Origin of the sequence: Pseudomonas sp. JY-Q (assembly GCF_001655295.1) — a bacterium.
In the GTDB taxonomy this organism is placed as follows: Bacteria; Pseudomonadota; Gammaproteobacteria; order Pseudomonadales; family Pseudomonadaceae; genus Aquipseudomonas; species Aquipseudomonas alloputida.
In genome coordinates this window covers 2,102,759-2,159,885 of the sequence record NZ_CP011525.1, presented here as the reverse complement: position 1 = coordinate 2,159,885, position 57,127 = coordinate 2,102,759, and the positions used below count along the sequence as shown (strand labels likewise).

Genomic DNA, 57,127 nt, shown 5'->3' with positions numbered 1-57,127 from the left:
TTGCTGGTGGCTTACGATCGACTGGTCAGCCACCCGGCTGTCGACAGCAGCGCCATCGCCATTATCGGCAGCAGCTATGGCGGTTACCTGGCGACTCTGCTGACCCGCCAACGGCCGGTCAGATGGCTGGCCCTGCGGGTACCTGCCCTGTACTGGGATGACGAATGGGGCACCCCGAAGCAAACCCTTGACCGTCAACGCCTGAATGCCTATCGCCAACGCCACCTGGGCCCGGCCGACAACCGCGCGCTGGCCGCGTGTGCCGAATTCGGCGGGGATGTGCTGCTGGTGGAGTCAGAGCAGGATGACTACGTGCCGCACAGTACCTTGATGAACTACCGCTCGGCGTTCGTCAACGCCCACTCGCTCACCCATCGCATCGTCGACGGCGCCGACCACGCACTGTCCAGCGAAGAGAGCCAGAAAGCGTACAGCTCGCTCCTGGCGGCATGGATCAGCGAAATGGTCATAGGTGCCCGCCTGGATCGCTACCCGCACTACGCACCATGGTATGCCTGAGGACCGCCCACCTGGCAATGCAGGACGCCATCGTCGTCGCGCACCAGGCTGCGCAAGGCCTGGTAGGCGGCGAAGTTGACGCCGCGTGCCTGATGCTGGCCCAGCAGGTCAAGAAAGGATTCCTCGATGAAGTGCACGGCCGCCGCCGCCCAGGCCTGGCGTGACTGCCATTGCAAGTACTGCAACACCCGGCTGCCATCGTCGCTGGCCTGGATGCTCACACCCTGCAGCCCTTCGCAACGCGCAGCCAACGCTTCACTACGGGCCACCAGGGCCTGAGCCAACGCTTGCTGGCACATACTGGGCACTTCGTATTCGATCATCTGGGTAAACCACAAGGCATGAGGTGATGCCAACATCGACAGTCTCCTGGCTACGTACGCATGCAGCGCGATGCCGAGCAGGGTAAAACCTCAAGCAAAGTCAAGGTCAAGTGGTTTCTATAGAGCCTCGCCGGATACCGCAAACCGCCGCCGATATTCACTCGGGGTAAGGCCAGTGACACGCTGGAATACCTTGCGAAACGCGCCCGGATCCTGATAGCCGACACCCCACGCGATCTGTTCGACGTTGCGCCGGGTAAACTCCAGCAAGCGGCATGCACGCCCCACCCTCACCTGCTGGCAATACTCGGTCGGGCGCAGCCCGGTAGCGGCACGAAAGCGCCGCAAGAAAGTGCGCGCCTCCAGCCCCGCGCAGGCCGCCATCGTGGCCAGGTCAGCATCCTGCCCGCCATTGCCCTGCAACCAGTGCTGCACCTTCAACACGGCCTCGTCGCCGTGATCCAGGCGCGGGTTGAACACAGCGCCGGGCAGCGGCGCCGCGACCGGATCGACGGCCAGATAGCGGGCGGTCTCCTGAGCCACCGTCGTCCCCAAAAAGCGCTCCAGCAGGCGCAAGCCGAGGTCCGTCCAGGCCATCAACCCTGCCGAGGTCACGATGTCGCCGTCATCCAGCAACGGCTGCTGAGCCTCTACCCGCACCCTGGGGAAGCGCTGGGCAAGCGCATGCACATAATTCCAGTGCGTGCAGGCCGGGCGCCCGTCGAGCAAACCGCTGGCGGCAATGAAAAATACACCGATGCATACCGACGCCAGCACCGTACCACGCCCGTGCAGCAGGCACAGCGGCGCGCGATGACGTTCGAGCAACTCGGCTTGCGGAGCTGACTCCAGGCTTGGCGGAATGATCAGGACCCGCAGGCCTGGTACGGTGACAGCTGAGTTATCCGACGCAGGCAACAACTGCCCCGTCTCATCTGCCTGCCAGCAACTGACGCGAATGTGCGGCAGCTCGACGGCCCCCAGTTCGGCCGCAACCCGGTTGGCCACCAGGAACAGGTCGGCCAGGCCATGCACAGCGGCGCGCTGCACGCCGGGGTATAGCAGCAAGCCGATATCCAGGTTAGCGCCGGTGTCAGTTTTTGCCCGCATAGTGTCGTTCGCGCCAATCCTCAGGTGAGTGAACACAGCCTATAACTAACGTCTCTCGACGACTACTGCCACAGGAGGCAGCATGAGCAAGCAGGCACTGATCATCATCGACATCCAGAACGACTACTTCCCGGGCGGCAAGTGGCCCCTCGATGGCGCCGACCAGGCGGCCGACAACGCCGCCCGCCTGCTGGCAGCCGCACGCCAGCGCGGCGACCTGGTGGTCCATGTGCGGCATGAGTTCGACACTGCCGATGCACCCTTCTTTGCCCCCGGCTCGCAGGGTGCGGCCATCCACGCCAAGGTCGAGCCATTGCCGAGCGAGCCGGTGGTGCTCAAGCACAAGGTCAATGCCTTCCTCGGTACCGATCTTGAGCACACGCTGGACCGGCATGGCGTCGAGGCGCTGACCATCGTCGGCAGCATGAGCCACATGTGCATTGACGCCGCCACCCGGGCTGCAGCCGATCTGGGCTATCAAGTGACTGTGGCGCACGATGCCTGCGCGACCCTGCCACTGGCGTTCGACGGCAAGCAGGTGCCGGCGGCTCATGTGCATGATTCGGCGATGGCGGCGCTGGCGTTTGCCTATGCCAATGTGGTGAAGACCGACGAGCTGCTGAAAAGCTGATCGGCTTGAGACCTTTGGGGCTGCACAGCAGCCCCAAAGCCTGCAGGCTCAAATCGCCACATTGCGCACAAACCGAACAGCCACCACGCCATCGTTACGGTAGGCATACCGGCAGTTACTGGGGAACACATGGAACTGCCCCACCTGCAAGCGATGCTCGACCTCTTCGATGATCAGCGTCAGCTGCCCATCGATCACATAAATCTGCTCGCTCCAGCCTTCGGCATCGGCCTCACTGTGATAGCACTCCCCCGGTGCCAGGGTCCATTCCCAAAGTTCCACCTCGCGCCTTGCCGGGCTGGTGCCCAGCAACACCGCTCGGCTCTGCGGGTGTTCGCCAGCCCACGCCAGCTCTTCAATGCGCCCGGGGTCGCGCAGGTCTGGCGCCTGGATCAGGGTACTGAAAGCCACGCCCAAGGCTTCGGCAATCAGGTCCAATGTGGTCAGGCTGACATTCTTCTCGCCCGCCTCGATCGCGACCAGCATGCGCCGGCTGACCCCTGAACGCTCGGCCAGCGCCGCCTGACTCAAGCCGGCGGCGTTGCGCAGACTGCGCACATTGAGGCTGACATGTTGCAGCACCGATGCCCGGTGCGAAGAATCCTTGTGCACTATATTGCTCACTGGTCAAGATTGCGCAGTATACTGCCCACTTTTGCGGCGATTGTGCGCCGCCCTTTCCGAGTGTGCAAGACCATGAATCAGCCCAGCAGCAAGCCTACCCCTGCCGTCACCTTCCGCCTGAGCAAGGCCGAACTGGTGCTGGTATTCATCACCATGTTGTGGGGCGGCACTTTCCTGTTGGTGCATAACGTAATGACCGTCAGCGGCCCGATGTTCTTCGTCGGCCTGCGTTTTGCGGCAGCCGCGCTGTTCGTTGGTGTGGTCTCGGCGCGAGCGCTGCCCGGCCTGACCTTCACCGAACTGAAGGCCGGCATGCTGATCGGCGTGTCGATCATGCTCGGCTATGGCCTGCAGACCATGGGCCTGCAAACCATCAGCAGCAGCCAGTCAGCGTTCATCACTGCGCTGTACGTCCCGTTCGTGCCGCTGCTGCAGTGGCTGGTGCTGGGGCGGCGGCCTGGCCTGATGCCCAGCATGGGTATCTGCCTGGCATTCATCGGCCTGATGCTGCTGGCCGGGCCGGAAGGCGGCAGCCTGCGTTTCAGCGAGGGCGAACTGGTCACCCTGATCAGCGCCGTGGCCATCGCCGGTGAAATCATTCTGATCAGCCGCTACGCCGGTCAGGTCGATGTGCGCCGGGTTACGGTGGTACAACTTGCGACCGCATCGCTGCTGGCGTTTCTCATGATCGTGCCGACCCAGGAGCGCCTCCCCGACTTCTCCTGGCTGTTGCTTGCCAGCGCAGTGGGCCTGGGCGCAATGAGTGCGGTGATCCAAGTGGCAATGAACTGGGCACAGAAGTCGGTCTCGCCTACCCGCGCCACACTCATCTATGCCGGTGAACCGGTGTGGGCCGGCATCGTCGGGCGTCTGGCTGGCGAGCGCCTGCCTGGCGTGGCGCTACTCGGCGGCCTGCTGATCGTGGTTGCCGTGGTGGTCAGTGAACTCAAGGTGCGGCGCCCTCGCGAAACCGTCGAAACACGCGATGTACAGAACCCTGGCGAAGGCCAGGCGGGGCTGTAAAACAGTCAACAGCGGCTATTCTTTGTAAAAAACTGTTATAAAAAAACCGCTTGTCACAGCCGGTTTGTAGGATTCTGCGACAGCTTGCGTGTTGGTGATAAACACCTCGGCACGTATGATTCTTTGCAAACTTCTCCAGAATAGGCCGCTATGTCCTTGATAGTGCTATTGCTTCTGCCGTTCGTGGGCAGTTGCCTGGCAGCTGTGCTGCCGCACAACGCACGTAACGCCGAGTCCATTCTTGCCGGGCTCGTAGCCCTGGTCGGCACCGTCCAGGTAGCACTTCTGTACCCTCAGATTGCCCATGGTGGCGTCATTCGCGAAGAGTTCCTGTGGCTACCCAGCCTGGGGCTGAACCTGGTGTTGCGCATGGACGGCTTTGCCTGGCTGTTCTCGTTGCTGGTACTGGGCATTGGCACGCTGGTATCGCTGTATGCGCGCTACTACATGTCACCGCAAGACCCGGTCCCACGCTTCTTCGCGTTCTTCCTGGCATTCATGGGCGCCATGCTCGGCCTGGTCATCTCCGGCAACCTGATCCAACTGGTGTTCTTCTGGGAACTGACCAGCCTGTTCTCCTTCCTGCTGATCGGCTACTGGCACCACCGCGCCGACGCCCGTCGCGGCGCCTACATGGCGCTGATGGTAACCGGTGCAGGCGGCTTGTGCCTGTTGGTAGGGGCCCTGCTGCTCGGCCATGTGGTCGGCAGCTATGACCTGGACAAGGTCCTGGCTGCCGGGCATACCATCCGCCAGCATGCGCTTTACCCGGTGCTGCTGCCCCTGATACTCATCGGCGCCCTGACCAAGAGCGCACAGTTTCCCTTCCAGTTCTGGCTGCCCCACGCCATGGCAGCGCCCACACCGGTGTCGGCCTATTTGCACTCGGCCACCATGGTCAAGGCCGGGGTGTTTCTGCTGGCACGCCTGTGGCCGGTACTCTCCGGTAGCGAGGAGTGGTTCTGGATCGTCGGCGGTGCCGGCGCCCTCACCCTGCTGCTTGGCGCTTTCGCCGCCATGTTCCAAAATGACCTCAAGGGCCTGCTGGCCTATTCGACCATCAGCCACCTGGGCCTGATTACCCTGCTGCTGGGCCTTAACAGCCCGCTGGCTGCCGTCGCCGCGGTATTCCACATTCTCAACCATGCCACCTTCAAGGCCTCGCTGTTCATGGCCGCCGGCATCATCGACCACGAGAGCGGCACCCGCGACATTCGCCGCCTCAGCGGCCTGATCCGCCTGGTGCCCTACACCGCGACCCTGGCCATGGTCGCCAGCGCCTCGATGGCCGGCGTGCCGCTGATGAACGGCTTCCTGTCGAAGGAAATGTTCTTTGCCGAAACGGTATTCATCAGTTCCACCGCCTGGGTCGAGGCCACGCTGCCGGTGATCGCCACCCTGGCCGGCACCTTCAGCGTGGCGTACGCCCTGCGTTTTACCGTCGATGTGTTCTTCGGGCCGACGGCCCAGGACCTGCCCCATACCCCGCACGAGCCGCCACGCTGGATGCGTGCTCCGGTGGAGCTGCTGGTGCTCACGTGCCTGGTCGTGGGCATCTTCCCCACCCAGTCGGTCGGCCCCCTGTTGGCCGCTGCGGCCCTGCCGGTGGTTGGCGGCACCCTGCCAGAATACAGCCTGGCCATCTGGCATGGCTGGAACGCGCCAATGATCATGAGCCTGGTCGCCATGAGCGGCGGCATCGTTCTGTACCTGCTGCTGCGCAAACAACTGCGCCTGGGTCGCTTCCCCTACCCGCCCGTGATCGAGCGCTTCAATGGCAAGCGGTTGTTCGAGCACGGCCAGGTTCATCTGATGTTGCTGGCGCGTCGCATCGAACGCCTGTTCACCACCCGGCGGCTGCAGTCGCAGCTGTTCATGCTGGTATTCGCCGCGTTCCTCGCGGGCCTCACGCCGATGCTCCATAGCGGCCTGAGCTGGGGTGATCGCCCGAAGATTCCGGGTTCCGGGGTATTCGTCGCCCTGTGGCTGATCGCCATTGCCTGCGCCATCGGCGCCGCCTATCAGGCCAAGTACCACCGCCTGGCGGCACTGATCATGGTCAGCGTCTGCGGCCTGATGACCTGCATCACCTTCGTCTGGTTCTCTGCGCCCGACCTGGCACTGACCCAGTTGGTGGTGGAAGTGGTCACCACCGTGCTGATCCTGCTCGGCCTGCGCTGGCTGCCACGGCGTATCGAAGGCGTGTCACCGCTGCCGGGTAGCCTGGAGCGCGCGCGCATGCGCCGCCTGCGCGACTTGCTGCTGGCCGTGCTGGTGGGTGGCGGCATGGCCGTGCTGTCGTACGCCATGCTGACCCGGCCCACGCCCAACGACATTTCCTCGTTCTATCTGAGCCGTGCGTTGCCTCAGGGCGGCGGCACCAATGTGGTCAATGTCATGCTGGTCGACTTCCGCGGCTTCGATACCCTCGGTGAAATCACCGTGTTGGTGGCTGTGGCACTGACGGTGTTCGCCCTGCTACGGCGCTTCCGTCCTCCAAAAGAGAGCATGCAACTGCCGGCGCAACAACGCCAATTGGCGCCGGACGTAGTCACCGACCTGATCAACCCGCGGCATGCCACCGATACCGCGCTGGGCTTCATGATGGTACCGGCAGCGCTGGTGCGCCTGCTGCTGCCGATCGCCTTGCTGGTGTCGATGTACCTGTTCATGCGCGGGCACAACCAGCCCGGTGGCGGCTTTGTCGCTGGCTTGGTCATGTCGGTGGCGTTCATCCTCCAGTACATGGTGGCCGGCACCCAGTGGGTCGAAGCGCAGATGAGCCTGCGGCCGCTGCGCTGGATGGGTACCGGGCTGCTGTGCGCGACCCTGACCGGGGTCGGCGCCATGCTGCTGGGTTACCCGTTCCTCACCACCCATACCGCCCACTTGCACCTGCCATTGCTGGGTGATGTGCACGTGGCCAGCGCGCTGTTCTTCGATATTGGCGTATTCACCGTCGTGGTCGGCTCGACCCTGCTGATCCTCACAGCCCTGGCGCACCAGTCGGTGCGCGCCTACCGCCCGGGCAACCCGGCAAAAACCAGCCAAGCAGGAGCCGCCTGATGGAAGAAGTGATTGCAGTCGCCATCGGCGTGCTGGCTGCCTCCGGAGTGTGGCTGATCCTGCGCCCGCGTACCTACCAGGTGATCATGGGCCTGTGCCTGCTTTCTTACGGGGTCAACCTGTTCATCTTCAGCATGGGCAGCCTGTTCATCGGCAAGGAGCCAATCATCAAGGATGGCGTTACCCAGGACCTGTTGCATTACACCGACCCGCTGCCACAGGCACTGGTGCTCACCGCCATCGTCATCAGTTTCGCCATGACCGCGCTGTTCCTGGTAGTGCTGCTGGCCTCGCGAGGGCTGACCGGTACCGACCACGTGGATGGCCGGGAGCGTGACGAATGAGTGATATCAGTCAACTGATTGTCGCCCCCATCCTGCTGCCGCTGATCACGGCGGCGATGATGTTGCTGCTGGGTGAAAAGCACAGGCACATCAAAGCCAGGCTGAACCTGCTGTCCACCTTCTCCGGCCTGGTGATCGCGGTCTGTCTGCTGCTGTGGGTGCGCACCCAGGGCCAGGCAGCGTCGATCGGCGTGTACCTGCCGGGCAACTGGCCGGCGCCATTCGGCATCGTGCTGGTGGTGGACCACCTGTCCGCGCTCTTGCTGACCCTGACCGGGGTCATCGGTTTCAGCGCGCTGCTATTTGCCCGTGCCCGCTGGGACGGTGCAGGGGCCAGCTTCCATGCGCTGTTCCAGATCCAGCTGATGGGGCTGTACGGCGCCTTCCTCACCGCCGACCTGTTCAACCTGTTCGTCTTCTTCGAAGTGCTGCTGGCCGCCTCCTATGGCCTGCTGCTGCATGGTTCGGGGCGTGCGCGGGTGCGCGCCGGCCTGCACTACATCGCTATCAACCTGTTCGCCTCGTCGCTGTTCCTGATCGGCGCAGCGATGCTGTATGGCGTGACCGGTACCCTGAACATGGCGGACCTGGCGCTGAAGATTCCACTGGTACCGGAGGCCGACCGTGGCCTGCTGCATGCCGGCGCGGCAATCCTGGCCATGGCCTTCCTGGTCAAGGCCGGTATCTGGCCGCTGAACTTCTGGCTGGTGCCAGCTTACGCGTCTGCCAGCGCGCCGGTGGCTGCACTGTTCGCCATCATGACCAAAGTCGGCCTGTACGCCGTGCTGCGCCTGTGGACATTACTGTTCTCCGGGCAGGCCGGGGCCTCGGCGCATTTCGGCGGCGAATGGCTGGTTTACGGCGGCCTGGTTACCCTGGCGGTGGCAGCGGTATCAATCCTGGCGGCACAGCGCCTGGAGCGTATGGCGGCACTCAGTATCCTGGTCTCGGCCGGCACGCTGCTGGGTGCGGTGGGTTTTGCCCAGGCGGCTCTGACCGGCGCGGCGCTGTTCTATCTGGTCAACTCGACCCTTGCGCTGTGCGCACTGTTCCTGCTCGCCGAACTGGTCGAACGCTCGCGCTCGGCCAATGAAGCGCCGCTGGACGACGAAGAAGACGCCATGCCGCCGCCACTGGAATCGCTGCACCCGCCCAAGGGCATCAACCTCGACGATGAACAGCAGGTGGTAATCGGCCAGATCATCCCGTGGACCATGGCCTTCCTCGGCCTCAGCTTCATCGCCTGTGCACTACTGATCATCGGCATGCCGCCGCTGTCGGGCTTTGTCGGCAAGCTCAACCTGATCAGTGCGCTGTTCAATCCACTGGGCCTCGGCGTACCGGTCGAGCAGCCCCTGAGTGCCGCCGGCTGGGGCCTGGTGGCGTTGCTGATCCTGTCCGGCATGGCCTCGCTGATCGCCTTCGGCCGCGTCGGCATCCAGCGTTTCTGGAAGCCCGAAGAGCGCCCGTCCCCGGTGCTGCGGCGCTATGAATGCCTGCCCATTGTCATCTTGCTCGGCCTGTGCCTCATCCTCAGCTTCAAGGCCGAGCCGTTGCTGCGCTACACCCAGGACACTGCCGCCAGCCTGCAGGCCCCCGATGCCTATATCGACGCCGTGATGGCCGCCCGGCCGATTCCTGGCCCCACCTCGCGCGACGTACAGGTGCAGCCATGAACCGACTGTTCCCCGCCCCACTGCTATCGGTCTCGCTGTTCGGCCTGTGGCTGCTGCTGAACCTCTCGGTCAGCCCTGGCAACCTGCTGCTGGGCGCCGCACTTGGCATACTGGCGCCACTGTTGATGGCGCCCCTGCGTCCGCAGCATGCACACGTACGGCGCCCCCTGGTCATCGCCCGCCTGATCGTCCGGGTCGGCATCGATGTGATCGCCTCCAACCTGCTGGTAGCCCGTGGTGTGCTGCGGGCCGGCAAGCAGCCGCCACGCTCTGCGTTCGTTCACATACCACTGGCATTGCGTGACCCCCACGGCCTGGCAGCGCTGTCGATGATCACCACGGTGGTGCCTGGCACCGTCTGGTCCGAACTGGCACTGGACCGCAGTGTGCTGTTGCTGCATGTGTTTGAGCTGGACGATGAAGCGGCCTTCATACAGCACTTCAAGGACACTTACGAACGCCCGCTTATGGAGATTTTCCAATGACAGGCCTGCTCGCCAATGCCGTCCTCGCCAGCCTGTTCATCTTCGCCCTGGCCATGGGCCTGGCGCTGATCCGGCTGTTCCGTGGCCCGTCCGCCCAAGACCGCGTGCTGGCCTTGGACTACCTGTACATCCTGGCCATGCTCACCATGTTGGTGCTGGGTATCCGTTATGCCAGTGACACCTACTTCGAAGGGGCCCTGCTGATTGCACTGTTTGGTTTTGTCGGCTCGTTTGCCTTGGCCAAGTTTCTGCTGCGCGGTGAGGTGATCGAATGACTGAAGCCCTAGTACTGCCATTCTGGCTGGAGCTGGTCACCGCCGCGCTACTGCTTACCGGCAGCCTGTTCGCCTTGGTCGGTGCTATAGGCCTGGTACGCCTGAAAGACTACTTCCAGCGCATGCACCCGCCAGCGCTGGCCTCGACCCTTGGTGCCTGGTGCGTTGCACTGGCCTCGATCATCTACTTTTCGTGGCTCAAGGGCACCCCTGTGCTACACGCGTGGCTGATTCCGATCCTGCTGTCGATCACCGTGCCGATTACCACGCTGTTGCTGGCGCGGGCGGCGCTGTTTCGCAAACGCATGTCCAAAGAGCCGGTGCCTGAAGAGGTCAGCAGCGGCCGAGACCGTGGCAATTGAAGGTTTGCCGTCTCAACCTTGGCTGAGGCGCTGCAACTCGCGCCGGACCATGGCGGCATATGGCGGCGGGCTGAGGCGATAGAGCTCAGCCGCCACCCAAGTCAACCAGGCGCCTTGCAGCTTTTCACGTCCGGCCAGCAAACGTTCTGCCTCAGCCACGGCATCTGCCTGGTGCTGCCGATGAAACTCGGCCCGCGAGGCTGGTGCGTCGTCACTGTCGGTCATTCACTGGCCTTGAAGGTGGTCAGTTCACCCTTGCGCCATTTGGCGACCTTGCCAGTCACTGCTTTAAGCAACTTGCCCAGGCCTTCCTGCACTTGCTGCTGCGCGGCGAATACCAGCATCACGCCATGGCCTTCACGAAACACGATGCCCTCGCCTTCCGGCACAGAAACGAAGGCGTAGTCGCCCACGCCATACACATTCAACTTGATTTCGCGAAAGCGCATTTCCAGCTTGCCACCTTCGCGGCTGGGCAATACGGCAGCACGAAAGTGGTCGCCGACTTTCAGTTCAAGGCGCTGCTTGTCATCGACCACCAGTGCACTCTCGGTGTCGATTTCGGCCATGTACAGGCCTTCAGGACTCTGCTCGGTGACATAGATGAAGCGGCCCTGAAACAGTTGGGCCAATTTACCGCGCAAGTCGCCCAGGGCGAACAACGCATGCGTATCAAGTGTGCTGACTGCCAATGAAGTAATCCTCAACCGGTTACAACCCGCCCTCACCCAAGCTCGGGGAGGCACGGCCATTTCTTATCGATAGGCAAAAAGAGTAATAAAGCGATATGCGAAATGTCTGTGCTCGCTGACGATGCAGCGTGCAGGAATCTTTACTCTGGTTTGCCAGACTCGCCCTCAACCGAAGGCGTTTGGCTCATTCCCGGCTTGGGAAGCGTGATGCCTGAAATCACTTGCCAGAAATCGCAACCAATGGCGTGAGCCTGCAAGAAGACAAGCCCTGGCATCCATGTGCGCATTACTGTAGGACAAATATGCCCGAAAACACCGAAACCCGTCGAGAGGCAATAAACATTTTCAGGCAGCCAGCCCTTTCTTCAGTTGCAGTTGCCAGGCAGCCTGACACTCAAGCGCTTCTTCGCGCGTGGCGAAGGCGGTGCCGCGCCGCTCGCCATTGACCAGCACGACCCAGCAAATGCGCTTGCCCAGCGCCTGCAAGGTGGCCGGCACACCCGACCCTATCATCACAGCCACATCGACTCGGCTATTCATCATTCCCTCCGGAATTTAATTAGCACCCTAACGATAAAGCCATGATACGCCCGACAGTGACGCGGAAACAGCGCATCCCGGTACATCAGTGTTTCGTAAGGCGTAACAAAAACGGTATCGACGAGAAACGCAAAAAGCCCCAGGAATTGCTTCGAGGGGCTTGCACCACGCGCGGGTTTATACCTGACGCTGGTGGCGGTCGAGCTGCTCGTGGCGCTCCTGGGCTTCGATGCAGTACTTGGTGGTCGGGCTGATCAGCAAGCGCTTCAGGCCGATAGGCTCACCACTGTCATCGCACCAGCCGAAGCTTTCGTCGGCAATACGGTCCAGGGCCATTTCCAGCTGTGGCAGCAGGCGCTGGTCGCGGTCGATGGCATTTACCAGCCAGCTACGTTCTTCTTCGACCGAAGCCACGTCGGCGGGGTCTGACGGGGTGTCCAGGCCTTCGATGGTGGTGCGGCTGAGTTCGATGCGTTCATGGGTTTCGACTTTCATCGCCTGCAGCAGCTCAGTAAAGAAGGCAAGCTGGTCGGCGTTCATGTAGTCATCGGCCGACATGGCCAGCAACTGTTCCTTGGTCATCGATTTCTCTATGAAAAAATGTGCATTTGGGCGATTCATGTGCCGTCGATGCCTATGCATCGCCAGCGGAATTCTTCAAGCGCCAACCGGCACTCTTTTACAGGGGGCGGCAGTCTAAGGCGCCACGCCGCGTGGAGCAACTGCAAATGGGTGCGAATTTGCTTCCACTGCTCACAATCCGCCGGTCGGCACCCCAGCTCAGCTGCTGGGCCAGCAGTAAACTGAGATTCTGGCAGTGCCCATCCGCCTGCTGTTGCTGTTGCTGTTGCCGTTGCCGTTGCCGTTGCCGTTGCCGTTGCCGTTGATCTTGATCTTGATCTTGATCTTGATCTTGATCTTGATTTTGATCTTCGCGACTTCAGGAGGCCGAACGCAGGCCTTGCGGAGGCAGGTGACGGGCATGGATGCCCGTCAAGCGCTGAGGCCCCAGGACGGGGCCTTCGGCGCGGTCCTGCCGGGAGCAAGGCCGGAGTGAGGGGACCCCGGAGCGCAGCGCAGGGGCCGGATGATGGGAGCGCAGCGTTTTTTGGTTACTTTTTGTCGCGTTTGACAAAAAGTGACTCGCCGTAAGGGCGAAAAGGTGAGTCGGTGTCGCCATCGCGAATGGACTGTTCGCTGAGTCAAAACAGACGAATTTGCTTCTTGCTTCTTGCTTCTTGCTTCTTGGATGTGGGCATTCACATCGAGTAGGTATTCATTCACGCAGGTGGCGCACAGTCACCTTTCCGCCCTTACGGCGGGTCACTTTTTGTCAAACGCGACAAAAAGTAACCAAAAAACGCTGGCTCCTATCATCCGGCCCCTGCGCTACGCTCCGGGGTTCCCTCGCTACGGTCTTGCTCCCGGGAGTACGCGCTGCAGGCCCCATCCATGGGGCCTCAGCGCTTGACGGGCATCCATGCCCGTCACCTCCCTTCGCAAGCCCTACGCTCGGCCTCCTGAAGTCGCAATCTGCGTCGCCTGAACTATCGCGCACTTAGAAGCAAAAGCCACGGCAACGGCAACGGCAACGAACCGAGTCTGATCAACGGTCCTTGAACTGTGCCTCACGCTTGGCGATGAATGCGGCCATGCCTTCTTTCTGGTCTTCGGTGGAGAACGCCGCATGGAAGACCCGACGCTCAAAGCGAACCCCCTCGCTGAGGGTGACTTCAAATGCTCGGTTGACGCTCTCCTTGACCATCATGCTCACCGGAATCGACTTGCTGGCAATGGTCGCCGCCACCTTAAGCGCCTCTTCCACCAGCTCTGCCTGCGGCACGATCCGCGCCACCAGGCCTGCACGCTCGGCTTCTTCCGCCCCCATCAGGCGGCCGGTCAGGCAAAGCTCCATGGCCTTCGCCTTGCCCACCGCACGCGTCAGGCGCTGGGTACCGCCCATGCCCGGCAGCACGCCCAGGTTGATTTCCGGTTGACCAAATTTGGCATTGTCCGCCGCGAGGATAAAGTCGCACATCATCGCCAACTCACAGCCGCCGCCCAGGGCAAATCCAGACACGGCAGCAATGATCGGCTTACGGCGATTGGCAATGCGGTCGGCGTCGCTGAACAGGTCGTCGACGTAGATCTGCGGGTATTGCAGCTCAGCCATTTCCTTGATGTCGGCGCCAGCGGCAAAGGCTTTGGCCGAGCCTGTCAGCACCACGCAGCCGATGTTCGGGTCGCGCTCAAGCTGGTCCAAGGCCTGGTTGATCTCACCGACAATCTGCGCGTTCAGCGCATTGAGCGCCTGCGGGCGGTTGAGGGTGATCAGGCCAACCTTGCCGTGGATGTCCAACAGAATGGTTTCGAATGCCATGCAGTCTGCTCCTTCAAAGATTGCGCGCAATGACCATGCGCTGAATGTCGCTGGTGCCTTCGTAGATCTGGCAAACCCGAACGTCGCGGTAGATCCGCTCCAGCGGGAAGTCACTCAGATAGCCATAACCGCCCAGGGTCTGCAAGGCATCCGAACAGACCTTTTCGGCCATTTCCGAGGCAAACAGCTTGGCCATCGACGCTTCCACCAGCGCCGGACGCCCCGCATCACGAAGGGCAGCGGCGTGCAATACCATCTGCCGGGCAACGGAAACTTTCGTTGCCATGTCAGCCAGGCGAAACGCCACGGCCTGGTGCTCGATCAGCGGTTTGCCAAAGCTTTGGCGCTCGTTGGCATAGTCGCGCGCCACTTCGAACGCCGCGCGGGCCATACCCACCGCTTGCGAGGCGATGCCGATACGGCCGCCTTCAAGATTGGCCAGGGCGATCTTGTAGCCTTCACCCTCCGCACCCAGCCGGTTGGCCACTGGCACGTGCACATTGTCGAAAACGATCTGGCAGGTGTCGGAGGCGTGCTGGCCGAGTTTGTCCTCGACCCGCGCTACCTGGTAGCCCGGCGAATCGGTCGGCACGATGAAGGCGCTGATGCCACGCTTGCCGGCCTCCGGGTCGGTGACTGCAAACACGATCACGACGCCGGCGTTCTGCCCCGAGGTAATGAACTGCTTGCTGCCATTGAGCACGTAATGGTCGCCCTCCAGGCGTGCACGGGTCTTCAGGCTGCTGGCATCAGAGCCAGCCTGCGGCTCGGTCAGGGCGAAAGCACCGAGCATCGCACCTGTCGCCAGCGGGGTGAGGAATTGCTGTTTCTGCTGCTCGTTGCCGAAGCGCAGAATCGGCACGCAACCCACCGAGTTGTGCACGCTCATGATGGTCGAGCAGGCGCCATCACCCGCAGCGATTTCCTCCAGCGCCATGGCATAGGCCACATAACCCGTGTCGCTGCCGCCCCACTGCTCGGGCACCAGCATGCCGAACAGGCCCAGTTCGGCCATTTCGTCGATGGCCTCTTTCGGAAAGCGATGGTCCTTGTCCCATTGCTCGGCAAACGGCTTCAGGCGTTCCTGGGCGAACGCACGTACCGCGTCGGCGATCTGTTGTTGCTCGTCATTTACCAGCATGGTTCACCTCAGTACAGGCATTCAACAGCCATGGCCGTGGCCTCGCCACCGCCGATGCAGATGGCCGCCACACCCCGTCGCAGATTGTTCTGGCGCAAGGCCGACAACAGGGTGACCAGAATACGTGCGCCAGAAGCGCCGATCGGGTGACCGAGGGCGCAGGCGCCGCCATGGATATTGACCTTGTCGTGTGGCAGGTCGAGGTGTTTCATGGCCGCCAGGGTGACCACGGCGAAGGCCTCGTTGATCTCGAACAGGTCGACTTCGGCCAGGTTCCAGCCGGTGCGCTTCATCAGTTTGTCGATCGCGCCGATCGGGGCGGTCGGGAACAACGCCGGGGTGTCGGCAAAGGCGGCGTGACCGTGGATGACGGCCAATGGCTTGAGGCCACGTTTGTCGGCCTCGGAGCGGCGCATCAGTACCAGCGCCGCAGCGCCGTCGGAAATCGAACTGGCGTTGGCCGCCGTCACGGTGCCGCCTTCACGAAACGCCGGTTTGAGCTGCGCAATCTTGTCCAGGCGCGCCTTGGGCGGCTGCTCGTCATCCTTGATGACGCGCTTTTCCTTGCCCTCGGTGACTTCCACCGGCACGATCTCGGCGGCAAAACGGCCGCTGCTGATGGCTTCCTGCGCTCGGGTCAGCGAGGCGATGGCGAACTGGTCCTGGGCCTCGCGGCTGAAGGCATTGACCTGGGCACAGTCCTCGGCAAAGGTGCCCATCAGGCGGCCTTTGTCGTAGGCGTCTTCAAGGCCGTCCATGAACATGTGGTCGATGATCTTGCCGTGGCCCATGCGGTAGCCGCCACGTGCTTTGTCCAGCAGGTACGGCGCGTTGGTCATGCTTTCCATGCCACCCGCCACCACCACGTCTGCGGTGCCGGCCAGCAGCAGGTCATGGGCCATGATCGCGGCTTGCATACCCGAGCCGCACATCTTGTTCAGGGTGGTGCAGGTGGTGTGTTTGTCCAGCCCGGCGCCCAGCGCGGCCTGGCGTGCCGGCGCCTGGCCCTGGCCGGCCGGCAGCACGCAGCCGAACAGTACCTGCTCGACACAGGCGGCATCGATGCCGGCACGTTCCACGGCAGCACGAATGGCGGCGCTGCCCAGTTGCGGCGCAGTCAGGCTCTTGAGGTCGCCCTGCAACCCGCCCATGGGCGTGCGCACGGCGCTGACGATAACGATGGGGTCATTGGCGAGGGTCATGTTCGCTCTCCTTACTTGGCAGCCATGCGCAGCGCACCGTCGAGGCGGATGACCTCACCGTTGAGCATGCTGTTCTCGATGATGTGGCGGGCCAGCGCGGCGTATTCCTGCGGGCGGCCCAAGCGGGGCGGGAACGGTACGCCGGCAGCCAGTGAAGCACGTACCTCATCGCTCATGCCGGCCATCATAGGGGTTTCAAAGATGCCCGGCGCGATGGTCATCACGCGGATGCCGAAGCGTGCCAGTTCGCGCGCAGCCGGCAAGGTCAGGCTGGCAATGGCCCCCTTGGAGGCAGCGTAGGCGGCTTGGCCAATCTGGCCGTCATAGGCGGCAATGGAGGCCGTGTTGATGATGACCCCTCGCTCGCCGCTCTCATCGGCAGCCCCTTCGGCCATGGCCGCCGCCGCCAGACGCAACAGGTTGAAGCTGCCGATCAGGTTGACGTTGATGACCTTGGCGAAGCTGGCCAGGCCATGCGGGCCCTGCTTGCCCAGCACCTTCTCGGCACCGACGATGCCGGCACAATTGACCAACCCATGCAAGCTGCCAAAGGCGCTGACAGCTGCATCGACAGCCGACTGGGCCGCCTGCTCGTCACTGATATCAGCCACGGCGAAACGGGCGTTGTCGCCCAGTTCGCGGGCCTTGGCTTCGACAGCCTGGGCATTGAGGTCGACCAGCATGACCTTGGCGCCAGCCTCGACCAGCATCTGTGCAGTCGCGGCACCCAGCCCTGAAGCGGCGCCGCTGACGATGAAATGTTTATTGGCGATGTGCATGAGTACTTTCCTTTCAGACGCTGACAGGGGTGGCCTGTTGCGCTTGTTGTTTGGCGACTTCCTGGTTGCGCAGGATGAAGCGTTGCAGCTTGCCGCTCGGGGTCTTGGGCAGCTCGCTGACGAATTCGATTTCCCTGGGGTAGGCATGCGCGTAGAGGCGCTGGCGCACGTGCTGGCGCAAGGTTTCTTCCAGCTCGACGCTGCCGGCGTAGCCGCTGGCCAATACCACGAACGCCTTGATCAGCTCGGTGCGCTCCGGGTCGGGCTTGCCGATCACCGCGGCCTCGATCACCGCCGGGTGCTCGATCAACGCGCTTTCCACATCGAACGGCCCCACCCGGTAACCGGAGGTGGTGATCACGTCGTCGCTACGGCCAACGAAGCTGATGCTGCCATCCGGGTTCAGCTCGACAGTGTCGCCGCTGAGGTAGTACTTGCCGACGAAGGCTTTGGTCGGCAGGCCGTGGTAACCGCCGAACCAGCACAGCGGCGACTGCTCGCGGTCAACGGCGAGGATGCCTGGCTGGCCGGCTGGCCGCTCGTTGCCCTGCTCGTCCAGCACCACGATGCGGTGACCGGGGATGGCATAGCCGGCAGAGCCCAGGTGCACCGGGTGCTGCAGACCATGGTGATTGCACAGCACCATGCCCAGTTCGGTCTGCCCGTAGTGATCGTGAATGGTCACGCCCAGCTCGTCGGCGAACCAGCGGATCACCTCGGGGTTAAGCGGTTCGCCGGCACTGCTGACCACCCGCAGACGACCCTTGATCGGTGCCGAGAAATCTTTGCCCGCCGCAATCAGCAAGCGATACGCGGTGGGCGAGCCGGCCAGGTTGGTGATGCCCAGCTTGTCGATCACCCGGGCGCAGCTCTCGACACTGAACGGGCCATCGTAGAACGTGGTGGCATGCCCCAGCGACAATGGGCCGGTAACGGCGTAATACAAGCCGTACGCCCAACCCGGGTCGGCCAGGTTCCAGAAGTTGTCCTCGGGCAGCAGCTCGATGGCATCACGCATGTAGCCCTGAAACGCGACGATCGCACGCAGTGGCACTTCCAGGGGTTTTGCCGGGCCAGTGGTTCCAGAAGTGAACATCAGCAGGAATGGATCGTTGCCTGAGCGCATCACCGGCTCACATACGTCCGCTGCGCGCTCCAGGCATTGCTGGAAGTCCAGCTCACCACTGCGGGCCTTGACAGTGATGATGGTCGGGCAGACGTGCACTTCGTCCAGCTTGGCGCGGTTGTGGCTATCGGTGACTATCACTCGGGCATGGGATTGCTCAAGCCGGTGCTCGATGGCCTTGGGGCCGAACGCGGTGAACAAGGGCTGGTAAACCGCCCCGAGGCGCCAGGTAGCGAGGATGGTCACCAACAGTTCGGGGGTGCGCGGCATCAAGCCGGCAACCCGGTCGCCTGCGCCTACCCCCTGCGCCTTTAGCACATTGGCGAACCGGGCAGCCTGCACCTGAAGCTGATCGAAGCTATAGCGCGCGCTGTTACCATCGCGGTCTTCATGAATCAGTGCCAGCTTGCCGTCACCGGCATGGCGGTCACAGCATTCGACACAGGCATTAAGGGCTTCAAGGTTGCCGTGCAATGCCGCCACAACGGCCTGGTCATGGTCAAACGTGCGAGCGGCCTCGGCGTAATCGCGCATCATCGGACTCCTGGTTTCTTGTTTTTGGAGTTGAAGCATCGGTCCGACGATGTTCGCGCCGCTCATGCGCGGCGGCAATGGCCAAAGCTGTCAATCTGGATGACTGGTTTGGCCGCCGCCCATCACCCCTCTGCGCGCTCGGCTGCACGCAGGTAGGACTGGGTGAGCCCTGCGACCAGGCGCTCGATGTCGAGATCCTGCTGTGCCTGCAGCCGGTGTAGTTGCTGCTCGAAGGCCGCCGGCGCCAAGACAGGACGTTGAGCCTGCAGCTCAAGCGTGCGCCGCGTGTAGTCCGCACTGAGGGCATCGAACATTTGGTCATGTTGCTGGCGCAGGTAACGTCGCCAGAACGCGCGCTGGCTCAGGCTATCGGTCAGGCCCTCGATGATCTGCGCGCGCGTAACCCGCAGGAACGCATCCTCTATCTGGGCCTGTGTCAGCGCGACAGCTTCGGGATAGCGCATGGCATATGGCTGGTTGGGCAGCTGCAACCGGCTACGAAGTTGCACCCTGTAAGCCAGCCCCAATGCCAACTGGTCAATATGTTCACTGGCAGCCAGACGCTGCCGGCCATCCTGGTAGGCAATCCCTTCCAGTTGATCCAGCCGGAACAGTTGCCTACCCAGTTCGAGCAACTCTCCCCTGCTTTCAGGGTTGGCTGCGGCGGCTTCTGCCTGCGCCTGCCTCACCGATACTTGCAGTGCACTGAAGTGACTGGCAACGGCGTCCGAACATGACAGTGGCAGGCCGGCCTGCTCAAAGATCCGCCGGCACAGCACCGGGTCGCCGTCCAGCGTAGCCAGCAGTGTCCATACGCCGTCAACCAGCGCATCACGCCCTTCACCCGCTTCGCTGTAGTCCGCTGTCATCTCCAGGCGAGCCAACAACCTGAACAACCCGCTGCTACCCGCTTGCTCCAGCAACCGCAGCCACACGCCCTCCCGCTCGGCCTGAACCGTCGCATCCGTATGGCCTACCCAACGCGTACGGGCCCTGACCAGGTCAACTGAACCCAACTGCTCAGGGGAGTGCCGGTGCTCTTCGATCACATCGAGTGCATACAACCCTCTTTGCTGCATGACCGACAAGGGGTTGTTTTCTATCAGAATGGCGCGTCGAAATGCATAAGGCATCAGCTGGATCTCGGTGGGCACTTCGCGGAGTTGATTGTTACGCAGGTCAGCACACTCGAGTAGACCACAGAGCTCCAGGCGACGCGGCCAACTGCCCAGGCGACAATGACGCAGGTTCAGGCTTGTCAGCCGAGAAAGTTGATGAAAGCTCATGTCCAGCGCTTCCAGCCGGTTATGGCTGAGATCAAGATGCGCAAGGTTGGACAAACCATGCAAAACGCCGATCGCCTGGGCATCGAGGCGTATCTCGTTATGCGCTAACCGAAGCGATTGAAGATTCGGTAAATGGGCAATGCCTGTTGGTAGACGCATCAACGCGTTGTTGTTGAGGTTAAGGTGCGTCAGGGCAGTGAAGGGGCGAAGGAAGTCGACCGGTATGTCAGTAATCCGGGTGTCGTTCACGCTCAGCAGGGTAATGCGATGGAAATCGATGTTCGGCGGCAGTGCCGGCAGTGTGCGCAAACTCAAACCGCTCATCGACAAGCGCTGCCCTTGTGTTTGCCCCTCGCCGGCCGAAACAGGCTCGCCCTGCAGTCGCCAGGCTCGCAGGATGCTATCGGCCGTCAACCTGCGGGCGGCGCGTCGACCCTCCTGCAACTCGGCACCGACCCAGCGATTCAGGTACAGCACCAGTTGGTCATGTGCTTCCTGCAGTTCTACTAGGCGCTCGAAGACTGGCTGCGGGCCTTGTTGCACACGCGCCAGCTCCACATCGAGCGCGGCCTCGTCCAGGCCAGGATAAAGCGACCGTAGCTGGTCACGAATGATCGCCCGCTCATCTCTGGGTGCAGCGCCAGGGCGGCCACTGAGCGGGTATCCCACGCGCCCATCGTCCATGCGACGCCCTGGATTGAGCCAGGCCTGCTCCTCTGGCCAGCCGAGCATGCGCGCGATATCCCAATGGGAAGCGGGTAACCGCGCCAGAAGCTTCTCACGCAGTTGGCTCGCCGCCGCACTGCCCACCAGTTGCATCGCTGCCCGCTGCTCCGACGTTAGTGCAATGAAAAGCGCCTCGAAGATACATCCAGGCTCGTCAGCGATAAGCACGTGTGGCACACCTGACCCGTCGTAGATCAGAAACCTGCCTTCGTGCCGGACCACTGTTCTTTTTGCCTCGGTTTGCCCGCCGCTACCGAGGCGCCTGATAGACCGCCCATCCAGCCCGGAGTCACGCAAGTCGAGGTCAACTTGTTCAAGTCCGAAGCTATCCAGTAACGCAAGGGCCAGCTCGCCGGTGACGTCACTGTACGCTGTGCTCAGATACAATCCCGCCAGCCCCCGGCTCAGGCGAGCCAGACGCAAGAGCGAACGGGCGTTGTTCGCGCACGGCAATGGCAGCCGCCGCTCGACCCGCGCCATTTGGTGCTCAAGCTCATGCGCTTGGCCGGTTACTTCATTTATGTAGGCCGAAGGCAAACCCGGAAAGTCCCGCTTTACCAACATGCTCAGCGGGTCTGCTGCAAGTGACTGCTCTGTCAGGTGGGCAAACAATTGCGGCCGCAACCCGGCCTCATGCACCCGGATCTGCTCCAGTCCGGCGCCCACGTCTGGCCTTGCTTCACACCAGGCCAGCAGTTCACTGTCCGATGGCACCAACGCCTTCAGTCGAACACGCTCGAAAAACGTTTGAATGCGTGCATGCGCCTGGAAGGCGCGCAAGGTTTGGCCAAGGCTCACCGGCGCCGAGCGATTCTCCACGAGAACGCCGCGCAACAAATCTGCATCGATACCTGCCACCCGCATGATCTGCTCGGCCTGATGTGCGTCGACAGGGGAATGCTGTGGCCATAATGCATCCAGCATGCGAGCAGGCGCCTGCCAGCTGAGTGGTTGCTCACGCATCAGCTGCCAGCCACGCTCACCATTGTGCAACACGACCGGCCCGTAGCCGCCCTCACTCGCTACATGGCGCAGGCGATAGGGGCCATCGGCGATAGGCTGATGCACTTCGAAGTTGCGCCCATCGATACGGACCCAGCGGCGGCCCACCTCGCCATAGCGTCCCTCTTCAAACAGGTCGATAGCGCCCGGCAGTGATCGATAATTCCTGGCGTTGAACTGCCACAGGCGACCGCGCCCATTCCCAAGGCTTACCGGCTCCAGGCCCGCGACAAACGCACTGCGCACAAAACTGACACCCGCCACCGTCGCAGCGGTAGCCGCCAAGGTTTCGGCAACCCCCAGCAGATGCTGCAGCGCTTCGTGTTGGTGCCCTCTCGACCAATCCCGTGTCCCTTCGAACACTTCAGCGCACGTCTGGGCAACCACCTGACCCAGCAGCACGCCTCCCACAGCCGGGATGAACAAGCCGGCGAGGTTTACCAGGTCCAGACCTGCCGCTTTCCACTCAGCGTGTCTGGCGCTTACCGCCAGGCTATCAGCGTCGGCAGTCGGTACCAGCAGCAACCGGGCATCTTCCTTGGTCCGTTGCACTTGCCGAGTCGCCAGTTGCGTGAAGATCCCTCCTTCAGGAGTTTCACCCTCAAGCTCCAGGTCCGGCAGCTTGTCTTTCAGGCGCTTGCCGAGGGTACTGACAAAACCTGCACGGTGCTCAAGGCTGATGAGCTGTGTGAAGTACTGCCAGTAACCGGGATCTGGCAACAACATCGCCACGGTACTGTTCATGGAGGCGGCATTATCGAAGAACCGCAATGCCTGCCGGGGATCACCAGGCAGGTAAAGTACGATGCCCCGTTCATTTCTCGCCTTGTCTTGCAGGTGGATCAGCAAGCCATCGACCACAGGTTTCCCTAGTGCCCTCAGCAGCATGGGTTTGCCTTCAAGCCCTTGTTGTCGCTGCCCCTGACCGTGGTCCACCAGCTCGCGCAGTGCAAGCTGCACATCGACGCTTATGTTTCCCTGCAAAGCCGCAAGCTCGGTCGCCAGCTTCAGCCCCGAACGTTTGTCTTCAGCCAGCACCGCCTGGGTAGCTGGCTGGAAGATCCTTTGCAACGTGTCCTGATAGCACTGACCAACGTCCAGATTGCGACAGGCCGTAATCAATGCTTCCAGCGATGCATTCAATGGTTTATCGCTGCCTGGCAAAACCAGCCCCGTGCCCTCGTAGTAGCGGGTATTCGCAGCAAAGTTGCGCATCAGCCGCAGTAACCCGTTTTCACGCGTCTGGCTGTACCCGTATGTCTGTTGCAAGGTACCTGGCAGTGTGCCGAAGCGCGGCGCTACCCGCAGCCATTCGAGCCGGGCAAATACCTGCCCGTCCGGCAACGGTGCATCCAGCAAAGCCGCCAGGTGCTTCTCGGCAAACTGCTGGAGCGGCAGTAACTCAAGCGTCAGGCCACTCAAGCGAGCCTGGCTGGCGTGGTGCGCGTTCAGGCTGGTGCGCAGGGTGTTGATCTGGCCCCGTGACGCGCGTTTGAGCCACTCAGGTAATCGGGCACCGATGAATGGGTCATGGCCCGTCGTGTTGATAATCATGGTGGGTTCCCCCCGCTATTTGACGAAGCCAACCATGTTGTTCAAATGCCGGGCCAGGATGCAGAGGGAACGGGTTCGATCGGCTCAGGAGCCTCGGGGCGGCCGCGACGGCATGTTCAGTTCCTGCTCGGTAAGCCTCAAGGCGAGCGCATCGAACGCCAGCTCGGTTTCTCGCTTCAGCGCCTCGCAGCGCCCCACATACTCACCACTGCCCAGGGTTTCTTTCTGCTCGTCCAGGGCCTCCATTGCAGCGTCGAAATGGTCGGAAATTTGCGCATACGCTTCGGGATACCTGGCGCGCAGGTACGGCGCCCAGAAATCTCGCTGACTGATATAGCGAGCCCGTTCAGCACTCGCTTCGGCCTCCAACACTGCCGCGTACGCCCGATCGAGATGAGCCTGGGTGACACCGGCAATCGTACGAAACTGCATGGTCCGCGGTTGCCCTATCAGGTTCAGGCGGCTTGCCAACCCGGTGCGATACGCCAGGCTCACTTCGACCTCATCCACACCACGCCCTTCGGCCGGTCGGCCAAGGTAATCGCTACAGGCGAAGCGTTCTACTTCATCAAGACGGAACATTCGCTGAGCCAACAACAAGCGGGCGTCACGCGTGGCGATCGGATCGCCCCCGAATGTCACTTGCAGCACTCTCATGCGGACCTCGAGCTGGCTGAAACAGTGCGCCACACTGTCAACGCAAGTCCGCGGATCGGCCGCTCGCTCAAAGAGTTCTTCACGGATCCGGGTATTTTGCGTAGCGGCTTCTATCATCCGCCACACTCTTCGCGAAAGGTCTTCGCGCACCCGTCGAAAATCGGCACTGTCAATCAGCTCTGCCAGCAACTGGAAAAACTGGGTATGGCCTGGTTCACGCCTCAAGGCATCCCACTGTTCAGCGCTGCCGACCTGATCATGCGTGTCCAGTGTCTGCAGCCACGCTGTTCTGGCCCGGAGCAGGTCTGCCTCTTCCCCCTGCAAATCGCCCAGAGGCGGTTGTACCGCGTACAAGCGCTCGCGATCGGCCGCCGATAGCGCATTGCCGTCGACAAGCACCCGCTGACGCACGGCCAGCGGGGCATCGATCAATGACGGGGGCAAGCTGGAAATCTGGTTGTATCGCAGATCGGCATACTCAAGCAGGCCACACCACTCAAGGCCTTCCGGTACCACCTGCAACCCTGCTCGATACAAATGAAGCTCGCGCAAGCGGGAAAGTCGGTGGATACGCAAGTTGATCGAGCCCAATGGGTTGCCGCTAAGGTCCAATGTACGCAGGCTGGCGAGGTGCGCCAATGCATTCACGTGTGGCTCGGTCATGCGAATTCGGTTGCTTGCCAGGTGCAGGTAACGCAACTGGGGCAACGTTTCGAGCCCTTGCGGCATTGCATGCATGCTATTTCTGCTCAAGTCCAGACGCTGCAGGTTCGGGAAAAGGCTCAGAAACCCTGGCGGCAGTGCCGGTAGCCGCAACCCCACCAGCGTCAGGTCCATGATGTGGCCAAAGTCAGTACCCGACGGTATCGCAGGCAACCCGCCCACCGGCACGCTCAGGACACTCAGCCGCAACCCACTTTCCTCTACGTCGGAATAAACAACCCGCTCACCTTCCAAACGCCAGGCACGGCGAAAAGCGTCCGCAACCCCCCTACGGTAGCCACGATCAGGCTCGGCTACGGCGTCCGTCCAGCGGGCGAGACTCTCATCAAGCCGGCTATACTGGAGTTCCTGATTCAGCAGGTTGGTATAGACCGAATGCGAACGGGTCAAGAGGATTTGCAAGAATCGTTCGACCTCATGCTCATCGAACGAAGGGTAAAGGCCACGAATCCTTCGCAGCAGCATATACCTCTGTGCGCTGGTCGAAGCCCCCCGACCACTGAGCAAGTAGCCTACCCGCCCATCGGGCAACCGGTGCAATGAGGAAGCCACGGGCTTGGCGTCACGCCATCCGAGCAGTCGGATCAACTCCAGACGGTCACGCGGTAGCCAACCTTGCATCGACGAACGTATACGGCCTGCAGCATCTACGCCCACCCACCCTTGAAGGCGCAGGAAGGTGGGCGGCAAACAAGCGGACAGCACTTCGAACAGCCCTTGGGGCTGTGCTACCTCCGTCTCGCATTGCCGGCCCATCTCGTCGTAAAGCTCAAAGCTGCCCGCACGCCACACCATCACCGTGACCTGCTCTGCTCCAGTTTGCTCGGGGAACAGACGTTCAAGCGTTGGTCCCAGGCTTGAACCCTTACGCAGTACCAGGTTCATCTTGCCAGGTGTCAACCCTTGGCGGCGCAGCAAGGCAAACGCCAGATTGACGCCGTCTGCATGGTAACTGCTGCGCAGAAAAAGCGCTTCCCGCGCCCGGATCAAGCGGGCATGTTGCAGCATGCTGCGCGCCTGCTCGGCCAACGCCAACGGCACGCGGGACGTGCTCGACATCTGCTGGCGCAGCTCAACGTCAGCTGCCTTGAGCAAAGACAGCGCGTAGGCGTCCGGTAGGCTCGAGAAGCTGCTTTTCAACGTGTTCAGCAGTGGCTCATCTTGCAAATAATCCTTCGCAAGGTGATCCAGCAAAGGCCCCCGCAAGCTTTCGGCCGCCACTTTGATTGCATAGGTCTGCGCAGATAGACTCTGCCCTTGCAGTCCCAACTTGTTGATGCACCACTGCCAAGCGTTGGTATCGTGTTCTCCTACCTCCAGGCTGACGAAAAACGCCTCGATCCTGGCGTCAGCGGCAAACCGCTCCAGGGTATCGCGCAGCCCCACTGGCAGAGCACGGCCTTCAACCAGCAGACCGCGCAAATGCGCCTCGTCGACATCCGCCACGGTCAGAATGTGCGAGACTCGCTCCGGGCTGAGGTTAGCCGCGCCTGGCCAGAGTCGCTTGAGTAAAAAATCCGCCCCCTGCCACTCCAGAGGCCGCTCGTAACCGAGCCGCCAGGCACCTTCACCGTTATATTCCAAGGGAGGGCCAAATACACCCGAACCTTCCCGGTGCAACAACCTCCAGGTTCCCGCGGTATCGCGCCGTACCCGGTAAAGAACCCCCTCGCGTCGCCACCAATAGGCTTGGCCATCGCCAAGCAGCCCATTGTCCAGCTCAATCATTGTCGATACCGCCCTGAGTGCCTGGTACGGTCGCAGGTCGTGATGCCATAAACGTTGTTTGCCTGCCTCAGTAGTGACCGGCTCCAACTGCCCGACAAATGCGCTGCGCACTGCGTGCATGCCCGCAGCGACTGCGCCCCCGGCAGCCACTGTAGCGGCGACCTGAAGCAGATGCTCGAGTGCTTCGTGCTGGTGCCCTTGGGCCCAATCGCTGGCCCCCTCGAACACCTCGCCAAGCACTTGGCGGCCTAGATCAGCCAAGAGCAATGCACCAATGGCAGGCACAAAAAGCCCTGCCAGGTCCAGCAATACCAACCCCGCAGCCTGCAGCCCTTGCAAGCGCTCTGCAGCAGCCTTGGCGTTTGCCTGGGACGTCGGCACAGCCAGGAAAGCGGCATCGGCCTTGATGCGTTGCACATGCTCAGCAGCCAAACCGGTAAACAGCTCATCACCTGCAGCAACCGGGCATGGCTCCAGGTCCGGTTGTTCATCCAGCAGACGTTTGCCCAACTTCTCCTGGTAGTCAGCCTGGCTGGCAAGTGCAACACGACGAGCAATCGCCTGACGGGATCGAGCATTGCTCATGGCAACGACCAGGTCTCGGTTAGCCGAACGCCAGTCATCGTAGCGGCGCAACGGCTGATGGGGGTCGTCCGGCAGATAAAGCAGCACACCCAATAGCCTTCTGGGATTGAAGAGCAAATTGGTAAAACCGCTGGGCGTGCCAACCAGTTTGAATGCAATTGCCCCATCCACCCGATGCCCGAGGATTTGCAGCGCACTCATGCTGAGCTCATGATCCGAAGCCAGCTCGGGACGCGTGCCCTGGCAGACCTCGCGCAACATTCGCAGGTCACTGTAAGACAGTTGCTCCTTGACGGCCGCAATTTCGACAGCCGCAGCCAGTTCCAGACGTTTGTCGTCGGCCAGCTGGCGCTTGAAACTGGCCGTCAGTACCTGATCAAGGTGCTCTTGATAGGCCTTGCCGACATCGGTGCTGCGGCACAGCCGGACAACTTCGTCGATTCGCTGGGTGATGACATGTACCGCTTCGCCGCTTGCGGGTGTTGGGTGCACCAGCGCCGTGCCGGGAAAGAATGACTCACCTTCATTGAAATTCTGCAACAGCTTCTGCAAAGCCGGCACGGTCACAAAATAGGACTCGAACGCCTGCAGCTGCCCCTGGCTAACCTTCAGGCGCCGTCGTTCTTCACGCCACCTGGCCTTGGAGACGTCTATATCTAGAGACAATTGCGACTTCATGACCTGCTGAAGGTGGCCAGCAGCAAATTGCTCGAGCGGTTGCACCTGCTGCCAGACCGCCGCCATACGTCGCTGGCTCTGCAAATGTACTGTCATGCAAGCACGCAGCAACGCCAACGGCTTGGGTGCGGCGCGCTTCAGCCAGGCGGGCAATTGCTCAACTATGAAGTCATTGGCGGGGTGCTGCAGTTTGGGGTGGATCGCGGGTTCGGGCATGGTCGAATCCTCAGTCTGGATTTGGCCTGCCACCCTGGGCCCGTGTGGGAATGCACTACAGCGGGAAGTGTTCGCCCTTCAGTGCCCTGCCCCTCGCGCCTGGATCAATGCCCGATAATGCCCTGGGTTGCAGCCGAACCACTTGCGAAATGCCTTATAGAACGAGCTGCTGTCGGCGAACCCCAAACGCTCGGCAAGCTCGCCCATGGCCACGTCTTCCTGGCTGAGCCAGGCGATCGCCAGCTCCCGTCGTACGCTGTCCTTCAAGCCCTGGTAGTTCTGCCCCTCTTCTGCCAGGCGCCGCCGCAGGGTCGATGGCGACAGGCACAGCTGCCGGGCCAGGCGGTCAGCATCGGGCCATTGCGCAGGGGCAAGGCGCAGCAGGTCGGTGCGGATACGCCGCCCGAGGCTGGCCGGGTCACGGTATTTGACCAGGATATTGCCCGGCGCTTCGGCCAGAAAACGCTGCAGTTCCTCTTCACTGCGCCGCAGGGGCAAGTCGAGGCATTGCGAAGCGATGATCATGCGTGTGCGTGGACGCTCAAAATGCAGGTTTTCCGAAAACATGACCCGGTAGTCGTCGCAAAAGGGTGGTTCGGTACAACGCAGATCAATGCTCAGAATCGGGATACGCCGCCCGGCCAGCCAGCAGGTCACGCCATGCACGATCATCCAGAACGTGAAATAGGTGAACGCGCGGCGCGGTTCGTCACGCGGCTCATTGATGACAATTTCGGCCAGGCCTTGCTGGCGCACCAGGCTGGGCTGCATGTCTTGAAGCATCAGCGACAGAAATGCCAGCGAGGTGTCCAGGCCTGCACCCAGGGTTGGTTGGCCCATGCTGGCACGGCACATGAATGCCAGGCTGCCACTGCGCAGACCGCGCGGGTCCATCGCGAAAAATTCGTCGTTGCAGCGCCGGGCCAGCAAGCGCCACAGGCGGGCATAGGACTCGGCACTGACCCTTGCCTCTGGCAGGTGCAATTGTTCAACGGCGATGCCCGCCCTGGCCAGCAAGCCGCTGTCAGGCTCACCGGCAGGGCAGGTCTGCAACAGCGCTTCGCGCACCAGCTGCATGGAAATGGTGTCTTTGTCGCTCATCGACGGTCCTGTCGGCTGATTGCCGGCCATATTAGGGTCTGTATGAAAAGCCTTGAGACGAAGGTCAGGCAAGGCGAAAACAGCCGAGGAAGCGGAGTTTACGGGTTGTAAATGAGCATTCCGAGGCTGTTTTCAACGCAGCATCACCGAGTATCAAGGCTTTTCATACAGAGCCTAGGGTGCCCCGCAGCAAACAGCCATCACAGCCCCGCTGCCAGGCTCAGGAATGCCTGAATCAGGCGCAGTTCGCGACGGCGCTCCAGGCAGCCGATCACGTGTTGGTTGACAAGGCCCTCGCCGGCCAAGGGTCGTGCCACCACACGGGGATCATTGGCCACTTCAGTGGAAGAAACAACGCCAATACCCAGCTGCGAGGCCACTGCCTCGGTTACCGCCTCCCGGCTGTCCAGCTCCAGCAATACACGCGGTTGCACGCCCGCCTTGATGCAGGCCTTGTCGAAGGTGCGCCGGGTGGTGGAGCTGGGTTCGCGCAGCACCATGATCTGCTGGTGCAGCTCGGCCAACGGCAAGTCCTCCCGCTCGCTGGCCCAGGCGTGCCCCACGGGTAACAACGCACACAGGCGCGACTCACAGAGATTTTGCAGGTGCAGCCCTTTGCGCGGCTCGATTTCGGTCAGCACTGCCACGTCGGCATGCTCGCCGAGCAGCGCAGCCAACGTCTCCTGTGCATTGCCCAGACGCAAGTTGACGGTGACGCCAGGGTACCGCTCACGCAGCAGCGCCAGCATCGGCATGACCCGGTGCGGACCGTCGGCGGCTACCTCCAGGCGCCCGGTCAGCAACTGGCGGTTGGCCTCGAGCATGGCCTGCGCTTCTTCAGCCAGGCCGAACATGGCGCGCGTGATGGCCGCCAGGCGCGTGCCCTCTTCGGTCAGTTCCACGCGCCGTGCAGTACGCCGCAGCAAGGTGATCTGGTAGTGCTCCTCCAGAGCCTTGACGTGCCCGGTCACCGCCGGCTGGCTGATGAAGAGGCGCTCGGCAGCACGGGTAAAGCTGCCCTCACGGGCCACGGCGTCGAAGGCGCGCAGCTGGAACAGGTTCATATTTATCGGCCTGACTTATAGCTGAGATAACAACAAACAATTTGATTGATGACAGCGCGAATTGCAACCTAGGCCTCGTAGTTTCAGCCCACCGCTTGTGAGGAATAACGGAATGAGCAACGCCCCGATTCTGCTGACCCCAGGTCCCCTGACCACATCAATCCGCACCCGCCAAGCCATGCTGGTGGACTGGGGCTCCTGGGACCGTGACTTCAACCAATTGACTGCCAGCGTCTGCGAACAACTGCTGGCCATCATCGACGGCGCCAGCAGCCACCACTGCGTGCCCCTGCAAGGCAGCGGCACCTTCGCCGTGGAAGCGGCCATCGGCACCTTGGTGCCACGCGATGGCAAGGTTCTGGTACTGATCAACGGCGCGTACGGCCAGCGCCTGGCAAAGATCTGCAAAGTGCTGGGCCGCACCTACAGCACCTTCGAAACGGCCGAAGACCAGCCGACCACGGCCGCCGACGTCGACCGGCTGCTGGCCGAAGACTCGGCCATCACCCATGTGGCGCTGATCCACTGTGAAACCAGCACCGGCATCCTGAACCCGCTGCCCGAAATCGCCCAGGTGATCAAACACCATGGCAAGCGCCTGATCATCGATGCCATGAGCTCGTTCGGTGCGCTGCCGATCGATGCCCGCGAAATCCCCTTCGAAGCGCTGATCGCAGCCTCCGGCAAGTGCCTGGAAGGCGTACCCGGCATGGGCTTCGTCTTCGCCGAAAAAAACGCCCTGGTGGCCGCCGAAGGCAATGCCCACTCGCTGGCCATGGACCTGCACGACCAGCACGCCTACATGGCCAAGACCGGGCAATGGCGCTTCACCCCGCCTACCCACGTGGTCGCGGCCCTGCACGAAGCACTGCAGCAATACAACGAGGAAGGTGGCCTTCCGGCCCGCCACCAGCGCTACGCAGACAACTGCAAGACGCTGCTCGACGGCATGGCAGCCATCGGCCTGCGCAGTTTCCTGCCCGCCGAAATCCAGGCGCCAATCATCGTCACCTTCCACGCCCCCACCGATGCCCGCTACCAGTTCAAGGACTTCTACGAGCGGGTCAAGGCCAAGGGATTCATTCTCTACCCGGGCAAGCTGACCCAGGTCGAAACCTTCCGCGTCGGCTGCATCGGCGTGGTCGGGGCGGACGGCATGCAGGCCGCCGTGAATGCCGTGGCCGAGGTGCTGCGGGAAATGGAAGTGCTGGACATCTGACGCTTTGCCCACCCGAATTCAGGAGTTAGCGCACATGAACTACAACAACCCCACCCAACTGCAAGCCGCCATCCTCGACTGGGCTGGCACCGTGGTCGATTTCGGCTCATTCGCCCCCACCCAGATCTTTGTCGAGGCCTTTGCCGAGTTCGACGTGCAGGTGTCCATCGAAGAAGCCCGAGGCCCGATGGGCATGGGCAAATGGGACCATATCCGCACCCTGTGCGACGTACCGGAAATTGCCGAGCGCTACCGCAAGGTGTTCGGCCGTACCCCGACCGATGATGACGTCACCGCCATCTACAACCGCTTCATGCCGCTGCAGATCGAGAAGATTGCCGTGCACTCGGCACTGATCCCCGGTGCGCTGGACACCCTCACCGGTCTACGCCAGGACGGCCTGAAGATCGGCTCGTGCTCGGGTTACCCGAAAGTGGTGATGGACAAGGTGGTGGAACTGGCGGCGCAGAACGGCTACGTAGCCGACCATGTCGTGGCCACCGACGAAACCCCGAACGGCCGACCATGGCCGGCCCAGGCCTTGGCCAACGTGATTGCGCTGGGGATTGACGATGTAGCAGCCTGCGTGAAGGTGGACGACACCGTGCCAGGCATTCTTGAAGGCCGCCGTGCCGGCATGTGGACCGTGGCGCTGGTCTGCTCGGGTAATGCCTTGGGCCTGACCTGGGAAGGCTTCCGGGCGTTGAGTGCCGAGAAACTGGAAAGCGAGCGCCAGCGCATCCATGCACTGTTTGCCGGCTCCCGCCCACACTACCTGATCGACACCATCAACGACCTGCCCGAAGTGATTGCCGATATCAACCGGCGCCTGGCCAAGGGCGAGATGCCGCAAGCCTTCTGACCCTTGCGTTTTCGCAGTGGTAGCGGCCCTTGCGCGACACAAGGCCGCGCCTACGGCGGCCTGCGCCCAATCACCGACCTGTGTCCACCCTCGATCAGGCGTAGGAGCGGGTTTACCCGCGAATACGGTGGCGGCAACAACGGTGAACGCCTGGTGGAAATTGGCCAGCAGGCCCGGCCCTTTCGCGGGTGAACCCGCTCCTACACGCGGCCTGCGCACAACCACCGACCTGTGTCCACCCCCGATCCGGCGTAGGAGCGGGTTTACCCGCGAATACGGTGGCGGCAACAACGGTGAACGCCTGGTGGAAATTGGCCAGCAGGCCCGGCCCTTTCGCGGGTGAACCCGCTCCTACACGCGGCCTGTGCCCAACCACCGACCTGTGTCCACCCCCGATCCGGCGTAGGCGCGGGTTTACCCGCGAATACGGTAGCGGCGGCAACGGTGAACGGCGGGTGGAGATTTGCCAGCAGGCCCGGCCTCTTCGCGGGTGAACCCGCTCCTACACGCGGCCTGTGCCCAACCACCGACCTGTGTCCACCCCCGCTCCTACGGCCGACAAACCTGAGCTAGAACGTTATTGTGGCAATTGCACCCGCGGTTTGGTCGCGGCAAAGATCGCCCAGCTGGAGACGAACAGCGCCGCGATCAACGGACCGATCACGAAGCCGTTTAGGCCGAACACCGCCAGCCCGCCAAGGGTCGACACCAGGATCAGGTAATCCGGCATGCGCGTATCCTTGCCCACCAGGATTGGCCGCAACACATTATCCACCAGGCCGATCACCAGCACCCCGAACGCGGTAAGCACCACCCCTGGCAGTATCGCCCCGGTCAGCAGGAAATACGCCGCCACCGGCGCCCAGATAATGCCCGCGCCCACCGCCGGCAGCAGCGACAGAAACGCCATCAGCACCGCCCACACCAACGCACTCGGGATATCCAGCACCCAGAAAATAAAGCCTCCCAACGCACCTTGGGTAATGGCCACCAGCACGTTGCCCTTCACCGTCGCCCTCACCACACGATTGAACTTCAACTGCAAACGACGCTTCTGGTGCTCGGGCAGCGGGACGGCCATCCGCACCCGGCGCGCGACTTCCGGACCATCACGCAGGAAAAAGAACAGCAAGTACATCATGATGCCAAAACTGATCAGGAACTCGAATGTGCCCTGCCCAAAGCTGAACGCCTGGCTGGCCAATACCTGGCTACCCTGGGTTGCCCACTTGGCGATCTTGTCACGCAGCCCGTCGAGGTTACCCATGCCCATATTGTCCAAGCCACGCTGGGCGAATGCCGGGAGCATGTCCTTGCCGCGCTCGACGTAACCGGCGATGTCCAGTTGCCCGCTTTCGATGCGCTGGTACAGCGTGGCGCCCTCTTGAACCAGCAGGGCGCTGGTGATGATCACCGGCAGGATCGCCACAAGCAGGCACACCAGCGTAGACGTGGCCGCGGCAAGGTTACGCCGCCGACCGCAGCGGATCAGCAAGTGACGCTGCAGCGGGGCGAACAAAATGCCGAGAATCACCGCCCAGAAGATTGCGCCGTAATACGGCAGAAGAATCCAGAAGAAGGCAATGGTCACCAACGCCAAGAGTACTGCCAGGGCTTTGTTCTGTAGCGCGGTTTCGTTCATCGCAGTTCCTCAAATGGCTTATGAGTGATTAGTGCACCGCACCTGGACAAAAGTGCCGCGCTCACTTGACGCAAATCAATACGCGCCTTGTCCATCGCCCCTAGCATCCCGGCCTTTTTGCCCCGGTGCGTACATGAACCCTACTGCCAAGCCCGAACTGCTGGCCCCCGCCGGCACCCTCAAGACCATGCGCTACGCGTTTGCCTACGGCGCCGATGCGGTCTACGCCGGCCAGCCGCGTTACAGCTTGCGGGTGCGCAACAACGCGTTCGATCACGCCAACCTGGCGCTGGGGATCGAGGAGGCGCACGCCTTGGGCAAGCGCTTCTACGTGGTGGTCAACATCGCCCCGCACAATGCCAAGCTCAAAACCTTCCTCAAGGACCTGGCACCCGTGATCGAGATGGCGCCGGACGCGCTGATCATGTCCGACCCCGGGCTGATCATGCTGGTGCGCCAGCACTTCCCACAGATGCCGGTGCACCTGTCGGTGCAGGCCAACACTGTCAACTGGGCCAGCGTGCAGTTCTGGCAGCAACTTGGCCTGACCCGGGTGATCCTGTCGCGGGAGCTGTCGCTGGACGAAATCGAGGAAATCCGCCAGCAGGTGCCGGGCATGGAACTGGAAGTGTTCGTGCACGGCGCCCTGTGCATGGCCTATTCCGGCCGTTGCCTGCTGTCGGGCTACCTCAACAAGCGTGACGCCAACCAGGGTAGCTGCACCAATGCCTGCCGTTGGAAGTACGACGCCACGCCGGCCACCGAGAACGCCACCGGTGACATCGTGCGCCAAGTGCAGCCCACCCTGGGCCTGGGTGCACCCACCGACCAAGTGTTCCTGCTGCAGGAAAGCAACCGCCCCGGCACTGAAATGCCGGCGTTCGAGGATGAGCACGGCACCTACATCATGAACGCCAAGGACCTGCGCGCCATTCAGCACGTCGAGCGCCTGGCCTTGATGGGCGTGCATTCGCTGAAGATCGAAGGCCGTACCAAATCGCACTTCTACTGTGCCCGCGCGGTACAGTCGTATCGCCAGGCGATCGACGACGCGGTGGCCGGGCGACCATTCGACCGCGCCCTGATGGGCAACCTCGAATCCCTGGCGCAACGCGGTTACACCGAAGGTTTCCTGCGCCGCCACGTGCACGACGAGTACCAGAACTACCAGCGCGGCAACTCGATGTCCGAGCGCCAACAATTCGTTGGCGAGCTGACCGGCGTGCGCGTCGACGGCCTGGCCGAGGTCAAGGTGAAGAACCGCTTCGCCGTGGGCGACCATCTGGAGCTGATGACCCCGCGTGGTAACTACCACTTCGACCTGCACCGCCTGTGCAACCGCCAGCAGCACGCCATCGAGGTAGCACCGGGCGATGGCCACGTGGTGTATCTGCCGATCCCGGAACAGGTTGCCCTCGACTACGGCCTGCTGATGCGCGACCTCCGCATCGACGAAGCAGCAAGCTGACAACACTGTAATGTGCACATCAGCTACCTGACAGCCGGCGGCAGCGAACATCGTGGCGCTTCTGCATGAGGCCACGCCATGTTGCGCAACCCCTCGCGCCGTACGTTTGTCAAAGGCCTGGGCGCCGCCAGCACGCAGGCGGGCGGCAACAAACCGCGCTGCGCCTGGAAGCCGCTTACGCTATGCTGCTGACCAACCGCTGGATACTGGAGCCGACCCTGGAGGCCAACCTCTACGGGCGCAACGACGCCGGGCGCGAGCAAGGCGCGGGGTTGGCCGACAGCGTGGTGGGCCTGCGCCTGCGCGACGAGATCACGCACGGCTTCGCCCCCTACGTCGGGCTCAGTTTCAACCGCCTGCGCGGCTCACGAGCCAACCAGGCCCTGGAAGACGGCGAAGAGCCGGGCCGGACCCGCCTTGTCGCCGGTATCCGCCTGCGTTTTTTAAGGAGTGCTTCACCATGCTGCGCAAACACCTGCTGACCCTGAGCCTGCTGGCCGTCACTGGCCTGGCCCAGGCCGCCGAGACCATCGACGTCTACCGCGACCCCAACTGCGGCTGCTGCAAGGCCTGGATCAGCCACCTGCGTGACAACGGCTTTACCGTCAACGACCACGTCGAGCCAAACATGAGCGCCGTCAAGCAACGCCTCGGCGTGGCGCCACGCCTAGCGTCGTGCCACACCGGGGTGATCAACGGCAAGTTCGTCGAAGGCCACGTGCCGGCCGAGCAGGTGCGCCTGCTGGCCAAGCGCAACGACCTCAAGGGCCTGGCGGTGCCGGGCATGCCCATGGGCTCGCCCGGCATGGAGATGGGTGACCACAAGGATGCCTACCAGGTCATCGGGGTGACCCAGGATGGCCAGGACACCGTGGTCGCCAACTACTGATGCTCAGCCTGGGGGCGCTGTTTCTCAGCGCCTTTGGTGCCGCCACCCTGCTGCCGCTGCAATCGGAGGCCGTGCTGGTCGGTCTGTTGCTGCGCCAGCCCGAGGCATGGGCGATCCTGCTGCTGGTAGCCACCCTGGGCAACGTGCTCGGCTCGGTGGTCAACTGGCTGCTGGGCCGGGCCATCGAGCACCTGCGCGACAAACGCTGGTTCCCTTTCAGCGCTGCCCAGCTGGCGCGTGCGCAGCAGCGCTACCAACGCTGGGGGCAATGGTCGCTGCTGCTCAGCTGGATGCCGGTGATCGGTGACCCGCTTACGCTGATCGCCGGGATCATGCGTGAGCCGTTCTGGCGCTTCCTGTTGCTGGTGACCCTGGCCAAGGCTGGCCGCTATGCAGTGCTTGCCATGATCACCCTGGGCTGGTTTCACGCCTGGTAACACCTTTCAGGTTTCGCGTGGTCCACTGCCTGTTACAGTCGCCCCATTCAACCTGGCCCTACACGGAGTGCCCCCATGCTGCGCGCAACCGCCCTCGCCCTGGCCTGCCTTGCCAGCAGTTCGGCCATCGCTGCCGAGTCGCCTACCTACGGCCCCCAGCTCGAAGGCTTCAGCTACCCGCACCCCCTCAAGCATTTCGACTTCAAGTCCCAGGGCCAGGCCCTGCAGATGGGCTACATGGACGTGCCCGCCCAGGGCCAGGCCAACGGCCACAACGTGGTGCTGATGCACGGCAAGAACTTCTGCGCCGCCACCTGGGAAACCACCATCGACGCCCTGAGCAAGGCCGGCTACCGGGTCATCGCGCCCGACCAGGTCGGCTTCTGTACGTCGAGCAAACCGGCGCATTACCAGTACAGCTTTCAACAACTGGCCGACAACACCCATGCCCTGCTCGAACAGCTGGGTGTGAAACAAACCATTGTGCTCGGCCACTCCACCGGCGGCATGCTGGCCACCCGCTATGCGCTGATGTACCCACAGCAGGTGGAACGCCTGGCAATGGTCAACCCGATCGGCCTGGAAGACTGGAAAGCGCTGGGGGTGCCCTACCGCACCGTGGACCAGTGGTATGCCCGCGAACTCAAGCTGGATGCCGAAGGCGTACGTGCATATGAGCGCAAGACCTATTACGCCGGGCGCTGGAAGCCTGAATATGAACGCTGGGTGCAGATGCTGGTGGGCTTGAACAAAGGGCCGGGGCATGAAGCGGTGGCGTGGAACTCGGCACTGATCTACGACATGATCTTTACCCAACCGGTGTACCACGAGTTCAAGCACCTGCAGATGCCGACCCTGCTGCTGATCGGCGACCAGGACACCACGGCCATCGGCAGCGATGTCGCGCCGCCGGAGGTAAAGGCCAAGCTGGGCAACTATGCAGAGCTGGGGCCGCAGGTGGCCAAGCTGATACCCAAAGGTGAGCTGATCACGTTCGAAGGCATGGGGCACGCGCCGCAAATCGAGGAACCGGTGCGGTTCAATCGCACCCTGGTCGAATGGCTGGGCAAGTGAGCCAATGATTGGCCCCTGTGGGAGCACGCAGGCTTTGGGATTTTGCGCACGCCCGCTGCTGCCACAGGGTTCCTTTACACGTTCCAGACCTGCGCTTCCGTCCAGCCCAGCTCGGCAAAGTCGCCCGCCCGCAACTCGGCCTCTTCTTCGCAGAAAAACTCATCCAGCTGTGGTGGCCTGACCGCTGTATCACTGAGCATTGCGTGCACCTGCCCACGGTGATGCACCTGATGTTCGAACAGATGCGCCAGCAACCGCAGCCGCTGCTCGCGCTGCACCCGATCGGGCCGCACGACGCTCACATAGCGGCCAAGGTCGCCATCACTCAGCCCCCGGCAGTAGGCGATCAAACGGTGGTCAGCCTGGGCCTGCTCGGCATGCAGATCGGTGCAGGTGGCAAACGGCTGCTCCGGGTCGAAAAAGCGTTCGCCGTCGGCATCGGGCTGCTCGCCGCGCTGCTCGCACTCGAGCATATGCAGGTAAAACCAGTCCACCGTCAGCAAGTGGTTGAGGGTGGCCTTGATCGACGGGAAGAAGCTGCAACGCGGGGCGACGAACTCGTCCTGGGTCAGTTGCAGGCAGGCCTTGTACAGGCGGTGGTTGGCCCAGCCATTGTTATAGGCCTGGGTCAGCAGATGATGCGATAGCGGCTGCATGGTCGGCTCCTTTTCAGGCGAAGCGTTGCAGTTGCATCTCCCGTAGCCGGCTCAGGGTGCGCTGGTACGGGAACGCCAGATACCCTTGAGTGTAGAGGGCATCGAGCGGCACCTGTGCCTCCAGGTACAACGCCACCCGACGGTCATAGCATTCGTCGACCAGGGCAATGAAGCGGCGAACCGCATCGTCCTTGGGCGACAGCGCCGGCAGTTCACGGTCACCCGCCACGACCCTCGCCGCGCCATCTTCGGTGCCTCGGGCAATACGCCCCGCCCGCTGTTCCCCGCCCAGCGCCGGAATGCCGGAGACCAGAATCGAGGGAAAACGGTCGCACAAGGCCATGAACTCCATGGCCGCCAAGGGTTGATCGCACAGATCGGTGAAACGACACCAGATAGCCTGCTCACTGCGACGCACGACGTGAATGTGCCTTGAGCCAATAATCAAGGGCTGATCCGTGCCGGCGTCTTCGGGGCTGAGCTGGCGAAACACCTCGGCCAACGGGCTGGTCTGCCCTGCCTCGGCTACCCAATAGCGCTGCCGCGCTTCACCGGGGTGCAGGCGGTGATCCTGCTCGCCCGCTACCGGCAGGACCTGCATGTGACGACCAATGGCGGCGATGGCCGGCAGGAACCGCTCGCGGTTGAAACCATCGCGGTAGAGCTGCTCCGGTGGCTGGTTGGAAGTGGCAACAATCACCACGCCCTGATCGAACAATACCTGGAACAGGCGGCCGAGGATGATCGCATCACCGATGTCGTTGACGAACAGTTCATCAAAGCACAGCACACGGATTTGCCGCGCCAGCTCCGCCGCCAGGGCCAATAGCGGGTCGGCGGTGCCGTTGAGCTGAAACAGGCGTTGATGCACCCAGGCCATGAAGTGATGAAAGTGCTGGCGCCGGCTCGGTATGCGCAGACACTGGTGGAACTGGTCCATCAGCCAGGTCTTGCCGCGCCCGACCGGGCCCCAGAGGTAGAGGCCTTGGGTGGGGCGGCCCTGCTCGAGGGACTGGAAGCAGGCTTGCAAGGCCTCGACGACGCGGGCCTGGGCGGGGTCAGCGACGTAGCCCCGAGTGCTCAGGGCTTGCTGGTAGAGGGTTTGGGGGTCGATGGCCATGGCCGCATTCTACCCGACTGTCACCCTCGGTGCAGGCGCGCGTCAGTCGGCCAGGCCGACCTTGAGTAGCGCGCCGTCCTTGTCATCGGTCAGTACATACAGGTAACCATCTGGCCCCATCCGCACATCACGGATACGCGCCTTCAGGTCACCGAGCAACCGCTCTTCGTGCACCACCTTGTCGCCCTCCAGTTGCAAGCGGATCAATTCCTGCGTGGCCAGCGCCCCTATGAACAGATTGTGGTCCCAGGCCTTGAACGTTGGGCTGTCGTAGAATGCCATACCGCTGATACCCGGTGACTTTTCCCATACATGGTGCGGGTCGACCATGCCGTCTACATGCTCGCCCTTGGCCTCGGGGATGGGCAGCAGCGAGTAGTTGATGCCGTGGGTCGCAATCGGCCAACCATAGTTCTTGCCAGGCTTTGGAATGTTGATTTCATCCCCTCCGCGCGGGCCGTGTTCGTGGGTCCACAGCTGGCCTGTCCAGGGGTTGAGCGCGGCGCCTTGCTGATTACGGTGGCCGTACGACCAGATCTCCGGGCGCACGTTGTCCTTGCCGACGAAGGGGTTGTCTTTGGGCACTTCGCCGTCCGGCAGAATACGCACGACCTTGCCTTGCAACTTGTCCAGGTCCTGGGCAGTGGGGCGTTGGTTATTCTCGCCCAGGGCGATGAACAGGTAGCCATTGCGGTCGAACACCAGCCGCGAGCCGAAGTGGTTACCCACCGACAGCTTGGGCAGCTGGCGGAAGATCACGGTGAAATGCTCCAGCCGGGCGCGGTCCTCGGACAGCTGCCCGCGGCCGACCGCAGTACCGGCCTTGCCGTCACTGCCCTCCTCGGCGTAGGACAGGTAAACGGTGCGGTCCTTGCCGAACTCCGGTGACAGTGCCACATCCAGCAAGCCGCCCTGGCCTTCGGCCCAGACCTTGGGTACACCGCTGATCGGCGGGCCGACCTTGCCTTCGGCATTGACCAGCCGCAGGTTGCCGGCGCGCTCGGTCACCAGCATGTCCTTGCCACCGGGCAGGAAGGCCAGGGCCCAGGGGTTGCGCAGGCCATCGGCAAGCGTGTCGACGATCAAGGTGCCTTCTTCGCTGGGGAACCGCTGTTCGGCCGCCGCATGCGCCCACAGTGGCAACAGCGCGGCGGCGGTCAGGGTGACTAGCCAGGGTGCTCGAAGCATGCCGGATTCCTTTCAAGTGGGCTTAAGGCGCACGAGGGTTGTCGCGCGGTGGCCGGGTGGGTTCCAGGTTCGGGGTTTGCTGCTGACGGCGCAGGTTGTCGCCATTGCCGATGCCGCGGTTGTCCAGGGTGGGTGGGCGCTGGTACGGGTCGGTGGACGGGCCACGTACCGGAGGCGTAGCTGGCATGCTGCCTTGACGACTGTTGGGGTTGGCCCGCTGGATCGGGCTGTTGTAAGGGTTGCTGTTGCCGACAGCATGTTGCACGGGCTGCTGCGCAGCTGCGTGCGCGGGCAGGCACAGCGCCAGGCTGAGGGCCAGGATGGGCAATGTCGGGGTCATGCTTCACCTCCTGTACGAAAATGCCGCGCCTGGTGGGTTTGATAGCCTAAGGCGCGAGGGGTTCGCGGCAAAAGTGTGAATGCGGGTGGAGTTGATTCCTGATGTTTCAGTATGGGCCGCGGAGGGCTGCTTCGCCCTCCAATGGCCGCAACCTTCTACTGGCCGTTATCCACCTTGTGCCGCGCCGCATACAGGCACAGCATCTCCATGGCCAGGGTTGCCCCGGCCAATGCAGTGATATCGGCATGGTCATAGGCTGGCGCCACTTCCACCAAGTCCATGCCTACCAGGTTGATGCCACGCAGCCCACCCAGAATCTCCAGCGCCTGCACCGTGCTCAGCCCGCCACACACCGGCGTTCCGGTACCGGGCGCGTAGGCCGGGTCGAGGCAGTCGATGTCGAAGGTCAGGTACACCGGCCGCTCGCCCACCCGCTGGCGAATCGCTGCAATCACCGCCTCTGTGCCTTGGCGGTGCACCTGCCTGGCGTCGAGAATGGCAAAGCCCTGGCTGTCGTCATTGGTCGTGCGCAGGCCAATCTGCACCGAGTGGGCCGGGTCAACCAGGCCTTCGCGGGCGGCATGCCAGAACATGGTGCCGTGGTCGATGCGCTTACCCGCCTCGTCCGGCCAGGTGTCACTGTGCGCATCGAAATGGATCAGCGCCAGCGGGCCATGGCGGCGGGCGTGAGCCTTGAGCAGCGGGTAGCTGATGAAGTGGTCGCCACCAAGGGTCAGCATGGCGCAACCCGCCTGCAGAATGTGCTCGGCATGGGCCTCGATGCTGTCCGGTACCGACTGCGGCGTGCCGCTGTCGAAGGGGCAGTCGCCATAGTCGATGACCGCCAGGTGGTCGAACGGGTCGAACGCCCACGGCCAGTGGCGGGCCCAGGCCTGCTGGACCGAGGCAGCACGGATCGCCCGCGGGCCGAAGCGCGCGCCGGGGCGGTTACTGGTGGCCGTGTCGAACGGCACACCGCTGACCACCACATCCACACCGCGCAAGTCGCGGCTGTAGCGGCGGCGGGAAAAACTGACAACACCGGCGTAGGTGCTTTCTGCGGCGGTACCATACAGGCTATCGCGGGTCATGGCCTGGTCATTGCTTGCGGCTTGGTCCACGGTCGGGCTCCTTGATTGTCATGGGCTACTGCCGGCTGCGGAAGGCGGTCCACAGACGGTTGCGTTGTCGCAGGTCGGCCAAGGCCATGCTGCGGTCGGCATACAGGCGCTGACGCACCTCGGCCGACGGATAGATATCCGGGTCGTTGCGCACCGCTTCGTCCACCAGCGGCGTGGCAGCCTGGTTGGCATTGGCGAAGAACAGCGTGTTGGTCAGCGCTGCCACCGACTCTGGCTTGAGCATGAAGGCGATGAACGCCCGTGCGGCCTCGGGGTGCGGGGCGTCCTTGGGGATGACCAGGTTGTCCTGCCATACCAGCGTGCCTTCGCGGGGGATGCGGTAGATCACCTCGAACGGCTTGCCGGCACGACGGGCCTGGTCGGCGGCCATCGCGGCATCACCGTTGTAGGTCAGCGCCAGGCACACGCTGCCATTGGCCAGGTCGTTGATCTGCCGGCCGTTGGCAACGTAGCTGACCGACGGCTGCAACTGGCTGAGCAGGTTCTGCGCGGCAGCCAGGTCATCCTTGTTCTGGCTGTAAGGGTCCTTGCCCAGGTAGTTCAGGGCTACGCCGATCACCTCCTGGGGCGAGTCAGGCAAAGCGATGCCGCAACCCTTCAGGCGGGTGGCGTACTCGGGCTTGAACAACAGGTCGAGGCTGTCCAGCGGTACATCGCCAAGGCGCTGGCGTACTGCCTCCACATTTACCCCCAGGCCCAGCGTGCCCCAGGTGTACGGCACAGCATGGCGGTTGCCGGGGTCAACCTCGGCCAGTTTGCCCAGCAGGTCCTTGTCGAGGTTGCCATAGCCAGGCATGGCCTGAGCGTTCAGCGGTTGCAGGGCATTGGCCTTGAGCGCTCGGGCCAGCACGGTGGACGACGGCACCACCACGTCGTAGCCGCTACCACCGGTCAACAGCTTGGTTTCCAGCACCTCGGGGGTGTCAAAGGTGTCGTAACGCACCTTGTAGCCCGTTTCCTGTTCGAAGCGCTGCAAGGTTTGCGGGGCGACGTAATCGGCCCAGCTGTAGAGATTGACGACCTTTTCTTCGGCCTGCAGCGGCAGGGCCAGAACCAGAGACAAAAGGCACAACGATCGACGCATGGCGGACACCTCGGTAAATGGGTGGATGCCGCGAGCATGCCAGCCGGGTTACATTGCACAAATGGCAAGTTTGCAAAGCTGACATTCATCAGGAGCAATGTAATGCTCGGACAAGTGCACGACCCCGACCTGCACCTGCTGCGGCTGTTCGTCACTGTAGTCGAGGCAGGTGGCTTCAGCGCCGCTCAAGGCGTGCTGGGCCTGAGCCAGCCCACCATCAGCCAGCGCATGGCGCAATTGGAGGCACGCTTGGGTTACCGCCTGTGCAGCCGCGGCAAGGGTGGTTTTCGCCTGACGGAAAAAGGTGAATTGCTATTGGAGGCGGCGCGTGGGCTGCTGCTGAACATCGAGCAGTTTCGCCAGCAGGCCAACGGCGTTGCCGGGCGGCTGCTGGGAACTGTGCGCATAGGCATGGCGGAAAATCAGGACAAGGCGGTGAGCCTGAAACTGGCGGCGGCCATTGCGGCATTTCGCAGGCGAGAAGAATCGGTGCAACTGGAGCTTGTCAGTGCACCGCCGGCGGAGCTGGAACGGCTGTTGCTGGAGCAGCGACTGGACTATGCCATCAGCTACTTTTCCGGCAACCAGGCGGCCTTTGATTACCAGCCCTTGTTCGCGGAGCGCCAGCGGCTGTATTGCGGCAAGGGGCATGTGCTGTATGGCGAGACGGATGTTGGGCTTGAGCGGTTGCTGGACATGGACCAGGTGCGCCATCCGTACCGTTTTCTCAAAGGGGGCGAACCATTCCAGAGCAGACGCAGCACGGCAGTGGCGGAGCAGATCGAAAGCGTGCTGACGTTCATTCTGTCTGGGCGGCATATTGGCTACTTGCCATGCCACTGTGCACAGGGCTGGGAGGCCGAGGGGCTGTTATGGGCGCTGGACCCTGAGCTTGATTTTGGGGTGCCGTTCACCTTGGCCCGGCACCGGGCACAGGGGGTTGGAGAGGCAGCCCATGTATTTGCGCAGGATTTGCTGGCGGCGTTTGCCTGAACCGGCCCCTTCGCGGGTGAACCCGCGCCTACACCGGATCGGTGGTGGACACCTGTCGGTGGCTGGGCACAGGCACCGTCGTGTAGGAGCGGGTTTACCCGCGAAAGGGCCGGCCCTGCTGGCCAATCTCCACCAGACGTTCACCGTTGCCGCCGCTACCGTATTCGCGGGTAAACCCGCTCCTACGCCGGATCGGGGGTGGACACAGGTCGGTGGCTGGGCACAGGCCGTCGTGTAGGAGCGGGTTCACCCGCGAAGGGGCCGGCCCTGCTGGCCAATCTCCACCAGGCGTTCACCGTTGACGCCGCTACCGTATTCGCGGGTAAACCCGCTCCTACGCCGGATCGAGGGTGGACAAGCATCGGTGGCTGGGCACAGGCACCGTCGTGTAGGAGCGGGTTTACCCGCGAAGAGGCCGGCCCTGCTGGCCAATCTCCACCAGACGTTCACCGTTGCCGCCGCTACCGTATTCGCGGGTAAACCCGCTCCTACGCCGGATCGGGGGTGGACACAGGTCGGTGGCTGGGCACAGGCCGTCGTGTAGGAGCGGGCTCACCCGCGAAGGGGCCGGCCCTGCTGGCCAATCTCCACCAGGCGTTCACCGTTGACGCCGCTACCGTATTCGCGGGTAAACCCGCTCCTACGCCGGATCGAGGGTGGACAAGCATCGGTGGCTGGGCACAGGCACCGTCGTGTAGGAGCGGGTTTACCCGCGAAGAGGCCGGCCCTGCTGGCCAATCTCCACCCGCCGTTCACCCACCCGCCGTTCACCGTTGCCTCCGCGAACAGGCCCGTTCAGGCCACCACAATCAGTAAGCCATGCTCCAGCTCAGCGTGTAGGTCCGCCCACGCCCCTGGTAGTCATACAGATACGCCGGCCCGTAGGTCGGCGAATAGAACAACGTCGCACGCTGTCCCCATACCGTGCTGTACTGCTTGTCCAGCACGTTCTGGATACCGGCACTGACGGTGCCGAAACCGGTGTCTTGGCTGCCCAGCAGGTCGAAGGTGGTGTAACCGTCAATCTCGTGATCGGCATCGTCCTTCAGGCTGAAGGCATGGTTGGCCTGCAACCGTACACTGCGGCCATCGCCCTTCCAGCCGACAAATGCGGTGGCCTTGGACAACGAGGCATAACGGGCATCGCGCTTGATCCAGCCGCCGTCCTCGGCCTCTTCCTCGGAGCGTGTCATGTGCAATGTGCCGCCGGTTTCCCAGCCGGTCTGGAAGTGCCGGGTCAGTGCACCTTCAAAGCCAAAGTCGCGGCTTTTCTGCTCTTCCACGTCGATGGTCAGCGTTTGCGAATCGACGTTGATGATCTTGTCCGACCAGATGTAGTACAGCGCTGCCTGTGCATCCCAATCCAGGTCGGCATAGCGCCAGCCCACTTCCACCTGGCGGCTCTTGATACCGGCCAACGGGTTATCGGCCACGCTCAGACCCGGCTTGCCGTAGTACTTGGCCGGGTCAGGCAGGTCGAAGCCTTCGCCATAGTTGCTCCACACCTGGTGGCCGTTCTTGAAGTCGTAGATGGCACCGACGTTGAACAGGTTGACCTGATAGTCGTTACTGCCACCTGGCACGCCCTTGAAGTCGCTGACATCCACGTCCATCTGCTGCCGCCGGGCACCACCGGACAATGTCAGGTTGTCGGTGGCATGCCAGTCCAGCTGGGCATACACCGACACACCATCCACCCGGTAGCTGGGGTAGCGTGCGGCCTTGCTGTCTTTTTCCAGCTCAAGGCCACCCGACTCGGACGAGGTCTGGGCGTTGAAGGTGGTCTGCTCGGCGTTGAAGCGCTCGCGGTCCAGGTCGACGCCGTAGGTCAGCTTCAGCGTATCCCACTGTTTGGCAAACAGGCCCTTGAGGCTGGTAACTTCGAAGTTTTGCTGCGAGGCGGCAAAGTACACCCCGCGCGAGCCGGTGGGCGTGGCACGGTTGTAGTACGGGAACGGGTAGAAGTTGTCGTCTTCCTTGCGGTACGAGGCCTGCAGGTAGAAGTCCTGGCCCAGCACGTCGGTGTGGTGGTAATTGGCGTTGAGCAGCAAGCGCCGCGTACGCGGCTCCAGGTCCGATGAATAACCGCTGCGCAGCTCGGCGTCTTCCAGGTCGGATGGCGCGTTGTAGTTCAGGTTGGGGAAGTAGATACCCGTGCTGCCGTGGTTGCCCGAGTCGTAGTACTGGGCCAACAGGTCGAGGCTCTGCTGGTCGTTCAGCTGCAGGCCCAAGGTACCGAGTACGTCGATGGTGCGGTTGTACTGCAGGTCGGTCTGGGTGTTGTCGATGAAGATCTGGTCGCCAGCACCATCGTAGAAGGCTTCGTTCTGCTCACCGGAAACGCCCAACCGGGCATTGACCCGTTCGTTGCCGCCGCTAACCGACTGGGCGAAGCGGGTGGCCAGGTCGTCGCTGTTGTTGAAACCGCTGCTGGCCCCCAACTGGGTCTCGAAGCGCGCCGGGCCAGGCTCGCCCTTTTTGGTCACGATGTTGATGATGCCGCCAGTGGCGCCACCGCCGTAGATGGCGCTGGCGCCAGACAGCACTTCGACGCGCTCGACGTTGAACGGCGAAATGCTGTCGAACTGGCGCGACAGGCCGCGGGAGCTGTTCTGGCTGACCCCGTCGATCATCACCAGCACGTTGCGCCCACGCATGTTCTGGCCGTAATTGGTGCGCCCTTCCGGCGCCAGGTCAAGGCCCGGTACCAGCTTGCCGATGGCTTCCTTCAGGCTGACGCCGCTGTCGATCTGCTCGCGCAATTGCTGCTGGTCGACCACCCAGACGGTCCCAGGGATTTCGCTGATGGCAGTGCTGGTGCGTGAGGCTACGCTGACTTCGATCGGCTTGAGGTTGACCGCCTGCGGCGCGGCCTCGGCCTTGCGCAGGGTGACGGTGCGAGCCTCGCTGAACTGCCAGCTCATGCCGCTGCCGGCCAACAACTGCTGCAGGGCCTGCTCGACACTGTAGTTGCCCTGCAACGCCGGGCTGACCTGGCCGGCGACATCGCCTGTGGTGTACAGCAGGTGCAGGCCGGCTTGGTCGGCGAAGGTGGTCAGCGCCTGGTCCAGCGGCTGGGCTGGCAGGTCGAGCTGGACCTGGCGAGCTTGCATCTGGGTCTGTTCGGCAGTCGTCGCGGCCCCTGCGTGCAGGGGGCCGAGCAACAGGGCCATGGCACTGCAAGACATCAAGGCATGGTGAAAAGGACCGCGACGGCGGTGCAAGGGCTTGAGCATCAGAGGCACGAATGAGCTTCCTGACAAGTCGTAAATGAGAATGGGTTGCTGATCAGTCTCACTACGACGATCTGGCTTGCAGGAACTTGCAGTGGCAAATGGAAAATATTTTTGTTTCTGTCCGGCCTCTTCGCGGGCAAGCCCGCTCCTGCAACGACTGCGTCCGCCTGAAAGTTGTGCGACCTGTGCAGGAACGGGCTTGCCCGTTGAGAGGCCGGCACAGGCTGATCAATGCACCACGGCCAACCATGGCAGGTAGGTCACCTTCAGGCCATACCGCTGCTCCAACGTCCGCAACAGGGCCTCAGGTTCATCCAGGTCAAACACCCCGCTCACCTCCATCGCAGCCAGCTTGCTGTCGGACAACACAATGCGCCCATGCCGGTATCGCTCAAGCTCCGTCAGCACCTGCCCCAGCGGCTTGCCGTTGAAGATCAGCTTGCCACGCTGCCAGGCCATCTGCGTGCCGGCATCGGCCGCCACCGCCAGTTCATGTTCACCCACCTTGGCTTCACCGCGTGCCAACACGACGTGGCCATCGCGGTGCACGCTGAAGGTGGCGGCATTGCCCTGCACCCGCGCACCGGCCGTTTCGACCACGAACGGACGTGAATCATCGGCGGTCTCGAACAGCGCCTCACCCGCATCCAGTACCACACGCCGCTCATGCTCGCTGAACGCCACGCTCAAGGCACTGGCGCTGTTCAGCGTCACCCGTGTGCCATCTGCCAGGGTAATGACCTGCCGCTCGCCCACGGCGGTGTGGTAATCGGCCAGCAGCATCGGGGCTTGCTGCCAACCCGCCACGGCGGCGACCAGCAACACCACCGATGCCGCCACACCCGCCTGCTTCAGCCGGCCGCGGCAATGGCGCAAGGCCTGGCCGATATACTTTGCCACCATGCTCTCGGAAACCCCCAGGCGTTGAGCGACCTGCTTCTGGGTCAGGCCCTCGACACGGTTGAGCAACAGCGCCTGGCGGGCATTGTCGGGCAACTGCAACAGGGCCTGGTCAAGAATCTGCAAGCGCTCGCGGGCCAGCAACGCCGCCTCGGGTGCCGGCGCCGGACAGGCCACCTCACAGGCTCCGTCGCTGTCGTCGTGGCTGGCGGCGATGCGTTGCTCACGGCGCAAGGCGTCAATCGCCAGGTTGCCGGCCACACGGAAGATGAAACTGCGCGCGTGCACCACCGGGACCGCCTGCTCGTCGATGTTCACCAGCTTCAGGTAGGTTTCCTGCGCCACATCGGCCGCGCGCTGACGGTCGCTCATGCGCCGCGTCAGAAACTGCAGCAGGTCGTCGTAGTGCTCCTGGAAGCTTGCCAGCAGGCCCGACATGGGTGAAGTCAGCATGATTGGGGAACAGCCAGCAAGAGAGGTTATCGGGCGTTAATGAGAAACAGTATCTTTCATATGAACCGATACTTTCAACGTCGACGCGCATTTGCCACACTGCCAGCTCCACTCCGGCAAGGTCACAGCCCATGACTGCCCGTCTGTACCGATACACCCGCCTGTTTCTGGTCCTGCTGATGGCCTTTGGCCTCGCGGCCTGTGCGCTGCTCCAGCCACGCGACCCGGTGAACATCAGCGTGATCGGCATCGAACCACTGCCCGGGCAGGAGCTGGAACTGCGCATGGCGGTGAAAATGCGGGTGCAAAACCCCAATGAGTCACCGATCGATTACAACGGCATCGCCTTGAACCTGGAAGTGAACGGCCAGCCGCTGGCCGCTGGTGTCAGTGACCAGCAGGGGCACATTGGCCGCTACGACGAAGCGGTGATCGTGGTGCCGGTAAGCATCACGGCGTTTTCCTTCCTGCGCCAGGCCTATGGGCTGGGCAAGGTAGATTCGCTGCAGGGTCTACCCTACAAGCTGCGCGGCAAACTGGCCGGCGGGCCGCTGGGGACCGTGCGTTTTACCGATGAAGGCAAGCTGGACCTGCCCAAGGGCACCTACTGATAAGCGCCGGGCGGGTGTGCTCAGCGGTTGGCGCTGGCTGCGGCCATCAGCTTGTTGACTTCGCTGCGCACCATGCTGGCGTATTCAGGCGGCGTCATGCCGTCCAGTTCGGCGCGCACCCACTCGGCCCATTTGCCTTTGCGCCGTGGCTTTTCGGCAATCAGCCGGGCGGCTTCGCCCTTGGCTTTGCCCAGGTTGTTCTGCCACATCTCGAACAACCGGGCCTTCTCTGCCTCGATCTGCGCCCGTTCCTCGAAGCTCATGTTGGCCAGATTGAAACTCATGAAGGTACCTGCAGGTTTGAAAATGGCCGCTATCTTACACCCAGGCACAGCATCACCGGAAAGCCGCCGCAACTTTCCCGACGTGGCGGCATCCATTGTTCACATCACCCCCATTGACGAGGACGAGTTCATGGCCCGGAAAAACGCCACGCTGGCGGACAGCGATCAGATCAAGGACCAGGTATTCAGCGAACTGCAATCGCTGATAGAAGAATCGGAAAAACTGCTGAACGACAGTGCCGCACTGGTCGGCGAAGAAGCAGAGACGTTGCGCGCCCAGGTGAGCCTGAAGCTGCGCCAGGCACGCCAGGCGGCGAGCAACGTGCGCAGCAAGGCGCAACCGGTGGTGGACGCCACTCAGGACTACATCGGCGGCCACCCCTGGCAGACCGTGGCCATTTCCGCCGGCCTCGGGTTGGCGGTAGGCCTGCTACTGGGCCGGCGCAGTTAAGGCCTGCGCCGCCTGGTGCACATCAGGCGGCCAAAGCCTGCGGGATGCCGCTGTGGAAGCGCAGTTCCTGGTCTGGCGACTGGATCAGCTCCATTTCCGCAGCGCGTACCAGCTCGACACGGCGGGCGATGTCCGCCTCATCACCGTAGTTGTGCGCCAGTTTCAGGTAGCCCTGGTAATGGCGCGCTTCGCTTTTCAGCAACCCGTGGTAAAAGCGGCCCAGCTCTTCATCCAGATGTGGCACCAGCGCGGCAAAACGTTCGCAACTGCGCGCCTCGATGAACGCCCCCACCACCAGTGTATCCACCAGCTTGACCGGCTCGTGGGCGCGCACCAGTCGGCGCAACCCCGACGCGTAACGCCCCGCCGATACCGGGCGCAACGGCACCCCGCGACGCTTCATGAGGCGTAACACCTGTTCGTGATGCACCAGCTCCTCGCGGGCCAGGCGCGACATCATGTTGATCAGATCAAGGTGAGTGTTGTACTTGGCGATCAGGCTCAAGGCCGTGCTGGCGGCCTTGAACTCGCAGTTCTTGTGGTCGATCAGCAGGGTTTCCTGGTCGGCGAGCGCCGCTTCGATCCAGGCGTCTGGCGTCGGGCAGCCAAGAAAGGCGTCGATTTCGGGGATCAGGGACATAAGCGTGCAACCACACAGAACAGGCAGGGCCGGCGATTATACCGGCGGCGGCTGGCGATGCCAGTGACTATGCTTGATGTACATCAAGCGCTGGAGGGGGAAGCGCCGACTATAGTCAGGCATTGGTCGCCATCATCGAAGGGAGTTAACGCCCATGCAAGCCGTCCGCAGCATTCTCGTCGTCCTCGACCCCGCGCACGCTCACAGCCGGGCGCTTACGCGCGCCAAGCTGATTGCAGGCGTCACGGGCGCACGCCTGCACTTGCTGATGTGTGACAAGCGGCATGATCACAGTGCGCTGCTCAGCCTGCTGAGCAGCCAGTTGCATGATGACGGCTACGCCAATGTCACCCATGAAGAGGGCTGGCGCGACAGCCTGCACGACACCATCATCCATGTACAGCAGGCCGAAGGCTGCGAACTGGTGATCAAGGAACACCGCCCGGACAACCCGCTGAAAAAGGCCCTGCTCACCCCCAGCGACTGGAAGCTGCTGCGCCAATGCCCGGGTACCGTGCTGATGGTCAAGAGCGAACGGCCGTGGACCGGGGGCAAGATTTTGGCGGCGGTGGACGTGGGTAACCAGGACGAAGACCACCGCCGCCTGCATGCCAGCATCATCGACCACGGCTTCGAGATTGCCAAACTGGCCAAGGGAGAACTGCATGTCATCAGCGCCCACCCGTCGCCGATGCTGTCAGCGTCGGACCCGGCCTACCAGCTGAGCGATACGATCGAAAAACGCTACCGTGAAGCATGCAAGGCGTTCCAGGCCGAATACGGCATCAGCGATGAGTGCCTGCACGTGGCCGAAGGGCCAGCGGATGTGTTGATTCCGCATACCGAAAAGAAGCTCGATGCAGTGGTGACCGTGATAGGCACGGTGTGCCGCACGGGGATTTCCGGGGCGTTGATTGGCAATACCTCGGAAGTGGTGCTGGATGCGCTGGAGGGCGATGTGCTGGTGCTCAAGAGCGAAGAAGCCATTGCCCACCTGGCGGAGTTGGCCCGCGGCTGAGTAGGCAATATGCAGGCCCCTTGTAGGAGCGGGTTCACCCGCGAATGCGTCATTGATTTCAACGCCACATTCGCAGGCAAACCCGCCCCAAGGTTCCGTTGCCGCCCGGGAATCTAGACCAACGCCTCCCGCACCTTCGGGTCAAGCCCCTCCCCCGCGTGGGCCTCGCTCCACTCCGCCAATTGCCGGAGCATCGCCGGCGTCCAGAAGCTCTTCAGATGCTGCCGCACCCCTTGCACCGCCAGCGCCCGGTCTGGCTCGCTGTCGAAGTAATGGGCAATCTGGTTGGCCATCTTGACCAGGTTTTCACTGCTCATCGGCGAACCTCGGCTTTCTCCGCAGCACGGCGCTCTTTCAGCAGCCGCTGCTGTTCATCACTGAAGTCCTGATAGCGCTTCTGCCATTGCGATGGCTGGAACACTTTCACCACCTCCACTGCCGTCACCTTGTACTCGGGGCAGTTGGTGGCCCAGTCGGAGTTGTCGGTGGTGATCACGTTGGCACCCGACTCCGGGAAGTGGAAGGTGGTGTACACCACGCCCGGCGCCACCCGCGCACTGACCTTGGCACGCAGCACAGTCTGCCCGGCGCGGCTGCCGATGCCGACCCAGTCACCGTCGTGGATGCCACGGCTTTCCGCGTCGGTCGGGTGGATCTCCAGGCGGTCGGCATCATGCCAGGCAACGTTGGCAGTGCGCCGGGTCTGGGCGCCGACGTTGTACTGGCTGAGGATACGACCGGTAGTCAGCAGCAACGGGTAGCGGTTGTTGACCTTTTCGTCGGTGGGCACGTAGCCGGTGAGCATGAAGCGGCCCTTGCCACGCACGAACTGGTCGATGTGCATGGTCGGCGTGCCGTCTGGCGCAGCGTCGTTGCACGGCCACTGCAGGCTGCCATGGCGGTCAATTTCCGCGTAGCTGACACGACGGAAGGTCGGCGTCAGGCGGGCGATCTCGTCCATGATCTCGGACGGGTGGCGGTAGTTCATCGGGTAGCCGAGGGCGTTGGCCAGGGCCACGGTAGCTTCCCAGTCGGCCTTGCCTGCCAGCGGCTCCATGACCTTGCGCACCCGCGAAATACGCCGCTCGGCGTTGGTGAAGGTGCCGTCCTTTTCCAGGAACGAACTGCCCGGCAGGAACACATGGGCGAACTTGGCAGTTTCGTTGAGGAAAATGTCCTGCACCACCACGCACTCCATGGCGAGCAAGGCCGCCGTGACGTGCTGGGTATTGGGGTCGCTCTGGGCGATGTCCTCACCCTGGCAGTACAGCGCCTTGAAGCTGCCATCCAGCGCCGCCTCGAACATGTTGGGAATGCGCAGACCCGGGTCAGGCTGCAAGGTCACACCCCAGGCCCGTTCGAACTCGGCGCGCACGCCCTCGTTGGAGACATGCCGGTAGCCGGGCAGCTCGTGGGGGAACGAGCCCATGTCGCACGAGCCCTGCACGTTGTTCTGCCCGCGCAGCGGGTTCACCCCTACTCCTTCACGGCCGATGTTGCCAGTGGCCATGGCCAGGTTGGCAATGCCCATCACTGCGGTGCTGCCTTGGCTGTGCTCGGTCACACCCAGGCCGTAGTAGATGGCCGCGTTGCCGCCGGTGGCATACAGCCGTGCCGCAGCGCGGATCTGCTCAGGTGGCACGCCACAAACCGGGCCGAGCACCTCGGGAGCGTTGTCTGGCAGGCTGACGAAGTCGCGCCAACGGGCAAAGTCTTCGGTTTCGCAGCGGGCATCGATGAAGCGCTGGGCCAGCAGGCCCTCGGTGACGATCACGTGGGCCAGGGCGTTGAGCATGGCCACGTTGGTGCCCGGGCGCAGTTGCAGGTGCAGGTCGGCGCGGGCGTGCGGCGAGTCGACCAGGTCGATGCGCCGTGGGTCGATCACGATCAGCCGCGCCCCCTGGCGCAGGCGGCGCTTGAGCTGCGAGCCGAACACCGGGTGCGCATCGGTGGGGTTGGCGCCAATCACCAGCACAACGTCGGCCTGCATCACCGAGTCGAAGCTTTGCGTGCCGGCTGACTCACCCAGGGTCTGCTTCAGGCCATAACCGGTGGGCGAATGGCACACCCGTGCGCAGGTGTCGACGTTGTTGTTACCAAACGCCGTGCGCACCAGTTTTTGCACCAGGTAGGCTTCTTCGTTGGTACAGCGGCTGGAGGTGATGCCGCCGATGGAGTCGCGCCCGTATTTGAGCTGGATGCGGCGGAACTCGCTGGCGGCATAGGTCACGGCCTCGTCCCAGCTGACTTCCTGCCACGGGTCTTCCAGGCGCTTGCGGATCATCGGTTTGGTGATGCGGTCCGGGTGGGTGGCGTAGCCCCAGGCAAAGCGGCCCTTGACGCAGGCGTGGCCGTGGTTGGCGCCACCGTTCTTGTCCGGGACCATGCGCACCAGCTGGTCACCCTTGATTTCGGCGCGGAACGAGCAGCCAACACCGCAGTAGGCGCAGGTGGTAATGACCGAACACTCAGGCTGGCCAAGCTGCACCAGGCTCTTTTCCGTCAGGGTCGCGGTCGGGCAGGCCTGCACGCAGGCGCCGCACGACACGCATTCGGAAGCCAGGAAGTTTTCGCCACCCGCGGCCGCCACCCGCGATTCGAAACCACGCCCGGTAATGGTCAGGGCGAACGTACCCTGGATGTCCTCGCAGGCGCGCACACAGCGGCTGCAGACGATGCACTTGCTCGGCTCGTAGTCGAAATACGGGTTGGAAACGTCTTTTTTCTCGTCCAGGTGGTTGGCGCCGTCATAGCCGTAGCGCACCTCACGCAGGCCCACCTGGCCGGCCACGGTCTGCAGCTCGCAGTTGCCGTTGGCCGAACAGGTCAGGCAGTCCAGCGGGTGGTCGGAAATGTACAGCTCCATGACGTTGCGACGCAGGCCGGCCAGGCGCGGGGTTTCGGTGCGCACCACCATGCCTTCACTGACTGGCGTGGTGCAGGATGCCGGGTAGCCACGCATGCCTTCGATTTCCACCATGCACATGCGGCAGGAGCCGAAGGCTTCGAGGCTGTCGGTGGCGCACAGTTTGGGGATGCTGGTGCCCAGCATGGCGGCGGCGCGCATGACCGAGGTGCCAGCAGGCACGCTGATGGCGCGGCCATCGATGCTCAGGCTGACCTGCACGTCGCTTTCGCGGGCCGGGGTGCCGAGGTCGCTGCTTTTATCACAAGCGGGGTCGAAGAAATTGATCACTGTGCGGCCTCCGTGGTGGTCAGCCCAAAATCGGCGGGGAAGTACTTGAGCGCGCTGGCCACCGGATAGGCAGTCATACCGCCCATGGCGCACAACGAACCGTACTGCAGGGTGTCGCACAGGTCGCGCAGCAACAGCGCCTGGTCATGGCGCTCGGTGATGTCGCTGCTGGCGATCAGCCGGTCGACCACTTCCATGCCCCGGGTGGAACCGATACGGCACGGGGTGCACTTGCCGCAGGACTCCTCGGCACAGAACTGCAGGGCGAAACGCGCCATGCTGGCCATGTTCAACGTATCGTCGGCCACCACCACACCGCCGTGGCCGAGCATCGCGCCCACGGCAGCAAACGCTTCATAGTCCAGTGGGGTGTCGAAATGGCTGGGGGGTACCCAGGCACCAAGCGGGCCACCGACCTGCGCGGCCTTCAGCGGGCGGCCACTGGCCGTACCACCGCCGTAGCCTTCCACCAGCTCGCGCAGGGTCAGGCCGAACGCGCGCTCGACCAGGCCACCCTGGCGAATGTTGCCGGCCAGCTGGAACGGCATGGTGCCCAGCGAGCGGCCCATGCCGAAATCGCGATAGAACGCTGCCCCCTTGGCCAGAATGATGGGCACCGAAGCCAGGGTAAGCACGTTGTGCACCAGCGTCGGCAGGCCGAACAGCCCTTGCAGCGCAGGCAGCGGTGGCTTGGCGCGGACAATGCCACGCTTGCCTTCGATGGATTCGAGCAGCGCGGTTTCTTCGCCGCAAATATAGGCGCCGGCGCCCACCCGCACCTCCAGGTCGAACGCCTGGCCGCTGCCGGCTACGTCAGCACCCAGGTAGCCAGCGTCACGCGCGATGGCGAAGGCCTGGTCGAGTACCCGGATGGCATCGGGATACTCCGAGCGCACATAGATATAGCCCTTGTCGGCACCCACGGCGAGGCCGGCAATGATCATGCCCTCGATCAGCAGGAAGGGGTCGCCTTCCATCAGCATGCGATCAGCGAACGTGCCCGAGTCACCCTCGTCGGCGTTGCACACCACGTACTTCTGCCCGGCGCCAGCGTCACGCACGGTGCGCCACTTGATGCCGGCCGGGAACGCCGCACCACCACGGCCACGCAGGCCGGAGTCGAGTACTGCGGCAACCACTTCGGCACCGTCCAGCGCCACGGCGGCCTCGAGGCCTGCGAAACCGCCATGGGCACGATAGTCGTCCAGTGACAATGGGCGGGTGATGCCCGCGCGTGCGAACAGCAAGCGTTGCTGGGTCTTGAGATAGGGTATTTCTTCGACCGGCCCCAGTGCCAGCGAGTGGCCACCGGGTTCGCCCGCCAAGGCATCAAGCAGTGACGGCACATCGTGTGGCGTAATCGGGCCGAAACCCAGGCGCCCTTGCGCACTGTCGCACTCGATCAGCGGCTCCAGCCAGTAAAGCCCGCGCGAGCTGGTGCGCTGGATGTCCAGTGGCAACTGGCGGCGCTCGGCCTCATGCAGCAGGGCATCGGCAACCTGATCGGCACCCACGGCACGGGCTACCGAATCACAGGGAATATACAGCTTCAGCATGCTGAGTCCTCCCGGCAACCATTGACCAAGTCCCGCAGGCGCTCAGGGGTGAGGCGCGCGTGCACCTGGCCGTCCAGCTCCAACGCTGGCGAGCAGGCACAGGCACCCAGGCAATAAACAGGGCGCAGGCTGATGGCGCCGTCGGCGCTGGTGCCGTGGTCGCCCAGTGCCAACTGTTCACGCAATTGCGCGGCGAGGGCTTCGGCGCCACGGCTCTGGCACGACTCGGCACGGCACAGGCGCAGGGTGTGGCGAGCGGGCGGCGCGGTGCGGAAGTCGTGATAAAAACTGATAACCCCACGCACTTCAGCCAGGCTGAGGTTGAGGGCATGGGCGATCTCGGGAACAGAAGCGTCGGGGATGTAACCCAGCTCGTGCTGGACGGCATGCAGGATCGGCAACAGGGCACCCGGGGTGTCCTTGTCGCGGGCCAGAATGCGCTGGATTACAGGCAGGTGGAGCAATTCATCAGGCATACAGCGGACCTCGGCATCACGGACCCTGCCTGATTTTTTT

At 62.9% G+C, this 57,127-nt stretch carries 51 protein-coding genes and 1 pseudogene (1 of these 52 only partly in view); 20 read left to right on the top strand and 32 right to left on the bottom strand.

The features are described 5' to 3' along the window. Positions 1-519, top strand: the 3' portion of a protein-coding gene (locus AA098_RS09665; RefSeq protein WP_003250144.1) for a S9 family peptidase. The gene continues 252 nt to the left of window position 1, outside the view; only the last 519 of its 771 coding nucleotides appear in the window; its start codon lies off the left edge, out of view; its stop codon occupies positions 517-519. On the opposite strand, the gene AA098_RS09660 is transcribed toward AA098_RS09665, so the two are convergent. Together AA098_RS09660 and AA098_RS09655 are read right to left on the bottom strand one after the other, a co-directional pair. Beyond that, positions 498-878: an antibiotic biosynthesis monooxygenase gene (locus AA098_RS09660; protein WP_060539112.1), complete on the bottom strand. Its 381-nt coding sequence runs from the start codon at positions 876-878 to the stop codon at positions 498-500. The two genes, AA098_RS09665 and AA098_RS09660, sit on opposite strands and share 22 nt — an antisense overlap. A gap of 81 nt (positions 879-959) precedes the next feature. Then, the gene (locus tag AA098_RS09655; protein WP_004577150.1) at positions 960-1,952 is read right to left on the bottom strand and encodes a GlxA family transcriptional regulator; all 993 of its coding nucleotides are present in this window, start codon (positions 1,950-1,952) and stop codon (positions 960-962) included. 82 nt (positions 1,953-2,034) lie between these two features. Here AA098_RS09655 and AA098_RS09650 point away from each other — a divergent pair, with 82 nt between their 5' ends. Further along, positions 2,035-2,583, top strand: a complete 549-nt coding sequence (locus AA098_RS09650; protein ID WP_003250137.1) for a cysteine hydrolase family protein — start codon at positions 2,035-2,037, stop codon at positions 2,581-2,583. Positions 2,584-2,631: 48 nt separating this feature from the next. Here the strand turns inward: AA098_RS09650 and AA098_RS09645 are convergent, their stop codons facing one another. After that, positions 2,632-3,195: a helix-turn-helix domain-containing protein gene (locus tag AA098_RS09645; protein WP_003250134.1), complete on the bottom strand. Its 564-nt coding sequence runs from the start codon at positions 3,193-3,195 to the stop codon at positions 2,632-2,634. Positions 3,196-3,279: 84 nt separating this feature from the next. Here AA098_RS09645 and AA098_RS09640 point away from each other — a divergent pair, with 84 nt between their 5' ends. From AA098_RS09640 to AA098_RS09610, 7 genes are all read left to right on the top strand, one after another. Then, positions 3,280-4,230 (top strand): DMT family transporter, encoded by a 951-nt coding sequence (locus tag AA098_RS09640; protein ID WP_003250133.1) that lies wholly within the window; start codon positions 3,280-3,282, stop codon positions 4,228-4,230. 150 nt (positions 4,231-4,380) lie between these two features. Next, positions 4,381-7,296: a monovalent cation/H+ antiporter subunit A gene (locus AA098_RS09635; protein ID WP_003250131.1), complete on the top strand. Its 2,916-nt coding sequence runs from the start codon at positions 4,381-4,383 to the stop codon at positions 7,294-7,296. Next, complete coding sequence (locus AA098_RS09630) at positions 7,296-7,640, top strand: Na+/H+ antiporter subunit C (RefSeq protein WP_003250128.1); 345 nt, start codon at positions 7,296-7,298, stop codon at positions 7,638-7,640. The genes AA098_RS09635 and AA098_RS09630 overlap by 1 nt, the downstream gene beginning before the upstream one ends. Continuing rightward, positions 7,637-9,316 (top strand): monovalent cation/H+ antiporter subunit D, encoded by a 1,680-nt coding sequence (locus tag AA098_RS09625; RefSeq protein ID WP_004577151.1) that lies wholly within the window; start codon positions 7,637-7,639, stop codon positions 9,314-9,316. The genes AA098_RS09630 and AA098_RS09625 overlap by 4 nt, the downstream gene beginning before the upstream one ends. After that, positions 9,313-9,801 (top strand): Na+/H+ antiporter subunit E, encoded by a 489-nt coding sequence (locus tag AA098_RS09620; protein WP_003250117.1) that lies wholly within the window; start codon positions 9,313-9,315, stop codon positions 9,799-9,801. The genes AA098_RS09625 and AA098_RS09620 overlap by 4 nt, the downstream gene beginning before the upstream one ends. Beyond that, complete coding sequence (locus AA098_RS09615; protein ID WP_003250109.1) at positions 9,798-10,076, top strand: K+/H+ antiporter subunit F; 279 nt, start codon at positions 9,798-9,800, stop codon at positions 10,074-10,076. Before AA098_RS09620 ends, AA098_RS09615 begins: the two co-directional genes overlap by 4 nt. Then, positions 10,073-10,438, top strand: a complete 366-nt coding sequence (locus AA098_RS09610; RefSeq protein ID WP_003250107.1) for a Na+/H+ antiporter subunit G — start codon at positions 10,073-10,075, stop codon at positions 10,436-10,438. Before AA098_RS09615 ends, AA098_RS09610 begins: the two co-directional genes overlap by 4 nt. 12 nt (positions 10,439-10,450) lie before the next feature. Here the strand turns inward: AA098_RS09610 and AA098_RS09605 are convergent, their stop codons facing one another. From AA098_RS09605 to AA098_RS09540, 14 genes are all read right to left on the bottom strand, one after another. After that, on the bottom strand, positions 10,451-10,663 hold the full coding sequence (locus AA098_RS09605; RefSeq protein ID WP_003250102.1) for a hypothetical protein: 213 nt from the start codon (positions 10,661-10,663) through the stop codon (positions 10,451-10,453). Beyond that, the gene (locus tag AA098_RS09600; RefSeq protein ID WP_003250101.1) at positions 10,660-11,130 is read right to left on the bottom strand and encodes a hypothetical protein; all 471 of its coding nucleotides are present in this window, start codon (positions 11,128-11,130) and stop codon (positions 10,660-10,662) included. The genes AA098_RS09605 and AA098_RS09600 overlap by 4 nt, the downstream gene beginning before the upstream one ends. 345 nt (positions 11,131-11,475) lie before the next feature. Then, positions 11,476-11,670 (bottom strand): hypothetical protein, encoded by a 195-nt coding sequence (locus tag AA098_RS09595; protein ID WP_003250100.1) that lies wholly within the window; start codon positions 11,668-11,670, stop codon positions 11,476-11,478. Positions 11,671-11,847: 177 nt separating this feature from the next. Then, entirely contained in the window at positions 11,848-12,252 is a 405-nt protein-coding gene (locus AA098_RS09590) for a TraR/DksA family transcriptional regulator (protein ID WP_003250099.1), read from the bottom strand. A 198-nt stretch (positions 12,253-12,450) separates the two neighbouring features. Next, the gene (locus AA098_RS29150) at positions 12,451-12,654 is read right to left on the bottom strand and encodes a hypothetical protein (RefSeq protein WP_064614128.1); all 204 of its coding nucleotides are present in this window, start codon (positions 12,652-12,654) and stop codon (positions 12,451-12,453) included. 622 nt (positions 12,655-13,276) lie between these two features. Continuing rightward, entirely contained in the window at positions 13,277-14,050 is a 774-nt protein-coding gene (locus AA098_RS09580; RefSeq protein ID WP_003250095.1) for an enoyl-CoA hydratase, read from the bottom strand. A gap of 13 nt (positions 14,051-14,063) precedes the next feature. Next, positions 14,064-15,191, bottom strand: a complete 1,128-nt coding sequence (locus AA098_RS09575; protein ID WP_003250094.1) for an acyl-CoA dehydrogenase — start codon at positions 15,189-15,191, stop codon at positions 14,064-14,066. Between the two features lie 8 nt (positions 15,192-15,199). Further along, positions 15,200-16,393: an acetyl-CoA C-acyltransferase gene (locus AA098_RS09570; protein WP_064614127.1), complete on the bottom strand. Its 1,194-nt coding sequence runs from the start codon at positions 16,391-16,393 to the stop codon at positions 15,200-15,202. An 11-nt stretch (positions 16,394-16,404) separates the two neighbouring features. Continuing rightward, a complete protein-coding gene (locus AA098_RS09565) occupies positions 16,405-17,172 on the bottom strand; it encodes an SDR family NAD(P)-dependent oxidoreductase (protein ID WP_003250091.1) in 768 nt (255 codons plus the stop codon). A gap of 13 nt (positions 17,173-17,185) precedes the next feature. Further along, entirely contained in the window at positions 17,186-18,832 is a 1,647-nt protein-coding gene (locus AA098_RS09560; protein WP_064614126.1) for an acyl-CoA synthetase, read from the bottom strand. A gap of 122 nt (positions 18,833-18,954) precedes the next feature. Further along, complete coding sequence (locus AA098_RS09555) at positions 18,955-23,400, bottom strand: NEL-type E3 ubiquitin ligase domain-containing protein (RefSeq protein WP_064614125.1); 4,446 nt, start codon at positions 23,398-23,400, stop codon at positions 18,955-18,957. An 84-nt stretch (positions 23,401-23,484) separates the two neighbouring features. Beyond that, positions 23,485-27,987, bottom strand: a complete 4,503-nt coding sequence (locus AA098_RS09550; protein ID WP_004577171.1) for an NEL-type E3 ubiquitin ligase domain-containing protein — start codon at positions 27,985-27,987, stop codon at positions 23,485-23,487. Between the two features lie 78 nt (positions 27,988-28,065). After that, complete coding sequence (locus AA098_RS09545; RefSeq protein ID WP_003250084.1) at positions 28,066-29,088, bottom strand: AraC family transcriptional regulator; 1,023 nt, start codon at positions 29,086-29,088, stop codon at positions 28,066-28,068. Between the two features lie 200 nt (positions 29,089-29,288). Beyond that, positions 29,289-30,152 (bottom strand): LysR substrate-binding domain-containing protein, encoded by an 864-nt coding sequence (locus tag AA098_RS09540; protein ID WP_003250081.1) that lies wholly within the window; start codon positions 30,150-30,152, stop codon positions 29,289-29,291. A gap of 112 nt (positions 30,153-30,264) precedes the next feature. Between AA098_RS09540 and AA098_RS09535 the strand changes: the two genes are divergently transcribed. Together AA098_RS09535 and phnX are read left to right on the top strand one after the other, a co-directional pair. Beyond that, positions 30,265-31,371 carry a 2-aminoethylphosphonate--pyruvate transaminase gene (locus AA098_RS09535; RefSeq protein ID WP_003250079.1) on the top strand — a complete coding sequence of 369 codons (1,107 nt, stop codon included), beginning with the start codon at positions 30,265-30,267 and terminating at the stop codon, positions 31,369-31,371. 34 nt (positions 31,372-31,405) lie between these two features. After that, positions 31,406-32,233, top strand: a complete 828-nt coding sequence (gene phnX / locus AA098_RS09530) for a phosphonoacetaldehyde hydrolase (RefSeq protein ID WP_003250077.1) — start codon at positions 31,406-31,408, stop codon at positions 32,231-32,233. A 577-nt stretch (positions 32,234-32,810) separates the two neighbouring features. Here the strand turns inward: phnX and AA098_RS09525 are convergent. Then, entirely contained in the window at positions 32,811-33,875 is a 1,065-nt protein-coding gene (locus tag AA098_RS09525) for an AI-2E family transporter (RefSeq protein ID WP_004576775.1), read from the bottom strand. Positions 33,876-34,008: 133 nt separating this feature from the next. On the opposite strand from AA098_RS09525, the gene yegQ reads away from it, so the two are divergent. From yegQ to AA098_RS09500, 5 genes and pseudogenes are all read left to right on the top strand, one after another. Next, entirely contained in the window at positions 34,009-35,343 is a 1,335-nt protein-coding gene (yegQ, locus tag AA098_RS09520; protein WP_064614124.1) for a tRNA 5-hydroxyuridine modification protein YegQ, read from the top strand. A 131-nt stretch (positions 35,344-35,474) separates the two neighbouring features. Next, a pseudogene (locus tag AA098_RS09515) lies at positions 35,475-35,825 on the top strand (copper resistance protein B); the annotation flags it as partial. Beyond that, positions 35,804-36,232, top strand: coding sequence for a DUF411 domain-containing protein (locus tag AA098_RS09510; RefSeq protein ID WP_020190886.1), 429 nt, complete (start codon positions 35,804-35,806; stop codon positions 36,230-36,232). The pseudogene AA098_RS09515 and the gene AA098_RS09510, both read left to right, overlap by 22 nt. After that, positions 36,232-36,669, top strand: a complete 438-nt coding sequence (locus AA098_RS09505; protein ID WP_003248912.1) for a YqaA family protein — start codon at positions 36,232-36,234, stop codon at positions 36,667-36,669. Before AA098_RS09510 ends, AA098_RS09505 begins: the two co-directional genes overlap by 1 nt. 75 nt (positions 36,670-36,744) lie before the next feature. Then, the gene (locus AA098_RS09500) at positions 36,745-37,743 is read left to right on the top strand and encodes an alpha/beta fold hydrolase (protein WP_060546699.1); all 999 of its coding nucleotides are present in this window, start codon (positions 36,745-36,747) and stop codon (positions 37,741-37,743) included. A 74-nt stretch (positions 37,744-37,817) separates the two neighbouring features. On the opposite strand, the gene AA098_RS09495 is transcribed toward AA098_RS09500, so the two are convergent. The 6 genes from AA098_RS09495 to AA098_RS09470 form a co-directional block, all read right to left on the bottom strand. Then, positions 37,818-38,399 carry a DinB family protein gene (locus AA098_RS09495; RefSeq protein ID WP_004576772.1) on the bottom strand — a complete coding sequence of 194 codons (582 nt, stop codon included), beginning with the start codon at positions 38,397-38,399 and terminating at the stop codon, positions 37,818-37,820. Between the two features lie 13 nt (positions 38,400-38,412). Then, positions 38,413-39,519 (bottom strand): cell division protein ZapE, encoded by a 1,107-nt coding sequence (gene zapE / locus AA098_RS09490; protein WP_054889714.1) that lies wholly within the window; start codon positions 39,517-39,519, stop codon positions 38,413-38,415. 42 nt (positions 39,520-39,561) lie between these two features. Continuing rightward, on the bottom strand, positions 39,562-40,707 hold the full coding sequence (locus AA098_RS09485; protein ID WP_047604604.1) for a PQQ-dependent sugar dehydrogenase: 1,146 nt from the start codon (positions 40,705-40,707) through the stop codon (positions 39,562-39,564). 22 nt (positions 40,708-40,729) lie between these two features. After that, positions 40,730-41,047: a hypothetical protein gene (locus AA098_RS09480; RefSeq protein WP_004576769.1), complete on the bottom strand. Its 318-nt coding sequence runs from the start codon at positions 41,045-41,047 to the stop codon at positions 40,730-40,732. Positions 41,048-41,202: 155 nt separating this feature from the next. After that, on the bottom strand, positions 41,203-42,168 hold the full coding sequence (speB, locus tag AA098_RS09475; protein ID WP_004576768.1) for an agmatinase: 966 nt from the start codon (positions 42,166-42,168) through the stop codon (positions 41,203-41,205). 25 nt (positions 42,169-42,193) lie between these two features. Then, on the bottom strand, positions 42,194-43,273 hold the full coding sequence (locus tag AA098_RS09470) for an extracellular solute-binding protein (protein ID WP_004576767.1): 1,080 nt from the start codon (positions 43,271-43,273) through the stop codon (positions 42,194-42,196). 102 nt (positions 43,274-43,375) lie between these two features. On the opposite strand from AA098_RS09470, the gene AA098_RS09465 reads away from it, so the two are divergent. Beyond that, positions 43,376-44,266 carry a LysR family transcriptional regulator gene (locus AA098_RS09465; RefSeq protein WP_054889712.1) on the top strand — a complete coding sequence of 297 codons (891 nt, stop codon included), beginning with the start codon at positions 43,376-43,378 and terminating at the stop codon, positions 44,264-44,266. Positions 44,267-45,075: 809 nt separating this feature from the next. On the opposite strand, the gene AA098_RS09460 is transcribed toward AA098_RS09465, so the two are convergent. Beyond that, complete coding sequence (locus tag AA098_RS09460) at positions 45,076-47,502, bottom strand: TonB-dependent receptor (protein ID WP_064614122.1); 2,427 nt, start codon at positions 47,500-47,502, stop codon at positions 45,076-45,078. Positions 47,503-47,730: 228 nt separating this feature from the next. Beyond that, positions 47,731-48,855 carry a sigma-70 family RNA polymerase sigma factor gene (locus AA098_RS09455; protein WP_014859685.1) on the bottom strand — a complete coding sequence of 375 codons (1,125 nt, stop codon included), beginning with the start codon at positions 48,853-48,855 and terminating at the stop codon, positions 47,731-47,733. 131 nt (positions 48,856-48,986) lie between these two features. Between AA098_RS09455 and AA098_RS09450 the strand changes: the two genes are divergently transcribed. Continuing rightward, positions 48,987-49,466: an LEA type 2 family protein gene (locus AA098_RS09450; protein WP_004576763.1), complete on the top strand. Its 480-nt coding sequence runs from the start codon at positions 48,987-48,989 to the stop codon at positions 49,464-49,466. 20 nt (positions 49,467-49,486) lie between these two features. Here the strand turns inward: AA098_RS09450 and AA098_RS09445 are convergent, their stop codons facing one another. Next, complete coding sequence (locus AA098_RS09445; protein ID WP_003248880.1) at positions 49,487-49,750, bottom strand: hypothetical protein; 264 nt, start codon at positions 49,748-49,750, stop codon at positions 49,487-49,489. 22 nt (positions 49,751-49,772) lie between these two features. On the opposite strand from AA098_RS09445, the gene AA098_RS09440 reads away from it, so the two are divergent. Next, positions 49,773-50,201, top strand: a complete 429-nt coding sequence (locus AA098_RS09440) for a YqjD family protein (protein WP_012053125.1) — start codon at positions 49,773-49,775, stop codon at positions 50,199-50,201. A 22-nt stretch (positions 50,202-50,223) separates the two neighbouring features. Here AA098_RS09440 and AA098_RS09435 read toward each other — a convergent pair whose 3' ends face one another. Next, entirely contained in the window at positions 50,224-50,841 is a 618-nt protein-coding gene (locus AA098_RS09435) for a tRNA-(ms[2]io[6]A)-hydroxylase (protein ID WP_003248869.1), read from the bottom strand. A gap of 154 nt (positions 50,842-50,995) precedes the next feature. Here AA098_RS09435 and AA098_RS09430 point away from each other — a divergent pair, with 154 nt between their 5' ends. Continuing rightward, positions 50,996-51,859 (top strand): universal stress protein, encoded by an 864-nt coding sequence (locus AA098_RS09430; RefSeq protein ID WP_004576762.1) that lies wholly within the window; start codon positions 50,996-50,998, stop codon positions 51,857-51,859. Positions 51,860-51,972: 113 nt separating this feature from the next. Here AA098_RS09430 and AA098_RS09425 read toward each other — a convergent pair whose 3' ends face one another. From AA098_RS09425 to AA098_RS09410, 4 genes are read right to left on the bottom strand one after another with little or no spacing between them, the layout of a single operon-like run. Next, positions 51,973-52,176 carry a formate dehydrogenase subunit delta gene (locus tag AA098_RS09425; RefSeq protein ID WP_003248864.1) on the bottom strand — a complete coding sequence of 68 codons (204 nt, stop codon included), beginning with the start codon at positions 52,174-52,176 and terminating at the stop codon, positions 51,973-51,975. After that, the gene (gene fdhF, locus AA098_RS09420; protein ID WP_064614121.1) at positions 52,173-55,055 is read right to left on the bottom strand and encodes a formate dehydrogenase subunit alpha; all 2,883 of its coding nucleotides are present in this window, start codon (positions 55,053-55,055) and stop codon (positions 52,173-52,175) included. Before fdhF ends, AA098_RS09425 begins: the two co-directional genes overlap by 4 nt. After that, positions 55,052-56,611: an NADH-quinone oxidoreductase subunit NuoF gene (locus AA098_RS09415; protein WP_054889140.1), complete on the bottom strand. Its 1,560-nt coding sequence runs from the start codon at positions 56,609-56,611 to the stop codon at positions 55,052-55,054. The genes fdhF and AA098_RS09415 overlap by 4 nt, the downstream gene beginning before the upstream one ends. Then, entirely contained in the window at positions 56,605-57,087 is a 483-nt protein-coding gene (locus AA098_RS09410; RefSeq protein ID WP_004576760.1) for a formate dehydrogenase subunit gamma, read from the bottom strand. Before AA098_RS09410 ends, AA098_RS09415 begins: the two co-directional genes overlap by 7 nt. Positions 57,088-57,127 lie beyond the last annotated feature (40 nt).

Coding starts and splice junctions, on each gene's coding strand:
- AA098_RS09660 (WP_060539112.1), bottom strand. CDS start 878: ATGTTGGCATCACCTCATGCCTTGTGGTTTACCCAGATGATCGAATAC.
- AA098_RS09655 (WP_004577150.1), bottom strand. CDS start 1,952: ATGCGGGCAAAAACTGACACCGGCGCTAACCTGGATATCGGCTTGCTG.
- AA098_RS09650 (WP_003250137.1), top strand. CDS start 2,035: ATGAGCAAGCAGGCACTGATCATCATCGACATCCAGAACGACTACTTC.
- AA098_RS09640 (WP_003250133.1), top strand. CDS start 3,280: ATGAATCAGCCCAGCAGCAAGCCTACCCCTGCCGTCACCTTCCGCCTG.
- AA098_RS09635 (WP_003250131.1), top strand. CDS start 4,381: ATGTCCTTGATAGTGCTATTGCTTCTGCCGTTCGTGGGCAGTTGCCTG.
- AA098_RS09630 (WP_003250128.1), top strand. CDS start 7,296: ATGGAAGAAGTGATTGCAGTCGCCATCGGCGTGCTGGCTGCCTCCGGA.
- AA098_RS09625 (WP_004577151.1), top strand. CDS start 7,637: ATGAGTGATATCAGTCAACTGATTGTCGCCCCCATCCTGCTGCCGCTG.
- AA098_RS09620 (WP_003250117.1), top strand. CDS start 9,313: ATGAACCGACTGTTCCCCGCCCCACTGCTATCGGTCTCGCTGTTCGGC.
- AA098_RS09615 (WP_003250109.1), top strand. CDS start 9,798: ATGACAGGCCTGCTCGCCAATGCCGTCCTCGCCAGCCTGTTCATCTTC.
- AA098_RS09610 (WP_003250107.1), top strand. CDS start 10,073: ATGACTGAAGCCCTAGTACTGCCATTCTGGCTGGAGCTGGTCACCGCC.
- AA098_RS09605 (WP_003250102.1), bottom strand. CDS start 10,663: ATGACCGACAGTGACGACGCACCAGCCTCGCGGGCCGAGTTTCATCGG.
- AA098_RS09595 (WP_003250100.1), bottom strand. CDS start 11,670: ATGAATAGCCGAGTCGATGTGGCTGTGATGATAGGGTCGGGTGTGCCG.
- AA098_RS09590 (WP_003250099.1), bottom strand. CDS start 12,252: ATGACCAAGGAACAGTTGCTGGCCATGTCGGCCGATGACTACATGAAC.
- AA098_RS29150 (WP_064614128.1), bottom strand. CDS start 12,654: ATGCCCGTCACCTGCCTCCGCAAGGCCTGCGTTCGGCCTCCTGAAGTC.
- AA098_RS09580 (WP_003250095.1), bottom strand. CDS start 14,050: ATGGCATTCGAAACCATTCTGTTGGACATCCACGGCAAGGTTGGCCTG.
- AA098_RS09575 (WP_003250094.1), bottom strand. CDS start 15,191: ATGCTGGTAAATGACGAGCAACAACAGATCGCCGACGCGGTACGTGCG.
- AA098_RS09570 (WP_064614127.1), bottom strand. CDS start 16,393: ATGACCCTCGCCAATGACCCCATCGTTATCGTCAGCGCCGTGCGCACG.
- AA098_RS09565 (WP_003250091.1), bottom strand. CDS start 17,172: ATGCACATCGCCAATAAACATTTCATCGTCAGCGGCGCCGCTTCAGGG.
- AA098_RS09560 (WP_064614126.1), bottom strand. CDS start 18,832: ATGCGCGATTACGCCGAGGCCGCTCGCACGTTTGACCATGACCAGGCC.
- AA098_RS09555 (WP_064614125.1), bottom strand. CDS start 23,400: ATGATTATCAACACGACGGGCCATGACCCATTCATCGGTGCCCGATTA.
- AA098_RS09550 (WP_004577171.1), bottom strand. CDS start 27,987: ATGCCCGAACCCGCGATCCACCCCAAACTGCAGCACCCCGCCAATGAC.
- AA098_RS09545 (WP_003250084.1), bottom strand. CDS start 29,088: ATGAGCGACAAAGACACCATTTCCATGCAGCTGGTGCGCGAAGCGCTG.
- AA098_RS09540 (WP_003250081.1), bottom strand. CDS start 30,152: ATGAACCTGTTCCAGCTGCGCGCCTTCGACGCCGTGGCCCGTGAGGGC.
- AA098_RS09535 (WP_003250079.1), top strand. CDS start 30,265: ATGAGCAACGCCCCGATTCTGCTGACCCCAGGTCCCCTGACCACATCA.
- phnX (WP_003250077.1), top strand. CDS start 31,406: ATGAACTACAACAACCCCACCCAACTGCAAGCCGCCATCCTCGACTGG.
- AA098_RS09525 (WP_004576775.1), bottom strand. CDS start 33,875: ATGAACGAAACCGCGCTACAGAACAAAGCCCTGGCAGTACTCTTGGCG.
- yegQ (WP_064614124.1), top strand. CDS start 34,009: ATGAACCCTACTGCCAAGCCCGAACTGCTGGCCCCCGCCGGCACCCTC.
- AA098_RS09510 (WP_020190886.1), top strand. CDS start 35,804: ATGCTGCGCAAACACCTGCTGACCCTGAGCCTGCTGGCCGTCACTGGC.
- AA098_RS09505 (WP_003248912.1), top strand. CDS start 36,232: ATGCTCAGCCTGGGGGCGCTGTTTCTCAGCGCCTTTGGTGCCGCCACC.
- AA098_RS09500 (WP_060546699.1), top strand. CDS start 36,745: ATGCTGCGCGCAACCGCCCTCGCCCTGGCCTGCCTTGCCAGCAGTTCG.
- AA098_RS09495 (WP_004576772.1), bottom strand. CDS start 38,399: ATGCAGCCGCTATCGCATCATCTGCTGACCCAGGCCTATAACAATGGC.
- zapE (WP_054889714.1), bottom strand. CDS start 39,519: ATGGCCATCGACCCCCAAACCCTCTACCAGCAAGCCCTGAGCACTCGG.
- AA098_RS09485 (WP_047604604.1), bottom strand. CDS start 40,707: ATGCTTCGAGCACCCTGGCTAGTCACCCTGACCGCCGCCGCGCTGTTG.
- AA098_RS09480 (WP_004576769.1), bottom strand. CDS start 41,047: ATGACCCCGACATTGCCCATCCTGGCCCTCAGCCTGGCGCTGTGCCTG.
- AA098_RS09470 (WP_004576767.1), bottom strand. CDS start 43,273: ATGCGTCGATCGTTGTGCCTTTTGTCTCTGGTTCTGGCCCTGCCGCTG.
- AA098_RS09465 (WP_054889712.1), top strand. CDS start 43,376: ATGCTCGGACAAGTGCACGACCCCGACCTGCACCTGCTGCGGCTGTTC.
- AA098_RS09460 (WP_064614122.1), bottom strand. CDS start 47,502: ATGCTCAAGCCCTTGCACCGCCGTCGCGGTCCTTTTCACCATGCCTTG.
- AA098_RS09455 (WP_014859685.1), bottom strand. CDS start 48,855: ATGCTGACTTCACCCATGTCGGGCCTGCTGGCAAGCTTCCAGGAGCAC.
- AA098_RS09450 (WP_004576763.1), top strand. CDS start 48,987: ATGACTGCCCGTCTGTACCGATACACCCGCCTGTTTCTGGTCCTGCTG.
- AA098_RS09445 (WP_003248880.1), bottom strand. CDS start 49,750: ATGAGTTTCAATCTGGCCAACATGAGCTTCGAGGAACGGGCGCAGATC.
- AA098_RS09440 (WP_012053125.1), top strand. CDS start 49,773: ATGGCCGCTATCTTACACCCAGGCACAGCATCACCGGAAAGCCGCCGC.
- AA098_RS09435 (WP_003248869.1), bottom strand. CDS start 50,841: ATGTCCCTGATCCCCGAAATCGACGCCTTTCTTGGCTGCCCGACGCCA.
- AA098_RS09430 (WP_004576762.1), top strand. CDS start 50,996: ATGCAAGCCGTCCGCAGCATTCTCGTCGTCCTCGACCCCGCGCACGCT.
- AA098_RS09425 (WP_003248864.1), bottom strand. CDS start 52,176: ATGAGCAGTGAAAACCTGGTCAAGATGGCCAACCAGATTGCCCATTAC.
- AA098_RS09415 (WP_054889140.1), bottom strand. CDS start 56,611: ATGCTGAAGCTGTATATTCCCTGTGATTCGGTAGCCCGTGCCGTGGGT.
- AA098_RS09410 (WP_004576760.1), bottom strand. CDS start 57,087: ATGCCTGATGAATTGCTCCACCTGCCTGTAATCCAGCGCATTCTGGCC.